45 protein-coding genes and 4 tRNA genes are annotated in these 52,312 nt (G+C 52.6%); 34 read left to right on the top strand and 15 right to left on the bottom strand.

Translation table 11 applies throughout. From position 1 onward, the window contains the following. The 8 genes from JK223_RS14525 to nagB form a co-directional block, all read right to left on the bottom strand. Positions 1-271, bottom strand: a 271-nt coding sequence (locus tag JK223_RS14525) for a helix-turn-helix domain-containing protein (RefSeq protein WP_212714877.1), incomplete at its 3' end; no start/stop codon positions are given. Between the two features lie 92 nt (positions 272-363). Next, a tRNA-Gln gene (locus JK223_RS14520) sits at positions 364-438 on the bottom strand. A gap of 7 nt (positions 439-445) precedes the next feature. Then, positions 446-522 (bottom strand) — tRNA-Met (locus JK223_RS14515). A gap of 331 nt (positions 523-853) precedes the next feature. After that, entirely contained in the window at positions 854-2,518 is a 1,665-nt protein-coding gene (asnB, locus tag JK223_RS14510) for an asparagine synthase B (protein ID WP_212714876.1), read from the bottom strand. A 353-nt stretch (positions 2,519-2,871) separates the two neighbouring features. Then, complete coding sequence (locus JK223_RS14505; protein WP_212714875.1) at positions 2,872-3,624, bottom strand: HAD-IIA family hydrolase; 753 nt, start codon at positions 3,622-3,624, stop codon at positions 2,872-2,874. Positions 3,625-3,658: 34 nt separating this feature from the next. Further along, a complete protein-coding gene (locus tag JK223_RS14500; RefSeq protein WP_212714874.1) occupies positions 3,659-4,879 on the bottom strand; it encodes an ROK family protein in 1,221 nt (406 codons plus the stop codon). 7 nt (positions 4,880-4,886) lie between these two features. Continuing rightward, positions 4,887-6,035 carry an N-acetylglucosamine-6-phosphate deacetylase gene (gene nagA, locus JK223_RS14495; RefSeq protein ID WP_212714873.1) on the bottom strand — a complete coding sequence of 383 codons (1,149 nt, stop codon included), beginning with the start codon at positions 6,033-6,035 and terminating at the stop codon, positions 4,887-4,889. 58 nt (positions 6,036-6,093) lie between these two features. Further along, positions 6,094-6,894, bottom strand: coding sequence for a glucosamine-6-phosphate deaminase (gene nagB / locus JK223_RS14490; protein WP_212714872.1), 801 nt, complete (start codon positions 6,892-6,894; stop codon positions 6,094-6,096). Between the two features lie 335 nt (positions 6,895-7,229). On the opposite strand from nagB, the gene nagE reads away from it, so the two are divergent. The 4 genes from nagE to JK223_RS14470 all read left to right on the top strand — a co-directional run bounded on the left by nagE (position 7,230) and on the right by JK223_RS14470 (position 15,704). After that, the gene (gene nagE, locus JK223_RS14485; RefSeq protein WP_212714880.1) at positions 7,230-9,266 is read left to right on the top strand and encodes an N-acetylglucosamine-specific PTS transporter subunit IIBC; all 2,037 of its coding nucleotides are present in this window, start codon (positions 7,230-7,232) and stop codon (positions 9,264-9,266) included. A gap of 151 nt (positions 9,267-9,417) precedes the next feature. Then, entirely contained in the window at positions 9,418-11,085 is a 1,668-nt protein-coding gene (gene glnS / locus JK223_RS14480; protein WP_212714871.1) for a glutamine--tRNA ligase, read from the top strand. A gap of 319 nt (positions 11,086-11,404) precedes the next feature. Next, positions 11,405-12,799, top strand: coding sequence for an OprD family outer membrane porin (locus tag JK223_RS14475; RefSeq protein WP_212714870.1), 1,395 nt, complete (start codon positions 11,405-11,407; stop codon positions 12,797-12,799). 247 nt (positions 12,800-13,046) lie between these two features. After that, positions 13,047-15,704 (top strand): family 20 glycosylhydrolase, encoded by a 2,658-nt coding sequence (locus JK223_RS14470; RefSeq protein ID WP_212714869.1) that lies wholly within the window; start codon positions 13,047-13,049, stop codon positions 15,702-15,704. A 46-nt stretch (positions 15,705-15,750) separates the two neighbouring features. Here the strand turns inward: JK223_RS14470 and JK223_RS14465 are convergent, their stop codons facing one another. The 6 genes from JK223_RS14465 to ybfF form a co-directional block, all read right to left on the bottom strand. Further along, positions 15,751-16,242: a SemiSWEET family sugar transporter gene (locus tag JK223_RS14465; protein WP_212714868.1), complete on the bottom strand. Its 492-nt coding sequence runs from the start codon at positions 16,240-16,242 to the stop codon at positions 15,751-15,753. Then, on the bottom strand, positions 16,239-17,645 hold the full coding sequence (gene dalD, locus JK223_RS14460) for a D-arabinitol 4-dehydrogenase (protein ID WP_249213636.1): 1,407 nt from the start codon (positions 17,643-17,645) through the stop codon (positions 16,239-16,241). Before dalD ends, JK223_RS14465 begins: the two co-directional genes overlap by 4 nt. Before the next feature lie 298 nt (positions 17,646-17,943). Continuing rightward, positions 17,944-18,390 carry a ferric iron uptake transcriptional regulator gene (gene fur, locus JK223_RS14455; protein WP_025902138.1) on the bottom strand — a complete coding sequence of 149 codons (447 nt, stop codon included), beginning with the start codon at positions 18,388-18,390 and terminating at the stop codon, positions 17,944-17,946. A 338-nt stretch (positions 18,391-18,728) separates the two neighbouring features. Then, the gene (gene fldA, locus JK223_RS14450; RefSeq protein WP_212714866.1) at positions 18,729-19,259 is read right to left on the bottom strand and encodes a flavodoxin FldA; all 531 of its coding nucleotides are present in this window, start codon (positions 19,257-19,259) and stop codon (positions 18,729-18,731) included. Positions 19,260-19,391: 132 nt separating this feature from the next. Further along, a complete protein-coding gene (gene ybfE, locus JK223_RS14445) occupies positions 19,392-19,667 on the bottom strand; it encodes a LexA regulated protein (protein WP_212714865.1) in 276 nt (91 codons plus the stop codon). Positions 19,668-19,827: 160 nt separating this feature from the next. Continuing rightward, on the bottom strand, positions 19,828-20,595 hold the full coding sequence (ybfF, locus tag JK223_RS14440) for an esterase (RefSeq protein WP_212714864.1): 768 nt from the start codon (positions 20,593-20,595) through the stop codon (positions 19,828-19,830). A gap of 238 nt (positions 20,596-20,833) precedes the next feature. Here ybfF and seqA point away from each other — a divergent pair, with 238 nt between their 5' ends. The 9 genes from seqA to aroE all read left to right on the top strand — a co-directional run bounded on the left by seqA (position 20,834) and on the right by aroE (position 30,140). After that, positions 20,834-21,379, top strand: coding sequence for a replication initiation negative regulator SeqA (gene seqA, locus JK223_RS14435; protein ID WP_212714863.1), 546 nt, complete (start codon positions 20,834-20,836; stop codon positions 21,377-21,379). 29 nt (positions 21,380-21,408) lie between these two features. Further along, on the top strand, positions 21,409-23,049 hold the full coding sequence (gene pgm, locus JK223_RS14430; RefSeq protein ID WP_212714862.1) for a phosphoglucomutase (alpha-D-glucose-1,6-bisphosphate-dependent): 1,641 nt from the start codon (positions 21,409-21,411) through the stop codon (positions 23,047-23,049). Between the two features lie 145 nt (positions 23,050-23,194). Further along, entirely contained in the window at positions 23,195-23,998 is an 804-nt protein-coding gene (locus JK223_RS14425) for a DUF1722 domain-containing protein (RefSeq protein ID WP_212714861.1), read from the top strand. After that, entirely contained in the window at positions 23,995-25,437 is a 1,443-nt protein-coding gene (gene phrB / locus JK223_RS14420) for a deoxyribodipyrimidine photo-lyase (RefSeq protein WP_212714860.1), read from the top strand. Before JK223_RS14425 ends, phrB begins: the two co-directional genes overlap by 4 nt. 8 nt (positions 25,438-25,445) lie before the next feature. Further along, positions 25,446-26,189, top strand: a complete 744-nt coding sequence (locus JK223_RS14415) for a type 2 GTP cyclohydrolase I (RefSeq protein WP_212714859.1) — start codon at positions 25,446-25,448, stop codon at positions 26,187-26,189. Between the two features lie 625 nt (positions 26,190-26,814). Then, the gene (gene pxpB / locus JK223_RS14410) at positions 26,815-27,471 is read left to right on the top strand and encodes a 5-oxoprolinase subunit PxpB (RefSeq protein ID WP_212714858.1); all 657 of its coding nucleotides are present in this window, start codon (positions 26,815-26,817) and stop codon (positions 27,469-27,471) included. Continuing rightward, entirely contained in the window at positions 27,465-28,394 is a 930-nt protein-coding gene (gene pxpC, locus JK223_RS14405) for a 5-oxoprolinase subunit PxpC (RefSeq protein ID WP_212714857.1), read from the top strand. The genes pxpB and pxpC overlap by 7 nt, the downstream gene beginning before the upstream one ends. Further along, complete coding sequence (gene pxpA / locus JK223_RS14400) at positions 28,391-29,128, top strand: 5-oxoprolinase subunit PxpA (RefSeq protein ID WP_212714856.1); 738 nt, start codon at positions 28,391-28,393, stop codon at positions 29,126-29,128. The genes pxpC and pxpA overlap by 4 nt, the downstream gene beginning before the upstream one ends. A 157-nt stretch (positions 29,129-29,285) precedes the next feature. Then, positions 29,286-30,140 carry a shikimate dehydrogenase gene (gene aroE / locus JK223_RS14395; protein WP_212714855.1) on the top strand — a complete coding sequence of 285 codons (855 nt, stop codon included), beginning with the start codon at positions 29,286-29,288 and terminating at the stop codon, positions 30,138-30,140. Positions 30,141-30,387: 247 nt separating this feature from the next. On the opposite strand, the gene JK223_RS14390 is transcribed toward aroE, so the two are convergent. Beyond that, positions 30,388-31,671, bottom strand: a complete 1,284-nt coding sequence (locus tag JK223_RS14390) for a citrate synthase (RefSeq protein ID WP_212714854.1) — start codon at positions 31,669-31,671, stop codon at positions 30,388-30,390. Between the two features lie 584 nt (positions 31,672-32,255). Here JK223_RS14390 and sdhC point away from each other — a divergent pair. From sdhC to JK223_RS14285, 21 genes are all read left to right on the top strand, one after another. Then, positions 32,256-32,648: a succinate dehydrogenase cytochrome b556 subunit gene (gene sdhC / locus JK223_RS14385; protein WP_212714879.1), complete on the top strand. Its 393-nt coding sequence runs from the start codon at positions 32,256-32,258 to the stop codon at positions 32,646-32,648. Further along, complete coding sequence (sdhD, locus tag JK223_RS14380) at positions 32,642-32,989, top strand: succinate dehydrogenase membrane anchor subunit (RefSeq protein WP_212714853.1); 348 nt, start codon at positions 32,642-32,644, stop codon at positions 32,987-32,989. The genes sdhC and sdhD overlap by 7 nt, the downstream gene beginning before the upstream one ends. Next, positions 32,990-34,756, top strand: a complete 1,767-nt coding sequence (sdhA, locus tag JK223_RS14375; RefSeq protein WP_212714852.1) for a succinate dehydrogenase flavoprotein subunit — start codon at positions 32,990-32,992, stop codon at positions 34,754-34,756. It abuts the gene before it with no gap. 17 nt (positions 34,757-34,773) lie between these two features. Next, positions 34,774-35,487, top strand: coding sequence for a succinate dehydrogenase iron-sulfur subunit (locus JK223_RS14370; protein WP_212714851.1), 714 nt, complete (start codon positions 34,774-34,776; stop codon positions 35,485-35,487). Between the two features lie 387 nt (positions 35,488-35,874). Continuing rightward, positions 35,875-38,682, top strand: a complete 2,808-nt coding sequence (gene sucA, locus JK223_RS14365) for a 2-oxoglutarate dehydrogenase E1 component (protein ID WP_212714850.1) — start codon at positions 35,875-35,877, stop codon at positions 38,680-38,682. A 15-nt stretch (positions 38,683-38,697) separates the two neighbouring features. Next, positions 38,698-39,912 (top strand): 2-oxoglutarate dehydrogenase complex dihydrolipoyllysine-residue succinyltransferase, encoded by a 1,215-nt coding sequence (odhB, locus tag JK223_RS14360; RefSeq protein ID WP_212714849.1) that lies wholly within the window; start codon positions 38,698-38,700, stop codon positions 39,910-39,912. A 67-nt stretch (positions 39,913-39,979) separates the two neighbouring features. Beyond that, a complete protein-coding gene (gene sucC / locus JK223_RS14355; RefSeq protein WP_212714848.1) occupies positions 39,980-41,146 on the top strand; it encodes an ADP-forming succinate--CoA ligase subunit beta in 1,167 nt (388 codons plus the stop codon). Then, positions 41,146-42,021 (top strand): succinate--CoA ligase subunit alpha, encoded by an 876-nt coding sequence (gene sucD / locus JK223_RS14350; protein ID WP_212714847.1) that lies wholly within the window; start codon positions 41,146-41,148, stop codon positions 42,019-42,021. The genes sucC and sucD overlap by 1 nt, the downstream gene beginning before the upstream one ends. A gap of 693 nt (positions 42,022-42,714) precedes the next feature. Then, on the top strand, positions 42,715-44,283 hold the full coding sequence (gene cydA, locus JK223_RS14345) for a cytochrome ubiquinol oxidase subunit I (RefSeq protein WP_212714846.1): 1,569 nt from the start codon (positions 42,715-42,717) through the stop codon (positions 44,281-44,283). Positions 44,284-44,297: 14 nt separating this feature from the next. Further along, the gene (gene cydB, locus JK223_RS14340) at positions 44,298-45,437 is read left to right on the top strand and encodes a cytochrome d ubiquinol oxidase subunit II (RefSeq protein ID WP_212714845.1); all 1,140 of its coding nucleotides are present in this window, start codon (positions 44,298-44,300) and stop codon (positions 45,435-45,437) included. 15 nt (positions 45,438-45,452) lie between these two features. After that, positions 45,453-45,563: a cytochrome bd-I oxidase subunit CydX gene (gene cydX, locus JK223_RS14335; protein WP_212714844.1), complete on the top strand. Its 111-nt coding sequence runs from the start codon at positions 45,453-45,455 to the stop codon at positions 45,561-45,563. Further along, complete coding sequence (gene ybgE / locus JK223_RS14330) at positions 45,563-45,865, top strand: cyd operon protein YbgE (protein ID WP_212714843.1); 303 nt, start codon at positions 45,563-45,565, stop codon at positions 45,863-45,865. Before cydX ends, ybgE begins: the two co-directional genes overlap by 1 nt. Before the next feature lie 266 nt (positions 45,866-46,131). Beyond that, a complete protein-coding gene (gene ybgC / locus JK223_RS14325; protein WP_212714842.1) occupies positions 46,132-46,551 on the top strand; it encodes a tol-pal system-associated acyl-CoA thioesterase in 420 nt (139 codons plus the stop codon). Next, complete coding sequence (gene tolQ, locus JK223_RS14320; RefSeq protein WP_212714841.1) at positions 46,548-47,234, top strand: Tol-Pal system protein TolQ; 687 nt, start codon at positions 46,548-46,550, stop codon at positions 47,232-47,234. Before ybgC ends, tolQ begins: the two co-directional genes overlap by 4 nt. A 14-nt stretch (positions 47,235-47,248) precedes the next feature. After that, entirely contained in the window at positions 47,249-47,677 is a 429-nt protein-coding gene (gene tolR, locus JK223_RS14315; RefSeq protein ID WP_212714840.1) for a colicin uptake protein TolR, read from the top strand. A gap of 26 nt (positions 47,678-47,703) precedes the next feature. Beyond that, a complete protein-coding gene (tolA, locus tag JK223_RS14310) occupies positions 47,704-49,164 on the top strand; it encodes a cell envelope integrity protein TolA (RefSeq protein ID WP_212714839.1) in 1,461 nt (486 codons plus the stop codon). Positions 49,165-49,280: 116 nt separating this feature from the next. After that, complete coding sequence (gene tolB / locus JK223_RS14305; RefSeq protein WP_212714878.1) at positions 49,281-50,576, top strand: Tol-Pal system beta propeller repeat protein TolB; 1,296 nt, start codon at positions 49,281-49,283, stop codon at positions 50,574-50,576. A gap of 43 nt (positions 50,577-50,619) precedes the next feature. Then, positions 50,620-51,138 (top strand): peptidoglycan-associated lipoprotein Pal, encoded by a 519-nt coding sequence (gene pal, locus JK223_RS14300; RefSeq protein WP_212714838.1) that lies wholly within the window; start codon positions 50,620-50,622, stop codon positions 51,136-51,138. 9 nt (positions 51,139-51,147) lie between these two features. After that, positions 51,148-51,942, top strand: coding sequence for a cell division protein CpoB (cpoB, locus tag JK223_RS14295; RefSeq protein ID WP_212714837.1), 795 nt, complete (start codon positions 51,148-51,150; stop codon positions 51,940-51,942). Between the two features lie 163 nt (positions 51,943-52,105). Next, positions 52,106-52,181: transfer RNA gene (locus JK223_RS14290), tRNA-Lys, on the top strand. 56 nt (positions 52,182-52,237) lie between these two features. Further along, positions 52,238-52,310 (top strand) — tRNA-Lys (locus tag JK223_RS14285). Positions 52,311-52,312: the final 2 nt, after the last annotated feature.

The following is a 52,312-nucleotide window of genomic DNA, read 5'->3' as shown; positions in this document are numbered from 1 at the left end:
GTTCTTCAAGTTCCCTGATTCTTTGCTCGGGTGTAAGCGGGATAGTTGTCTGAGCCATAGGCAGTTTCCTCTTCACCTGGTCAGGAAGTCCGGGTCTCCAGTCAAGCAGGCCATATTTGCGCAGCCAGACAAGTACGGTGGAGCGCCCCTGAATGCCATATCGCTGCTGGGCCTGTTTATAGGTCATCTCGCCTTTTTCGACCTGCTCAACGACGGCTATTTTAAAGGATAGAGGATAATCGCGTTGGGTGCGTTTGAACTCAGTCATCATCACGTTCTCCGGATTTAAGTCTGGAACGTGTCAACACTATTCAGGACGGGTCACAGAAAAGAAAAAAGCCCACCGAAGTGAGCTTTCAAAATTGGCTGGGGTGCAGGGATTCGAACCCCGGAATGCTGGTATCAGAAACCAGTGCCTTACCGCTTGGCGACACCCCAATTTGTTTGGTGGCTACGACGGGATTCGAACCTGTGACCCCATCATTATGAGTGATGTGCTCTAACCAACTGAGCTACGTAGCCATGTTTTTTTCGCGTGACCTTCAACGGCGTTGCGGGGCGCATTATGCGGAGTTGGCCCCTGATCGTCAACAAATTTTTTGACGTTTTTTGCCGTAAAAGGGCCGTTTGTCTGGTGAATAACCATTATGGTTAATAGTTGTTCGTTTTGTGGTGCCGCTTTATGCAATCAGGGCCGGCGGCACAGCAGTACGGGCCGGAACGTCACCATGATTCAATATGTTGCAGCCAGTCAACGGAGAGCGTGCAGCACTGAACAGTGCAAAAAAACACATGCACGAATAAAAAAAAGACCGTTTATTAACGGTCTTTTTTCAGGGGGACGAGGACTAACTTAATAGGCAGACTGATGGACGCCTACGGCACGGCCTGACGGGTCATCCATACTTTTGAAAGCTTCATCCCATTCAATGGCTTTTGCTGAAGAACAGGCAACAGACGGGCCACCGGGAACGCATTCGGCAGCGGTCGGTACCGGGAACAACTCTTCAAAGATCTCACGGTACAGATACGCTTCTTTCGAGGTCGGCGTATTGTGCGGGAAACGGAAGTGCGCCATTTCCAGTTGCTGATCGGTGACCTGAGCCGCCGCCACTTCTTTCAGACTATCGATCCAGCTGTAACCGACGCCGTCAGAGAACTGTTCTTTCTGACGCCATGCAACGCTGTGAGGCAGGTAAGAGGAGAAACATTCACGCAGGATGTGTTTTTCCATTTTACCGTTGCTGCCACACATTTTATCTTCCGGGTTGATACGCATCGCTACATCCAGGAACTTTTTGTCCAGGAAGGGTACGCGTGCTTCCACACCCCAGGCTGACATGGCTTTGTTGGCCCTTGCGCAGTCATACATATGCAGTGCGGCGAGCTTACGCACGTTTTCTTCATGGAATTCTTTCGCGTTTGGCGCTTTATGGAAATACAGGTATCCGCCAAAGACTTCGTCAGCGCCTTCGCCTGACAGCACCATTTTAATGCCCATCGCTTTAATTTTACGGGACATCAGATACATCGGGGTCGAGGCACGGATAGTGGTGACATCATAGGTTTCGATGTGATAAATCACATCGCGGATAGCATCCAGACCTTCCTGAACCGTAAAGTTAATTTCGTGGTGCACGGTGCCGAGCGCGTCAGCCACTTCTTTTGCGGCTTTCAGGTCCGGCGCACCTTTCAGGCCGACCGCAAAGGAGTGCAGCTGTGGCCACCAGGCATCACTTTTATCTTTATCTTCAATCCGTTTCGCGGCAAAACGTTTAGTGATTGCCGAGATAATGGAGGAATCCAGACCGCCGGAGAGCAGAACCCCGTAAGGGACATCTGACATCAGGTGGCTTTTCACGGACTCTTCCAGCGCATCTTTCAGGGCTGTGGCGTCGGTGACGTTAGCGGCAACATTGTCATATTCCATCCAGTCGCGCTGGTAATACTGACGGATTTCACCGTCGAGGCTGGACATATAGCTGCCCGGCGGGAATTCGCTGATGGTACGGCAGACCGGCACCAGTGCTTTCATCTCTGAGGCGGCAAACAGGTTACCGTGTTCGTCATAACCGATATATAAAGGAATAATCCCGATATGGTCACGGCCAATCAGCCAGCTGTTCTTCTCTTTATCGTAGAGAATAAAAGCAAACATCCCCTGCAGGTCATCCAGGAAATCCACGCCTTTTTCCTGATAAAGCGCAAGGATCACTTCACAGTCAGAACCGGTCTGGAACGCGTAACGATCGCTTAATTCTTCGCGCAGTTGCTGGTGGTTATAGATTTCACCGTTGACCGCCAGTACGTGAGTTTTGTCGGCATTGTACAGCGGCTGTGCTCCGTTATTGACGTCGACAATTGATAAGCGTTCGTGTGCCAGGATCGCATGATCGTCGGCGTAAACTCCGGACCAGTCCGGACCACGGTGACGCATCAGACGGGATAATTCCAGCGCTTTCTTACGCAATTCAACGGGATCTGTTTTCAGATCCAGAACACCAAAAATCGAACACATAATCTACTCCTAAGTCCATATACGGTAATGTTATTGACACAAACTTATTATCTGAGTGCAGCCTGTTCCGGCGCGATGTATAAGAAAATGCGCTATTTCACATCCTGTTGGCAAGTCATTTAGTACCTGAAGGGGAAATAGTTGATCCTGAGGCTCAGATATTAAATATCATCTAAAAAAACAGGCATTATTTTAGATGATATCCAATGAATTTGCATTTCCGGTTATTTTTAAGACATTCCGGCAGACGGTAAAAGGCGGGCTGAAATCATCAGATCACCGCAGCAGCAAGGGGCAGGGTGAGTCACCTCTGCCCGTCACTGCCGGGCGGAAACATCAGAAAAAGATCGGAGTCAGAAGAGATCGATATCGGCGACAGACGGATAAATCCAGTCAGGCCGGAAAGGCATTACATCGACATCATCGGCACTGGAAACGCCGGAGAGTACCAGGATGGTTTTCAGCCCGGCCTGGAAGCCTGCCAGGATATCGGTGCGCAGGTTATCACCGATGATGACCGTTTCCTCGGAATGGGCATGCATCTTATTCAGCGCCGCCCGCATAATGTAAGGGCTTGGCTTGCCGACCACAAACGGGCGCCGGGAGGTGATCTTCTCAATGCCGGCACACAAAGCCCCGCAGGCCGGGACATAGCCACGGGCGTGAGAGTCCGGGTTGGTCGCGATAAAACGGGCCCCGTTAGCCACAAAGAATGCCGCTTTATGCATCATCTCCCAGTTGAACGAGCGGGTCTCCCCGACGATAACAAAGTCAGGATTAATATCGGTAATGGTGAAACCGGCTTTATAAAGTTCATGGATCAGCGCACCTTCGCCAATCACATAGGCTTTCTTGCCTTCCTGCCGGCGCAGGAAATCGGCTGTTGCCATGGCGGAGGTATAAAAGACCGAATCCGGCAGGGTAATGCCAGCGGACGAAAAGCGGTTGGCCAGGTCCTGCTCTGTCTGGGACGGATAGTTGGTCAGGACCACCAGCGGTACGTCTTTTTCCAGCAGGCCATGTAAAAACTCTTTGGCACCTTTGACAGGGGTATTATCGTGCATCAATACCCCATCAATATCGCAGATTACATTTTTAAGGGTCATCAGGTCAGTCCGGGTCAATGAAAATAAAATCGGGTCACTCGCCCAGCAGGTGCTGAAGTAAAAGGCCGTTCAGCATTGCGCGTTTAGCCAGCGCAAAAGCACCGATGGCGGAACGATTGTCCAGTTGTGATCGTACAACAGGTAAATTACGGCGAAAATCATTTAATACCTGCGTATCGATACAGCGCTGGATGACCGGAAACAGGATGTTTTCTGCTGCGGTTATTTCACCGGCCAGCACTATTTTTTGCGGATTAAATAAGTTGATCATCATCGCCAGCGCTTTACCCAGATGGTAGCCGACGTCTTTTATCAGATGCTGTGCCAGCAGGTCGCTCTGGTTCGCGGCAGTACAGATCTCCGTTATCGTGCACGTACTGGCGGTTAATTCACTCTGATAGCCTTGTGCCAGTAACGATTTTGCCCGCTGAATGATAGCGGTGTTGGACGCTATCGTTTCCAGGCAACCGAAATTACCGCAATAACAGCGGTCCCCTAATGGATCCACCTGTACGTGGCCGATTTCACCTACGTTACCGTTACTGCCAAGGAAGATACTGCCATTGACGATGATCCCGGCCCCGGTGCCGCGATGAATACGCACCAGAACAGAGTCCGCACAGTCGCGGCTTGCACCAAAATAGTGCTCAGCCAGGGCCAGGCTGCGGATATCATGGCCGACAAAACAGGCGGTATTAAAACGCGCCTTCAGGTTTCTGACCAGCGGCCAGGCGGTATCACCGAGGTGTGGCATAAAACGGACGATACCCTGCACCGGATCCACCAGCCCGGGTAAAATGACAGAGATGGCAATCAGTTCCTGTAAAACCGGCGCACATTCGGCAATAAAGGTCTCTGTCACAGCAAACAGGGCCTGTTCCAGCGCCGGAACGCTGTCATCGGGGATGGGGTAATGTTTTTCGGTCAGCAGGGTCCCGCCCAGGTCGAACAATGCCAGCGTGGTATCTTTGCGCCCAAGACGGATAGCGATGGTATGGAAACCGTGATTCTCGGTCACGATCGAGATGGCGCGGCGTCCGCCGGTGGAAGCCTGTTGTTCAACTTCTTTGATCAGGCCGCGCTCAATCAGTTGCCGGGTGATTTTAGTGACACTGGCAGGCGCAAGCTGACTGATTTCCGCAATCTGTATGCGGGAAATGGGTCCCTCCTGATCGATCAGGCGGTAAACCGCCGCGCTGTTTAACTGTTTTACCAGATCAATATTGCCAATTTGCGTCTGTCTGCCCGTGCCCATTTAATGCTTACCCGCTGAAAACCTCGTTACCATTAACGTAAGTTTTTAATATGTTAAAGTCACGCGTGAAAACCGTCAGATTAGCGACTTTACCTCGCTGCAGTGATCCCAGTTGCTTTTCGACGCCTATCGCTCTGGCGGGATAGAGTGTTGCCATACGCAGGGTTTCCTCCAGTGAAATCCCGAGGTGCTCAACACTGTTGCGCACAGCTTCGATCATGGTCAGTGATGACCCACTCAGGGTGCCGTTTTCATCCACACATAAGCCGTCACGATAGTATATTGTTTTACCGGCAAAAATGAACTGTTCGATCTCTGCCCCCGCCGGTGCGGTGGCATCCGTCACCAGAATCAGTTTTTCGCCTTTTATTTTTTTCGCATTACGGATATTGGCATAATGCACATGCAGGCCATCGGCTATCACCCCGCACCAGATTTCCGGTGAGTCGAAAATTGCCCCGATAAGCCCGGGGCCGCGGCCGGAAAACGCCGGCATGGCATTATAGAGATGGGTTGCACTGCTGATGCCCGCGTTGAAACCGGCCATCGCCTCGTCATAGGTGGCATCCGAATGGCCGGCAGAGACGACAATCCCGGCCTCACATAATGCCTGAATATCTTCGGCACTGACTTTTTCCGGGGCCAGGGTCACCTGTGAGATAACGTCGGCATTATCACAGATAAACTTCAGCAATGAGGCTGAACAGGGGCGAACCAGCGCGGCGTCATGGGTGCCTTTCTTCACCGGATTGAGCCAGGGGCCTTCAATATGCAGCCCCAGGGCCTGATGCTGATGGTGTGACAGCCACTCTCTCAGGGTGTCGACGGCTTTGAATATCATCTCATCGCTGCTGGTGATAAGCGTCGGTAAAAAACTGGTACACCCGGATTTTTCATTTGCCCGTTGCATCGTTTCCAGTGTGCTGAGGCTCAGGGCCGACAGCTGATCATTGAACTGCACTCCCCCGCAACCATTCAGTTGCAAATCGATAAAGCCGGCTGAAATATTCGCGCCCGCCACATCGGTTTGCGGGATATGATCGGGCAGGGCATCAGCCGGGCAGATCTGTTCAATCCGTCCGTTGCTCACCACCAGGGCATGGTTGTCCAGTACCTGAAATCCGGTATAAATCCGGCCGTTCACTAATGCATACATTCAAGGGTCTCCCGGGATAACGCCACCGCTTCCGGCGCTACCTGTGTTACAAATCAGGTTAAATATTATGAATATTTTCGGCTTCCATTTCACGGAAGTAATTCAGTGTCTTCACTTTCAGTTCCTGCGTGGACGGAGCATCGCATACGATGATGGCTCTTTCATGTAACTGCAGGCAACTGATGGTCCAGAGATGATTAACATTCCCCTCTACGGCGGCCTGCAGTGCTAAGGCTTTCACCTGGCCGGTGACCAGAATCATGATCTCTTCCGCATCCAGTAATGTGCCGACGCCTACCGTCAGGGCATATTTAGGGACCTGGCTGACATCATTATTAAAAAAGCGGGAATTCGCCATCCGGGTTTCCAAGGTCAGCGTCTTGATACGGGTCCGTGACGCCAGAGAGGAGGCGGGTTCGTTAAACGCAATATGCCCGTCATTACCGACCCCGCCCATAAAGAGATGTATTTTTCCGTACTGACGGATTTTTTCTTCATAACGGCGGCATTCTGCCTCAATATCGGGGGCATTACCGTCCAGTAAATGGATGTTTTCCGCCGGGATATCGATATGGTCGAAGAAGTTACGGTGCATAAAGCTATGATAACTTTCCGGATGTTGCCTGGCTAATCCGACATATTCGTCCATATTAAAGGTGACCACATGCTTAAAACTGACCTCCCCGCGCTGGTGCATTTCAATCAATGCCTTGTACGTTTGTAAGGGGGTGCCTCCGGTGGGTAACCCCAGTACAAACGGGCGATCTGCGTCCGGCTGAAAGTCATTAATTCTTTGGGTAATATAACGTGCTGCCCAGAGTGCGACTCCGGCAGACGTGTCCAGCGGGATAAGTCTCATGCATGGCCTCAATGAAGTGAGTGAAATCAGTTAACAATACGAGGGTGCCGGTTAAGAGATGACAAACATCTGACACAATAGCACCGGGTCGCTCTGGCTGTAACGATAATTCGGATAATAAAATAAGTCACGTCAGGCTGCCAGTGGCACGGCGATTGCAAAGTAATTTATGTTGACTTGTATCATGCTTTGCCAGGAATTAATTTGCGAAGCGAATTAAAATCTTCATACACTCAGTTGCAGGTCCCGGAGCGAATGTTTTTCTGCCTGTTCAGGCGGTGCGCTCTGCAGGCATACGACATAAACAGCCGGTTTATTAGGGGGAAGTAGTGAATATATTAAGTTATATGCAACGGGTGGGACGGGCACTGATGGTGCCGGTCGCGACACTCCCGGCGGCCGCCATCCTGATGGGGGTGGGTTACTGGCTGGATCCTGAAGCCTGGGGTGCCGGAAATGCCCTGGCGGCGTTACTGATAAAATCCGGTTCGGCGATCATCGACAATATGTCGGTATTGTTCGCGATCGGGGTCGCCTACGGTATGTCGAAAGACAAAGACGGGGCCGCCGCATTAACCGGTTTTGTCGGTTTCCTGGTGGTAACGACCCTGTGTTCACCGGCGGCCGTGGCGCTGATTCAGAAAATCCCGGTCGCCAGTGTTCCCGCGGCCTTCGGCAAGATCAACAACCAGTTCGTCGGTATTCTGGTCGGTGTGCTTTCCGCCGAAGTGTATAACCGCTTCAGCCATGTGGAACTCCCGAAGGCCCTTTCTTTCTTTAGTGGCCGACGACTGGTGCCGATCCTCGTCTCTTTTCTGATGATTCTGGTCGCTTTTATACTGATGTATGTCTGGCCGGTGATCTTTGGCGGCCTGGTCTCCTTTGGCGAACATATACAGAAAATGGGCGCGGTGGGGGCGGGGATTTATGCCTTCTTTAACCGCCTGTTGATCCCGGTCGGTCTGCATCATGCCCTGAATTCGGTATTCTGGTTTGATGTTGCCGGTATCAACGATATCCCTAACTTCCTCGGCGGCGCTCAGTCTATCGCCGATGGTACCGGCATTGTCGGCATCACCGGTCGTTACCAGGCCGGGTTCTTCCCGGTCATGATGTTTGGTCTGCCGGGAGCCGCACTGGCAATATGGCGTTGCGCCCGGCCGGAAAACCGCGCCAAAGTCGGCGGCATTATGCTGGCAGCAGCCTTTGCGGCGTTCTTTACCGGGATCACGGAGCCGCTGGAATTCTCCTTTATGTTCGTGGCGCCGGTCTTATTTGTTATTCATGCGGTATTAACCGGCCTCTCTGTGTTTATCGCGGCGCATATGCACTGGATAGCCGGGTTTGGTTTCAGTGCCGGGCTGGTTGACCTGGTGTTATCGACCCGTAACCCGCTGGCCACTCACTGGTATATGCTGATCCCGCAGGGGCTGGTGTTCTTTGTTATTTACTATCTGGTCTTCCGGTTCACTATTCTGAAGTTTGACCTGAAAACGCCCGGCCGGGAACTGGCCGTCAGCGGTGATGAGTCCGACGGCTATGATGAGGATGTTAATCTCTCTGCCGGCGATGAGTCAGAAACGCAGACCCTGGCCCGTCGCTATATCGGTGCGGCCGGCGGCTCAGAGAACCTGACCAACATTGATGCCTGTATTACCCGCCTGCGCCTTGGGGTCGGGGATGCCGGTAAAGTGAATGATCAACTGGCAAAACAACTCGGTGCGGCAGGGGTCATCCGTCTGAATAAGCAGAGCATTCAGATAGTGGTCGGTACCCGTGCGGAAAGCATCGCCAGTGCGATGAAAACCGTGCTGGCGAAAGGGCCGGTACCGGCGGCTGCGACGCCCGGCCGTCCCGTTAAGGTGGCCGGACCGGAAATGGCGGTACGCAATACGGACAAACCCGCCGCCTCTGTGGTAGCGAGACTGGTCGCTCCGGTCAGCGGTGAAGTGATTGCGCTCGACGCGGTGCCGGATGAGGCATTTGCCTCCGGAACGGTCGGGGAGGGCGTGGCGATTCATCCTACCGGCGACACGGTCGTGGCCCCGCTGGCCGGTACCCTGGTGAAAATTTTTGCAACCCGTCATGCTTTCTGCCTCGAATCTGCCGAAGGCGCGGAAATCATCGTCCATATGGGGCTGGATACGGTGTCGTTGCAGGGCGAAGGATTTACCGCGTTGGTCAATGAGGGCGATGTGGTCACTGCCGGTCAGCCGGTATTGAAGATGGATATTGAATATCTGCGACAGCATGCCCGTTCGATGATAAGCCCGGTGGTGGTCAGTAATAGTGAGGATTACCAGGGCCTGAACCTCCTGGCGACAGGTCAGGTGGTGGCGGGTGAAACACCGCTGTATGAAATAAAAGGGTAATCCCGTTCCCGGAGACCGAAGGCAGGAAGTGATTCCTGCCTTTTTTTGTTGTTGTTTATCAACAAACGGTTGTTTCCCGACGCTGCTTTGTGGATCATATCCGGTAACTTAACGGGTGACCTGCCCTGATATACGTACTGAGGATATTGAGATGAGTGAGGCAGAAGCCCGCCCAACTAACTTTATTCGTCAGATTATTGACGAAGACCTGGCGAGCGGTAAGCACAACACTGTGCATACGCGTTTTCCACCTGAGCCGAACGGCTACCTGCATATTGGCCATGCGAAATCTATCTGCCTGAATTTCGGCATCGCGCAGGATTATCAGGGAAAGTGCAATTTACGTTTTGATGATACTAACCCGGTCAAAGAAGATGTTGAATTTGTCGAGTCAATCAAACGTGATGTGCAATGGCTGGGATACCAGTGGGATGACCAGATCCATTATTCGTCAGATTATTTTGAAAAACTGTATCAGTATGCCGTTGAACTGATTCAGAAGGGACTGGCTTACGTTGATGAGCTGACCCCGGAACAAATCCGTGAATATCGGGGGTCGCTGACTTCTGCGGGTAAAAACAGCCCATACCGTGACCGCAGCCCGGAAGAAAACCTGGCGCTGTTCCGGAAAATGCGTGACGGCGGATTTGCCGAAGGCACCGCCTGCCTGCGTGCGAAAATCGATATGGCGTCCAGCTTTATGGTAATGCGTGACCCGGTACTGTATCGGATCAAATTTGCCGAACACCATCAGACCGGTAATCAGTGGTGCATCTACCCGATGTACGACTTTACTCACTGCATTTCCGATGCGCTGGAAGGGATTACGCATTCACTCTGTACACTGGAATTCCAGGACAACCGTCGTTTGTACGACTGGGTGCTGGATAATATTTCCATTGAGGTCCACCCGCGTCAGTACGAGTTCTCGCGTCTGAATCTGGAATACGCGGTGATGTCCAAGCGTAAACTGACACAGCTGGTGGCAGAAAATATCGTCGAAAGCTGGGATGACCCGCGTATGCTGACCGTGTCAGGTCTGCGTCGTCGGGGTTACACGGCCGCGTCTGTTCGTGAGTTCTGCCGTCGTATCGGGGTAACCAAACAGGACAATATCGTGGAGATGGCCTCACTGGAATCCTGTATTCGTGATGACCTGAACGAAAATGCGCCGCGTGCCATGGCGGTGCTGGATCCGGTCCGCGTAGTGATTGAGAACCTGCCGGAAGGTCACAGTGAAGTCATTACCATGCCGAATCATCCTAACCGTCCGGAAATGGGCACCCGTGAGGTGACTTTCAGCCGTGAAGTGTGGATCGATCGTGCTGACTTCCGCGAAGAAGCGAATAAACACTACAAACGTCTGGTGACCGGTAAGGAAGTACGTCTGCGTAATGCGTATGTGATTAAAGCCGAACGCGCAGAGAAAGACGAAGACGGTAACATCACCACTATCTATTGTCAGTGTGATACAGACACGCTGAGCAAAGACCCTGCCGATGGCCGTAAAGTAAAAGGTGTTATCCATTGGGTCTCTGTCAGTGCCGGTTTACCGGCGGAATTCCGTCTGTACGATCGTCTGTTCAGCGTGCCTAACCCGGGGGCCGAAGAGGATTTTCTGTCGACAATCAACCCGGACTCACTGAATATCCGTCACGGTTACGTGGAACAGAGCCTGCAAAATGCAGAGGCCTCTTTCCCGTATCAGTTTGAACGTGAAGGTTACTTCTGTGCCGACAGCGTTTATTCCGGTCCGGAGAAGCTGGTTTTCAACCGCACCGTCGGGCTGCGGGATACCTGGGAAAAAGCCGGGGTCTGAGTCGCCATCACGCAGGAAAACGCCACCCCGGTGGCGTTTTTTTTTTTATCTGAAAATAAGGCCGAATCCTCCGGCATCCCGCTTTGGCATTATCTGCCGGTCCTGCCGTTTATCGCCACTCCTTCCCTGAATTTCTTTTTGTGAAGCTAATCATAGAACACTGATCTGCTTTTAAAAATTGTTGATAATTTTCGTCGCGAAAAATACTCTGCATTGACGCCGAAGCAATAATGATCAGCAGACGCTGAGATTATTGCTGCTGTTCCGCAGACGCATCAGATAATACAACGGACGTGATTATCAGGAAGAAACCCCTCCTATGGATAAAGGATATCCGGGTGACAGGGCGCGCAGGTTATGTATTTTGCTGTCCTGCAGTTTTATTTCACTCTCTCCGGAAAGTTATGCCGGAGGTTTTTTTGAAGACAGCGCGCTGACCGGTGATATTTATTACTGGCAACGGGAAAGGGACCGTAAAGCACCGGGGCAAGGTCAATATCAGACTAACCTTTCGCACGGTACCTGGAACGGGCAGCTCGATTTTTCTTCCGGCACGGTGGCCGGGATTTTCAGCGCAGATATCGCGGCATTCACGGCCATAGAAATGCTGGAATCCTCCGCCAGCGCACATCCCAATGAAATTGCTTTTTCCTCCTCTGACCGGGCGTATTCTGAAGCATGGGCAGGGGATAAAAGCGGTATCAGCCTGTATAAGGCTTTCGCCACCCTGCAATATCGTCCGTTTACGCTGCATGCAGGCTACCTTCAGCCGCAAGGACAAAGCTTACTGGCCCCTCACTGGAGCCTGCTGCCTGGTACTTACCGGGGGGCAGAGGTCCTGTTTTCTCCGCAGAATACCGGGGCAGGGAATCTGAAATTATCCTACATGTGGACGGACCGTTATAAGGCGCCCTGGCATCTGAAAATGGATCGTTTTTACAAAAATGACAGGAATAGCCGTATTGCTTATCTGCACTCTCTGGGAGCAGAGTATGATTTCAGCAATGGCCTGGTCGTTGAAAGCGCGATGGGACAGGCAAAAGATTATCTTAATCAGTACATGGCTAAAACCCGTTATACGGTCGATCTGGCGGGGTCACCACTGACAGCTTCCTACCAGTTTTACGGGGCAAAACATCAGCATTCGCAGGATGCCGCTAACCCGTTGTATCAGGGAATGGCCTGGTTGCAGGCGATCACCCTGGCGTATCGCTGCGGGCCGGTTAGCTGGCGGGTTGAAGCGACACAGGTTAGTGCAGCGGGACGGCAGGGTTATTTCTTACAGCGAATGACACCCACTTATGCGTCATCGAATGGCCGGCTGGATATCTGGTGGGATAACCGTTCTGATTTTAATGCTCACGGTGAGAAAGCGGTGTTCATTAGCGGAATGTATGATTTAGCGCACCTTAAGTTACCCGACCTGACTGTCGGTGCCTCTTTCGTCTATGGCTGGGATGCCAGACCTTCTTCGGTCAATGACTCGCCTGACCACTGGTATCGTGCCGGCAATCGCCTGCGGGAATCGGCGTGGAGTCTTGAAGGAATGTATACCGTGCAGGAAGGACGGGCAAAAGGCACGTTCTTTAAATTACATTTTACCCGTTATCACAATCATTCCGATATTCCCACCGGGGCCGGAGGCTACGGAAATATATTCCAGGATGAAAAAGACATTAAATTTCTGATGGGTGTGCCTTTTACACTGAAATAGTGAAGGGGTGAGAATGTACCGGCTCAGGAGGGCATCTGTTTTCTATCATTATGAGAGTAAAGGGATTTATTTCAACGGCTGAGGCAGGCAGTTTTCAGTCAGTGCAGACGACACTCTGCCGGAGAATAGCGAGCCTTTTCCGGCCGTAAGCCCGCGGGCGGAGTGGCAACAAGAGAACACAAGCCTTCACCGGGACTTTCACGCGACTCTCCCGGTGTTATCAGTTAACGATTAAGGATAATCAGTGATGTTAACCCGTAAATGTGTTTTATCCGCAGTGATCGCCACGATATTCATGTCAGCCTCTGCCCTGGCGGATCAGCAGGTGATTGATCAACTAAGTCACCTGGGCGTCAGGGTGGCGGTGAAAGATAATCTTGCCGCGCAGCACGGGGTCAATTGTGCGGCATTGGGCGCGGACTGGGGAGCCTGCTACCAGGCCACAATAACTCTCACCAATCCCGGCGCGGCTCTGCAAAGCCATGACTGGGCTATCTGGTTTTCAGGGATCCGTCAGGTACTCGCGACAGGTAATGACCAGTTTAAAATTACCCATATTGTCGGCGATTTACATAAAATTGAGCCGACAGCCGCGTTCCGGGGATTCCCGTCCGGAGGATCGGTCGTCTTACCGGTGGTGAATGAATACTGGCAGCTTTCCCTTACGGATGTGTTACCCCGCTGGTATGTCACCTCTTCACAGGGGACGCCCAAAGTGATTACGGCAACGGTGACCGAAAAGCTGTCAGATATCACCACATTGCCCGCCACACAATGGAAGCGGACCCCGGATGACGCCAATATTCTGATGACCGCAGAAAACCGCTATATGAAAAACCAGGCAACATCGCCGGTATCGGCGGCAGAGTTACGCGGCCGGATCCTTCCGTCACCGCGTCGCGTGGATATCACCGCAGACAATGTCAGCCTGAAGCAGGGGATAGCCGCGGACTTGCGGGTTTTACCGGCGGACAGTGCCCGCGTGATCACCGAAGAGTTTCGTGCGGCCGGTCTCCGCACCGGTGGCAGATTCCCGGTGAACACTGCGATTGATCCGGCGGGGTTCACCGATGAGGGCGTTAAGGAAGGTGCCTATCGGTTACGGATCAGTCAGGAGCGCGCCGTCATTACCGGCTATGATAGCCGCGGTGTTTTTAACGGCTTACAGTCGCTGATGCAACTGATACCGCCAATGGGAGAACCGGTGATCCCTGTCATGAGCCTCAGCGATGCGCCACGGTTTGCTTACCGCGCTGTTTTTATCGATGTCGCCAGGAATTTTCATTCAAAGGCGGCCATCCTGCGTACCCTGCAGCAGATGTCGCGGTATAAACTGAATATCCTGCATTTACACTTATCCGATGATGAAGGCTGGCGGATTGAGATCCCGGGACTGCCTGAACTGACGTCTGTCGGGGCAAAACGCTGTCATGATTTGTCTGAAACACGCTGTCTGTTACCGCAACTGGGATCCGGCCCTGATACTTCGACAACCGGCAGCGGTTACTTCAGTCGTCAGGACTACATTGAGATCCTCCGCTATGCCAGGGCACGGCAGATCACGGTGATCCCTGAAATCGATATGCCGGCCCATGCCCGCGCGGCTGTCATCGCCATGGAAGCACGGTATAAAAATCTGATGGCCGCGGGCAAAGTGCGCGAGGCAAACCAGTATCGTTTACAGGAAGATGGTGATGACTCCAGGGTGACCACCGTACAGTTTTATGATCGTACCAGCTTTATCAATCCCTGCCTGCCCTCCGCGCAACGCTTCGTCCGAAAAATCATGAATGAACTTATCGCAATGCACCGGGAAGCGGGGCAGCCGCTGGAAACCTGGCATTTTGGCGGGGATGAAGCAAAAAACATCTATTCGGGCCCGGGGTATACCGATAAAAATCATCCGCAACCCGGCAAAGGCCAGCGTGATTTGAGCCTGCAGGATAAGCCGTGGGCGAAATCTGCCAGTTGCCGTCAGCGGATCCAACAGGGAGAGGCCGGTGACTTTACGCAGCTGCCCGGCTGGTTTGCATTACAGGTCAGTCAGTGGGCGAAATCGGCAGGGCTTAAAAACATGCAGGCCTGGCAGGACGGACTGAAAGCGATTCCTTCAGCAGGTCAATTTGCGACAGAGACCGTAGCCCTGAACTTCTGGGATACGCTGTATTGGGGCGGGGTCAACTCTGCCAGTGAATGGGCAGAGAAGGGGTACCGGATCATTATTTCTTCCCCGGATTATCTCTATCTTGATATGCCTTATGAGGTTGATCCGCAGGAGCCCGGTTATTACTGGGCGACCCGGTTTACTGATGAGCAGAAAATTTTCACATTCTCACCGGACAATCTGGCCATGAATGCAGAAACCTCCACCGACCGTGACGGTAAAGCCTTTTCTGCCACAGGTCAGGGCAGCTGGCCGGGGGCAGCGGGGATGTCGGCCCAGTTATGGAGCGAAATCGTCAGAACCGACGAGCAAATGGAATACCGGTTATATCCAAGACTGCTGGCCGTGGCAGAAAGGGCCTGGCATCAGGCGGACTGGGAATTGCCCGGTCAGCAGGGGCAGGCCTTCGAAAAAGGAAAAACCCGGCAGGTGAATCAGCAACAACTGCAGGCGGACTGGAACCGCTTCGCGACACTTCTGGGACGGTCGGTATTGCCGGGGCTGGATACCGCCGGTATCCGCTACCGGATCCCGGTGGCCGGAGCGCGTATCCGCAACGGCGTTCTGGAGGCAAACACCTCTCTGCCTGGCATCAGAATTGAATACTCTGTCGATGAGGGGCAGCACTGGAGAAATTATCAGCCACAACAACCTCCGGCAGTCGCCGGGAAAGTGCTGGTCAGGACCCGCAGTCCGGACGGGCGCCGTAGCGGAAGAGTGGTCAGCCTTCAGGCTGGCTGATGACCGCCACCCCCGCATTGCTGCGAAAGTGGCGACGGTTTGCGGATTATTTTTTCAGTTTACTGAGAGGGCTCAGCGATGCCGGCTCCCGGAGAGAAACAGGATCCTGTTCCGGCAGCGCGGCTTCCCCCGGGGTATAAGGCCGCAGCCTGCGGATCCGCGGACGAAGGATCACACCCGGCATGGCGCGTAACTTACGGCGTAACTGATTTTTAGCCGGACGTTCGTGATAGAGCTTAAGAACAATGACCGAGAAGGCCAGTAATGCGGTTAAACCGTTGGCTGTCATTACCGGCACATCACCGACGCGGAACCCGTACCAGGTCCAGCAGGATACGCCGAAAAACAGTGCAGACCACATACCCAGCGACAGGGCTTTGGTATCCCGGTTACGGATAATATGCAGTACCTGCAGAAAAAACGAACCGGTCGTCACCCAGGCCGCGACGGTACCCAGGGCCACGGGCCAGGGGGAGAGAAAATAGGTCGCAAGCAACGCCAGCATGGCGGTAACCACAACGATATAGACACTTTTCATTGCTTGTCGTCCCCCATTATCGTCAACTGTTGCTGCATATCGTCAATCGTTCGGGTCAGATCCGCGATGAATTGTGGCTCTCCGGCCAGAGACCCTAATAACTTTTGCTGACCGGCGAAGGCGGCCACCGGATCATCGCTGGCAAAAACTGCCCGGAAATCGACGCTGTCATTCGCCCGATCCTGATACTCAAAGGGCAGGGTATTGTTTGCATATTTCTGCATAAACAGGAAACAGAGCGCCACCAGGCGAAGCGTTGCCTGCGGCGTCTGCTGTTGCTGATAGCGTGCTTTCAGGGTCGGAACAATAAATTCATGCAATTTGGCAATGCTGTCGGAGGAAACCCGCTGGCAGGTGTCACGTACCCGTTCGTTACCAAAACGCTGCAGCACCGTCTGACAGTAGCGGTTTAAATCGATCGGTGAGTCACCCAGGGCCGGAATCACGTCCTGGCTGACATACTCAGTGATCCACTGACGGACTTCAGGTAACAGGCTCTGGTCAATATATTCCTTACCGAGTAACCCTCCTGCCCAGGCGATACCGCTATGGCTGGCATTAAGAACGCGGATTTTAGCTTCTTCATAAGGGATGACATCGTCCACGAACTCCACGCCTGCCTTCTCCAGCGCCGGACGACCGGCAATAAAATCATCGCGCATGACCCATTGTGTGAATGACTCACAACTGACCGGCGCATTATCATCCTTGATCCCCTGCGCCCGCAGGCGCTGCAGCAGACCGTCATCTGACGCGGGAGTAATACGGTCAACCATTCCGTCCGGCGTACTGATGTTCTTTTCCAGCCATTCAGCTAATGCGCCATCTTCACGGGCGGCAACAAATTCTGTTAAACCGCGACGGAAACTTTCACCGTTACTGCGAAGGTTATCGCAACTCAGCAGCGTGACCGGACCTGCATTATTTTCCCGCCGTGCAGACAGGATCTTATAGAGAGCACCATACAGGGTAACCGTGTCTGCGGTACCGGCAAGATCACTTTGTATAGGTGCTGCATTCAGATCCAGATGGCCGTCGTCTGTCAGGAAATAACCGCCTTCGGTCACGGTAAAAGAGATGATTCTGGTGTCAGGGCGGGAACCTTCGCTGACTAATGCCTGTAATTGCGGGTCCCAGAGGATGACGTTGTTAATAACTGAGAGAGTTTTGTAGGCGATATTGCCTTCAGGAGAAATAACTTCGAGAGTGTAACGTCCTTGCTGCTGTTCGAGATGTTTCAGTGTCTGCTGTGTGCTGCTGTTACGAATATTGGCCAGAGAAACAGACCAGAGGGTATCCCCGCTTTCATGTAACTCATTCAGATACCAGCACTGATGAGCCCGATGAAAAGCACCTGCACCAAGATGCAGCCAGACCGATTGTTCAGTTCTTTTTGTAGTCAAATGCATTCCTTAATCTGTAACAGATAGTCATGATGTTACTGGTAACCTTACCATGAAAATCCGGCAGATTAAAATTGCCACAGAGGAAAGCAGGGGAGAAAGGGCAGGGACGGGGCTGAAAAACCGGTACAGAGACCTTTAAAATCAAAGGGTTTTAGTCATAAGAAAGCGCTATGGTTCATCGGGGTAATAAAAAACCGCGACAGGGTCACGGTTTTGAGAAGACGATCGGTCTGTCACCGACAGAAGACATTGACCGCTGAGAGGCGGCCTGGTACGAAACAAATAAGAAGAACGCTTATTTATCGTTATGTAACGTGTCGTCTTCGCGGCAATCGCCGGTGGTGCAATGACCATACAGGTAAAGACTGTGGTTGGTCAGCTTAATGCCAAATCGTTTGGCAATTTCACGCTGACGCTGTTCAATTGACTCATCGCTGAACTCAATAACCTTGCCACAATCCAGGCAAATCAGATGGTCATGGTGCTGCTGTTGGGTCAATTCAAAGACTGACTTACCGCCTTCGAAGTTATGACGCGTGACGATACCCGCATCATCAAACTGGTTCAGTACGCGATACACCGTCGCCAGACCAATTTCTTCGCCCATATCGATCAGGCGTTTGTACAAATCTTCCGCACTGACATGATGGCATTCAGGTTCCTGAAGAACTTCCAGAATTTTCAGTCTCGGAAGCGTGACCTTCAGACCAGCCTTTTTCAGTGCGGAGTTATTGTCAGTCATGCAGTTGTTGTCCTGTTACTTTTGAAAATGACTTTGGCAAAGCGCCATGAAGTTCGGTAATGACCTTATTTTTTTAGGTCCATTATAGAACCGAAGTATCGAAATTGAAACAACAGGTCCGGGCCGGTTTTCCCTGAGGAAAAATCGCGGATCACCGCAAAATGCAGGCCTGCCAGGGATAGTGACAATCTGATACAAAAAAGATATTCCCGGAAATCGCACCCACGTAAAAACTGATGCACAGATGCCGGGAAAAATAGCTCAGAGCCCGCCGGTCATTTTAGCCGGCTCTGCAGATGCTGAAGTGAACACTATCACAACTGATACAAAAAACCCTACTAAGCGTTGAGGATTTCTTTCAGCTGCAGTTCATCGGAAATCTGGACGACCCACTGGCTGACACGTTCGTTGGTCAGTTCTGGCTGGCGGTCTTCATCAATGGCCAGGCCCAGGAAGTGTTTATCATCGGCCAGTCCTTTAGAGGCTTCAAAATGGTAGCCTTCTGTCGGCCAGTGCCCGACGATGACCGCACCTTTGGGTTCGATGATGTCGCGCAGTGTCCCTAATGCATCACAGAAGTATTCCGCATAGTCTTCCTGGTCGCCGCAGCCGAACAGTGCCACCAGTTTGCCGTTAAAATCAATTTCTTCCAGCGTCGGGAAGAAATCATCCCAGTCACACTGTGCTTCACCGTAATACCAGGTCGGGATCCCCAGCAACAGAATATCGAAAGCGTCCAAATCTTCTTTGGTACTTTTAGCGATGTCGTGCACTTCAGCAACGTCTTTACCCAATTGTTTCTGGATCATTTTTGCGATGTTTTCAGTGTTGCCGGTATCGCTGCCAAAAAAGATGCCTACGATTGCCATGTGGGGTTAACCTCTTGAATCTTCGAATCAGATGAATGTAATTTCAGTACAGATGCGCGAATAATAGCAGACCTGAGATATGTGCGGTACTTGTAAACGAGTCAGATTTATCCCTGAGTGCGCAACACAGACTCAATTCTGTTTCAGTTGCGCCAGGATGATTTGTTCGATGAGTTCGCTGCGGCTCAACTGCTGTTCTGCCGCCAGTGAATTCAGGGCATCGACCACTTCACTGTTCATTTTAAGCTCTACCCGCTGTAATCCGCGCACTCTGTCCCGTTTTAGCTGGTTGCGTTTATTTATACGTAACTGTTCGTCACGGGAAAGCAGACTGGTTTTGGGGCGACCGGGTCTGCGTTCATTCGCGAATAAATCGAGCGTAGTACGATCCGTATTTTCTTTTGCCATGATTTTTGAAACTGAACACCTGCGATGTATCAGATACACGCAGCATAGTGATGAATGAATACGGTTATCATGTTAAAAGCACACGATAAAATTTTAGCGCGCAATCATACTCCAGTGAGATGACAGACGCCAATGTTAAAACGCGCCCGGTCAGCGGATTTCAGGCTACGGGCAGAAAACGTTGCACCGCGCTTATCACCGCATCGGGTTTTTCTGCATGGACCCAGTGACCGGCCCCGGCAATTATATGGGCTTTCGCCGCAGGAAATTGCGCCAGAAGGGGCTCGCGATAGTGATTATCCAGATACGGGGATAAGGCGCCCCGGATAAACAGGGCAGGGCCAGGCCAGGCAGGACATGCTTCCCAGCCGGAGATGGTCGTATAATTATCCCACAGGGCCGGCACATTGAATAACCACTCCCCCTGGCGGAATGACTTCAGCAGGAAATTAACGACCATCTCCTCCTGCAGAAGCGGGCGCATCAGTTGCGCCGCAGCTTCCCGTTGGCGGATGCCTGCGTCGCTGACGGCCTGAAGTGCGGCAAAAATGGCATCATGCCGGTGGGTCTGATAATTGACGGGCGCGATATCAATAATGACCAGACGGTTGATCCGCTCCGGTGCCAGCGCTGTCATCGCCATCGCTATTTTGCCACCCATCGAATGACCTATCACATCCACCTTATCCAGCTGGTGGCTATCCAGCGTCTGCAACATATCCTGTGCCATCGCCGCGTAGTCCATCCCGGCGGCCCGCGGAGAACGGCCATGGTTACGAACGTCCACCTGTAAGACACTGCGGTGCGGATGCAGGTGACGGGCCAGCACGCCCAGGTTATCCATACTGCCAAAAAGGCCGTGGATCAGCAGAACCGGGGATGATTCTTCATCAATTTGTGCAGATTGCAGACGACTGTTTAAAATCATGGCAAAGTTCTTACGGTTGCAACCCTGGCTTAGGGTATCATTGGTGACTATTCAGGAAATCCGGCAGGGGATTCTAAGGCATATTCTGACTTTTACCTGAACGGTAATTCAGTTCTACCTGCTTGTCTCTGTTTAATTTTATAATCAACTGGTAATTTACCGGGGCAGAATATCAGATTATTTCCGGTATACTGCCATTATTCGGAATTTTACATTAGCCATAACAGTACGGAAAAAGATGAAAACGATTGAAGTAGACGATGAGCTTTATCGCTATATTGCCAGCCATACACGTCATATCGGCGAAAGTGCCTCCGATATTTTGCGCAGAATGCTTAAGGTTTCTGAGCAGGCAATCACTGATACCCCCGATGAGAAGGCTGACAGTAAGGAAACTTCGCTACTGGCCAGTGCGCGTGTTGAATCGCGTCCGCAGGATCGTGTTCGTACCGTGCGTGAGTTGTTATTGTCCGATGAATACGCGGAACAAAAGCGCGCTGTTAACCGCTTTATGATGGTGCTGTCGACCCTGTATCGTCTGGACCCTCAGGAATTCCGTCAGGCAACCACGACGATGCAGGGACGTACACGCGTCTACTTCGCGGGTGATGAGCAGACGCTGTTACAGAGCGGTACGCATACTAAACCAAAACATATTCCGGGAACACCTTACTGGGTGATCACCAATACCAATACCGGCCGCAAATGCAGCATGATCGAACACATTATGCAGTCGATGAAGTTTCCTCAGGAACTTGCTGACAAAGTTTGCGGGACTATTTAATCCGAACTTAGCGTTAGGGAGAAACGGCAATGGCCAGTCACCCACGGGCAGGACAACCTGCTCAACAGAGCGATCTTATTAATGTCGCGCAACTGACATCACAGTATTATGTGTTGAAACCGGATCTGTCTGACAATGATCATGCGGTGAAATTCGGGACCTCCGGTCACCGTGGCAGTTCCGCGCGTCAGAGTTTCAATGAGACGCACATTCTGGCGATTGCCCAGGCAATTGCAGAAGAACGCAGCAAAAACGGGATTACCGGGCCTTGCTATGTGGGTAAAGATACCCATGCGTTATCTGAACCGGCGATGATCTCCGTGCTGGAAGTTCTGGTCGCCAACGGGGTGGAAGTGATTGTCCAGCAGGACAATGGTTATACGCCGACTCCGGCCATTTCTAACGCTATCCTGCAGCATAATCAACATAGCTCAGTGCTGGCCGATGGTATTGTGATCACGCCATCACACAACCCGCCGGAAGACGGAGGGATTAAATATAATCCACCGAATGGCGGACCGGCCGATACCAATGTCACGAAAGTCGTCGAAGCCCGGGCGAATCAGTTAATCCGGGACGCTTTAAAAGACGTCAAACGTATGACCCTGGCGGAAGCTAAGGCCAGCGGACGTATCCGTGAAGAAGATTTGATCCAGCCCTACGTCGAAGGACTGGCCGGGGTTATCGATTTTGACGCCATTAAAAAAGCGAACCTCACGCTGGGTGTGGACCCACTCGGTGGCTCCGGTATTGCCTACTGGCAGCGTATCGCGGAACATTATCAGCTGAATATTACGCTGGTAAATGACGCCATCGATCAGACCTTCCGCTTTATGCATCTGGATAAAGACGGTGTGGTTCGTATGGATTGTTCGTCTGAATGTGCAATGGCGGGACTGCTGGCGCTGCGCGACAAGTTTGACCTGGCGTTTGCCAATGATCCGGATTATGACCGTCACGGTATTGTCACACCGTCCGGGCTGATGAATCCAAACCATTATCTGGCGGTAGCGATCAATTATCTGTTCCGCCATCGTCCGCAGTGGTCCGCCGACGTGGCCGTCGGTAAGACACTGGTCTCCAGTGCGATGATCGACCGGGTGGTACAGGATATTGGTCGTCAGCTGATAGAGGTTCCGGTCGGCTTTAAATGGTTTGTTGATGGCCTGTTTGAGGGCAGTCTGGGATTTGGCGGCGAAGAGAGTGCCGGTGCCTCTTTCCTGCGCTTCGACGGTACGCCGTGGTCAACGGATAAAGACGGGATCATCATGTGCCTGCTGGCAGCGGAAATCACAGCGGTTACCGGACTGAATCCACAACAGCACTATGATGCCCTGGCGGATAAATTCGGTTCTCCGAGTTATAACCGTATTCAGGCCCCGGCCACCACGGCTCAGAAAGCGGTATTGTCGAAATTATCACCGGAAATGGTGAGTGCGGATATTCTGGCCGGTGACCCAATCACCGCCCGCCTGACCGAAGCTCCGGGGAATGGCGCGGCGATCGGTGGCCTGAAAGTCATGACCAAAAACGGCTGGTTTGCCGCGCGTCCTTCCGGCACCGAAGATGCTTACAAGATTTATTGTGAGAGCTTCCTGGGAGCAGAACACCGTGAGCAAATCGAAAAAGAAGCCGTCGATATCGTCAGTGAAGTCCTGAAGAACGCCTGATGGCGGTCCGACGATAAGATGAACAAAGCGCCCGTTGGGCGCTTTTTTTTGGGGAAAAAACCGGGAAAAGCGATAGCGGGAGATCTTTTCTGTTATTGGCGTTATACTCCAAACCTGTACAACTTTAAAAGTGAGGTACAGGTTTATGACCTATTCTCCGCTCATCGGAGTTCTGACCGCGCAGTCCCGGGACAGTGCCATGACACGCCTGGCGGCTGGTTTACCTTCCGGGTTCCGGCTGAAGCACATCACAGTACAGGATTTTACGTCACTGGTGAACCGCGAACATGCACAGCATCCGCCACTGACCAGCCGACAGAAATTAACGCTCTGGCCCGTCAACGGGATTATTGTGTCTCAGCAGGTGAGCCGGACTGAGTATGAAAGCTTGTCCGGGCCGGCGCCTTCTCTGCCGTTGACAGATGAAACGGCTATCGCTCGTCCGGAACAGCGACAGCAGTTTCTGGAGTCAGTGGCAGTGCGTGCGGAATTTGATGCCCTGTGTGACGGAGAACTGACCGCAAACCGTCTGATGCAGTTTCATACCTGCTATAAGTATCAGTTACTGGCGCATTCCCAGCCGCTGTATCGTCAGTCAGGGCCGCTGGTTGCCGGCATGTCTGACTGGCCATCGCTGGAAGCCTTTGCGCTGGCGTATCGCAGTAAGCTGATGGAAATTCTCAGCTGTCCTGCGACGCGTGAAAATCATACCAATGTACTGATGCATATTCAGGGATACTTCCGGCCGCATCTCAGCGGGCAGCAGAGACAAACTCTGGCGGCGCTCATCGATAATTACCGTCGCGGAGAATTGCCGCTGTCAGCGCCGGTGGCAGAACTGAAGCGCTACCTTTCTCTCTACCCACACAGCTGGTTGTCATCCCAGCGTTATCTTTTTCCCCGTCTGCCATCTGTCGCAGAAATCTCACTGCAAACGGAGGACCTGTGAAGACTCATCTCGTCTGGCTAAGAAATGACTTACGTCTGAATGATAATCCTGCACTCTATGCGGCCTGCCAGCAGGCGGATGCCCGGGTGATAGCCCTGTACATTGCCACTCCGGGGCAATGGCAGCAGCACGATGTGTCCGGCCGCCAGCTGTCGTTTATTCGTGACAGTCTGCAATGCCTGAGTGAAGACCTTACGGCGCTGGGGATCCCGCTGTTGTTTGCTGCCTGTGATGATTTTACGCAGAGCGTGGCAGAGTTATCCGCTGTCTGTCACCGGTATGAGGTTTCTCAGGTTTTTTATAACTACCAATATGAACTGAATGAACATCGCCGTGACCGGCGGGCAGAGGAGAAACTCGCGGAAGAGGATATCGTGATCCAGGGGTTTCATGACGGAACCCTGGTTCCTCCCGGCAGCGTACTGACCGGAAAAGGGACGATGTATAACGTCTATACACCCTTCAGCAAAGCTCTGGTTAAAATGCTCTCACGTGAACTTCCGGAGTGCTATCCCGCACCTGACAAGCGGGCACATCCGGCAGATATTCAGGCAGATGATATCCCGTCACTGAGTGAGCAGAGCCGCGACTATGACAGAGAAAGCTTCCCCCCCGGCCATCGGGAGGCCCTGCAGCGCCTGCGTAAGTTCAGTCAGCAAGGCGCTACAGAGTACCATCGTCTGAGAGACTTCCCGGAACATGCGGGAACCAGCGTGTTATCTCCGTATCTGGCCACCGGGCAGGTTTCGGCCCGGCAGTGCCTGTTACGTATCCTTCATGACCACCCCGAAGCCCTGTCCGGCGGGAATGCCTACAGCTGGCTGAATGAAATTTTCTGGCGCGAATTTTATCTGCATCTGCTGGTGGCCTACCCGGCATTGTGTCGTCATCAGCCCTTCACCGACTGGACGGCACATGTCCGCTGGCGGAAAGATGATAAACAATTACAGGCCTGGCAACAGGGTAAGACCGGGTTTCCGGTGGTAGATGCTGCCATGCGGCAGCTGAACGAAACCGGCTGGATGCATAACCGGCTACGGATGATTGTCGCCAGTTTCCTGGTGAAGGATCTGCTGATCGACTGGCGGGAAGGGGAACGGTATTTTATGTCGCAATTGCTGGATGGTTCGCTGGCCGCCAACAACGGCGGCTGGCAGTGGGCGGCCTCCACCGGCACCGATGCTGCACCGTACTTCCGCATATTTAACCCGCAGCTACAGGGGGAGCGCTTTGACCCTGCCGGTAATTTCATCCGGCGCTGGATCCCGGAGCTGTCCTCTGTCCCGGATAAGGCTATCCATGATCCGGTTAACTGGGCGAAAAAACAGGGTAAAACACTGGATTATCCGGCACAGATTGTTGATCATAAGCAGGCACGTCAGACGACTCTGCAGGCCTACGAGGCTGCCCGGAAGCACAATCCATCCCCCGGAAAATGAGAAACAGCATGAATAATACCCGGCTTGAGCAATTGATCCATCAGCAACTGAACAGCCACAGTTTCAGCGATTATGCACCCAACGGTCTGCAGGTTGAAGGCCGTCCGGAAGTGAATCGGGTGGTCACCGGAGTGACCGCCTGTCAGGCCTTACTGGATGAGGCGGTAAAATTACAGGCAGATGCCGTGATCGTGCATCATGGTTATTTCTGGAAAAATGAGTCACCGCTGGTGAAAGGGATGAAGCGTCAGCGCCTGCGCACCCTGTTACTGAATGATATCAATCTGTATGGCTGGCATCTTCCTCTGGATGCCCATCCTGAGTTGGGCAACAATGCCCAACTGGCGAAGCTGCTCGGTATTCAGCCGGAAGGTGAAATCGTTCCGCTGGTGCCTTATGGATCACTGACCACGCCGCTGAGCGGTGAGGCGCTGAAAGCACTGATTCAGGATAAGCTGGGTCGTGAACCTCTCTATAGCGGCGATAATGCCCCCGATACCATCACCCGTATCGCGTGGTGTACCGGCGGGGGGCAGGGCTTTATCGATGATGCGGCCGATTTTGGTGTTGATGCATTTATCACCGGTGAGGTGTCGGAGAAAACTATCCACGTTGCCCGTGAGCGTGGCCTTCATTTTTATGCGGCCGGTCATCATGCGACCGAGCGCGGAGGTATCCGCGCCCTGGGAGAATGGCTGAGCGCACAGCACGGTTTGCAGGTCACGTTTGTCGATATCGACAACCCGGCCTGAGTTTTCCTTTACGGGGCTGGCCGCACCGGAGATCACCGGGGTAGGGCCAGCCCCGGTTCATCCTGATTTCACCGGCAGTGATCATCCGCTTAGCGTTCGCTTACCGTTTACAGGACGGCTTTAACGGCTTATCTCCTGATCCTTATGTTTTTGCTTTCCCGGCCAGCCTGTTTACTCCCTATGGTCTGTGGTTTCCCCGGTGGGGACCCGGAGTGATCACTTTTTTCGCAGAGAGGGTGGACCTTTCCGGACTGCGTCTCTTATTTTCGCGTAATTTCTGCTGCCCGGCTGTAAAAACCAGCGATACTCTTCCTGCTCCCTGATACGGCCGTTTCCCTCAGGCCAGCCTGTTTATTCCTTATGGTCTGTGGTTTTCCCGGTGGGGGACCCGGAGTGCACCGCCTTTTCGATAGAGCCTTTTTATCGGCGACGTTCATCCCCTGTTCACTGAAGATATTACGTTTTCTCTCCCGGGGAGGGCTTCATCATTTAACCGTATGTCACTGAATTATTAAAAGTGTTGACACAAATCCCTCAGTTTCGGATAACGTTAGGACGGAATTACAGGTGTCTGCGGGCACGACAATGGCTTTAGTGGCCTGCGTTTTTAATGTGGAGGCAGGTGGTGCAGCAAATCAGATATTACATGCTGGGAGAACAGGCACTGGTTATGGAGTTATCTCCTCCGATCTCCCTTGAATCGCAGCAAAAAATTTGGGGAATGGCACGGCAACTGGAAAAGGAACAAGGGGTCCGGCAAGTCATTCCCGGCATGAATAATCTGACCGTTATTCTGCAGGCTATCCCGGCAGATAGCAGGGCCGCGCTGGCCGGACTTCGTGAGCAATGGGAAAACAGCTCTGCGGCTATCCCTGAGTCGCGGACCGTCACTATCCCGGTGATCTATGGAGGGGCCGCGGGGCCGGATCTGGCTGAGGTAGCCCGCCATTGCCAGCTCTCTCCCTCGCAGGTCATTGAAAGACACAGTGCTGCGCTCTATACCGTCTATTTTATCGGTTTCCAGCCCGGGTTCCCTTATCTGGGCGGGCTGGATGTCAGTCTTCACTGCCCGCGCCGGGCTGAACCCAGGGTCTCGGTACCCGCAGGGAGTGTCGGGATTGGCGGAAGCCAGACCGGCATTTATCCGCTACCGACACCGGGGGGCTGGCAGCTTATCGGACAGTCCACGTTATCTCTGTTTTCGGCGCAACGTACGCCTCCGGTTCTGCTGGCTCCCGGCGATACCGTACGCTTTGTGCCTCAAAAGGAGGGGCAATGTTAACTATTCTGCGGGCCGGTATGGCCACGTCGGTTCAGGATGCCGGACGCTTTCACTACAGCCAGTCCGGGGTCAGCCTGAGCGGAGCCCTGGATTTACCCGCCATGCAGACGGCGAATCTGCTGGCAGGTAACCCTGAGAATAGCGCTGTCCTTGAAATAACGTTCGGACAGGCTCAGTTCAGTTTTGGTCGTGACAGCTGGTTTGCTCTGACCGGTGCAGGCTGTGAGGCCGAACTCGAAGGTAAACCTGTCTGGACGGGGTGGCGTATTTTTGCCAGAGCCGGACAGGTGCTGACATTGCATCGGGCACTGCGCGGAGTACGAAGCTACCTGGCGATCAATGGCGGCTTTGATCTTCCGGAAGTGATGGGATCGGTCAGTACGGATCTGAAAGCCGGGTTCGGTGGCTGGCAGGGACGCTATCTGCGTGACGGGGATCAGTTACCGCTGAATCTGCCGACCCGGGAGTTTTCACACAGCGCCGGAGTCAGGCAGTTACTGTGGGGAAATCGCGTGCGGGTCATTCCGGGGCCTGAATACCATGAATTCAGCCGCGAATCCGGTCAGGCATTCTGGCGTACCGGCTGGACCTTATCTGCGCAGAGTAACCGGATGGGCTACCGCTTACAGGGCCGGCAACTCCACCGGCCGGGCGGCCGGGAATTATTATCCCATGCGGTGCTGCCGGGTACGATACAGGTCACCAATGGCGGGCAACCGGTGGTTCTGATGGCGGATGCCCAGACGACCGGGGGGTATCCCCGGATTGGGGTGGTGATTTCGGCGGATCTTTATCACCTGGCACAGATCCGTCCGGGGGAACCCATACATTTTGTTCACTGTACCCCTGAAGACGCAGGACTGGCCACACAACACCAGCAGCATGTGCTGGAAATGATGAAATGGGGACTCTCAGAGAGATGAAAATAGACTTAAATGCAGACCTGGGCGAAGGCTCAGCCAGCGATGACCAGTTGCTGCAACTGGTCAGCTCAGCCAATATCGCCTGCGGTTTTCATGCCGGTGATGCGTCCACCATGCTGCAATCTGTACGACTGGCAAAACGCTACGGGGTGCAGGTCGGCGCCCATCCTTCGTTTCCGGATCGTGAGAATTTTGGCCGGACAGCGATGACGTTACCGGCATCGGAGGTTTATGCGCAGCAGCTTTATCAGATCGGTGCGTTAAAAACCATTGCCGCCAGTGAAGGTATGGCGTTAGCCCATGTGAAACCCCACGGTATGCTGTATAACCAGGCGGCGGGTGACAGGCCACTGGCCGACGCGATCGCCCGGGCGGTCGCCGCGATTGATCCGGGTCTGATTCTGGTCGGGCTGGCCGGCAGCGAATTAATTGCCGCGGGGCGGCATTACGGTTTAGCAACGCGTGAGGAAGTGTTCGCGGACCGGGGATATACCGCGCAGGGCGAGCTGGTCCCTCGCGGAGCACCCGGTGCCTTACTGGCTGAGGCCAGTCAGGCCATCACACAGACTCTGCAGATGATACAACAGGGAGAGGTGACCGCGGTGAGTGGTGAGCGTGTTCATGTTACCGCGCAGACGGTCTGTCTGCATGGCGATGGTGAACATGCACTGTTGTTCGCCCGCGAGTTATGTGCCGCTTTTCAGCGGGAAAATATTACAATCACTGCACAATAGCCTGCCCGCCCGGAGGCCGCAAAGGCACATCAGGCTCTGTGCATCGCGGCCATCCCTGCAGGTAATATTATGATTCATATTAGTAATGGCAGTCACGTTGACAGTACTGCCATTCTGTTCGAGGCTTAAAGAAACATTCTGATAACAGGAGTTTCTGATGGCTGAACAAGAAAATTTTCTGAGTGACCTGACCGGTTCTTTCTCTTCACCTTGTGCCGAAAATCCCACCGTCGCAGTGATGGAAGCTGCCTACCAGCATCAGGGCATCCCGGCCCGCTATATCAATTGTGATGTCGGTAAAGCGCAGCTTGAACAGGCGGTGGCCGGAGCCAAAGCCATGGGCTGGCGGGGCTTTAACTGCTCCATTCCCAATAAGCAGGCCATTATTGAGTATATCGACGAACTGGGCACCTCAGCCAAAGTCATCGGTGCCGTTAACTGTGTCATTATCCGTGACGGTAAACTGACGGGAGAGAATACCGACGGCAAGGGATTTGTTGAGGCATTAAGTGAGCAGATTGACATCAAAGGTAAAACGCTGGCCTTGCTGGGGGCCGGAGGGGCAGCCCGCGCAATTGCTGTGGAATCGGCATTAGCCGGGGCAAAAGAAATCACTATTATTAACCGTGATAAGCAAAAAGGTCAGGAGCTGGTGGATCTGATCAACGATAATACTGAGGCTAAAGCGACTTTTACCCCCTGGACGCCAGGATTACGGATTGATCCGCTTCCGGATATCCTGGTGAATGCGACCTCGGTCGGACTGGATGATGCGAATGCCATTCCGGACATAGAGACGGAAAGTCTGGAAAGCTCGTTGTTTGTTGCTGATGTTATTCCGAATCCACCACAGACGGCGCTTTTACGAAAAGCTGCGGATAAAGGTTGCCGGACACTGAATGGATTAAACATGCTGGTGAATCAGGGCGCATTAAACCTCACCTACTGGTTCGATAAAGAGGCAGATAAAGAACCTATGCGTAAAGTTTTACAGAAACTCTTCACCGGCTAATCCGGCCGGAAGAGGGGAGAGCTGACCGGCTGGCTGGTTCCGGAGGCTCTTCCGGGGCTGGCCTGCAGGGCTGAGCACTGAGATCCGTGTTGTTCCCTGCATGGCTTCCTTTGTGACAGACCGCTGTTACTGTCGGGATTGTCGGGAGATTGGGTATCTGCCTGCCTCCGTCGGGCGTTATTAAGGACAGGAACTGTCTGGCCGGAAGGAAAAACACCTCCGTCCGGGAGGTGTTTTGCGGTCAGTACTATTCGGTGAGATTGGTATGGAACTCCCGTTCCGTATAACCGGTATATAACTGACGTGGACGTGCGATCTTCATTCCCTCTTCATGCATTTCGATCCAGTGTGCGATCCAGCCGACGGTACGGGCCATTGCAAAGATCACCGTAAACATAGACGTCGGGATCCCCATCGCTTTCAGGATCAAGCCGGAATAGAAATCAACATTAGGATAGAGTTTACGCTCGATAAAATACGGGTCATTCAGCGCAATGTGCTCCAGTTCCATGGCAACTTCCAGCAGGTTATCTTTCATATCCAGCTCTTTAAGCACGGCATGGCAGGTTTCGCGCATGACGGTGGCCCGTGGGTCATAGTTCTTATAGACGCGGTGACCGAAGCCCATCAGACGGAAAGAGTCATTTTTATCTTTCGCACGGCGAATAAACTCAGGGATATGCTCAACCGTCTCAATCTCTTCCAGCATACGTAACGTCGCTTCGTTGGCACCTCCGTGCGCAGGTCCCCAGAGAGAGGCAATCCCGGCGGCGATACAGGCAAACGGATTCGCGCCTGAAGAGCCTGCCGTCCTGACCGTCGACGTCGATGCATTCTGTTCATGGTCGGCGTGTAATATCAGGATACGATCCATCGCTTTCTCAAGCACCGGATTCACGACATATTCTTCACAGGGGGTGGCAAACATCATGTGTAAAAAATTGCCGGCGTATGACAGATCATTGCGCGGATAGACAAACGGCTGTCCGATGGAATATTTGTAACACATGGCAGCCACGGTCGGCATTTTAGACAGCAAACGGAAGGCGGCAATTTCCCGATGGCGTTCATTATTCACGTCCAGCGAGTCATGATAAAACGCGGCCAGTGCTCCGGTAACGCCACACATGACGGCCATCGGATGCGAATCACGGCGAAAACCATGGAATAACCGGGTGATCTGTTCATGGATCATCGTATGCCGGGTGACCGAGATGCGGAATTTTTCATACTCCTCGCGGGTCGGGGTCTCGCCGTATAACAAAATATAACAGACTTCCAGATAGTTCGAATGTGTTGCTAACTGTGAGATAGGGTAACCCCGATGCAACAGGATACCTTCCTCGCCGTCGATATAGGTTATCCTGGACTCACAGGATGCGGTGGAGGTATATCCCGGGTCGAAGGTATATAGCCCGCTGTTCCCTAATGCACGAACATCTATCACATGCTGACCTAGTGTGCCACGCAGGACATTGAGCTCTAATGGCTCGGCCCCATCCAGGGTAAGCGTCACTTTCTTGTCTGTCATCTCGGTCTCCTTTAGCGCCCGGCAGAGACTCTCCGGACGCCAAAATATGCGTAATACTGGCTTTACAAAATAAATACAAGTTACACGCTTTGTGAAGTTATTCCGGGTTAAATGCTTCCGTAATAGCAGGAAATATCTGGAGTTATTCGCCTCAGAATGACATAAAAAGTATCGTTATAGTCATCGTTTTAGCGTTTTTTCCTAAACAGTTATATAACTTACAGATAACTGAAAGTCTATCCCCGCCACTCAGGAGGTATCATACTCATTAATCAGCGCATGTTGTGACAAAAATGTTCTTTTTATGTAAAAACTGGTTCGGCTTAAGGAGAATCTGTCTGTAGCGTGATACTGATCACTGTTCCGGGCAAAGTTATCCAAACAATTTGTAGGGTAATTGTAATCAGATTGTGATAACCCTATACTTTGAAAAGGTCTTCGGAATCTCCTGTTATCGGGAGGCACCCAGCGTTTTTTCGCGTCATTTAACACTGGATGTTACTTGTACTGGTCTCGTAAAAGTCAGTCGTGATGCAGATTTTTACGTTTCCTGCAAGACCGGAGGAAGCTAAAATAATAAAGAGCTGTGTGGGCAAATCGTGAAAAAACAAAGACCTGTCAATCTGGATCTCTCGACGATCCGCTTTCCCGTGACTGCAATAGCATCCATTCTCCACCGTGTCTCCGGCGTGATCACTTTTGTTGCTGTGGGCATTCTGCTGTGGTTACTTGGACTTTCTCTCTCTTCCCCGGAAGGTTTTCAGCAAGCCTCCGCAATCCTGGGCAGTGTTATCGTCAGGTTTATCCTGTGGGCGATAATGACCGTCCTGGCTTACCACATCGTCGGTGGCCTTCGTCACTTACTGATGGACTTTGGCGTGCTGGATGAAACCCTGGAGGCCGGTAAACGGTCTGCACAAATCAGCTTCGTAATTACAGTGATTCTGGCGGTTCTGGCGGGGGTCTTAATATGGTAACCAGCGTATCTGCACTTGGCCGTAATGGTATTCATGACTGGCTACTGTTACGTGGCGCCGCGATTGTTATTGCACTGTACGTGCTGTTCATTCTCGGATTTTTCGTTTTTTCCGGCCCGCTGACCTTTGATGTCTGGCGTGGGTTTTTCGCTCTGACATTTACCCGTGTGTTCACCTTGCTGGCACTGTTGTCGATTCTTATTCATGGCTGGATCGGTATGTGGCAGGTCCTGACCGATTATGTGAAAAACATTGCGTTACGGCTGGTGCTTCAGGGCGTGATAGTGCTGGCGCTACTGACGTATGCAATTTATGGAACGATTATTGTGTGGGGTGTGTAAATGAGCTTGCCGGTCAGAGAGTTTGATGCAGTCGTTATCGGTGCAGGCGGCGCAGGAATGCGTGCCGCGCTACAGATTTCTCAGTCAGGGCAGAGCTGTGCCCTGTTATCAAAAGTCTTTCCTACCCGTTCCCATACCGTGTCTGCACAGGGCGGTATCACCGTTGCGCTGGGCAATACCCACGAAGACAACTGGGAATGGCATATGTATGACACCGTGAAGGGTTCTGATTATATCGGTGATCAGGATGCTATCGAATATATGTGCAAAACCGGCCCGGAAGCCATTCTGGAGCTGGAGCATATGGGACTGCCTTTTTCACGTCTCGATGATGGCCGGGTGTATCAGCGGCCGTTTGGCGGACAGTCTAAAAACTTCGGGGGTGAGCAGGCCGCGCGTACAGCGGCGGCGGCTGACCGTACCGGACATGCGTTATTACATACGCTTTATCAGCAAAACCTGAAGAACCATACCACCATCTTCTCTGAATGGTATGCCCTGGATCTGGTGAAAAATGCGCAGGGGGCCATTGTGGGTTGTACGGCCTTATGTATCGAAACCGGCGAAGTGGTCTATTTCAAAGCGAAGGCAACCATTCTGGCAACCGGCGGTGCCGGACGTATCTATCAGTCCACGACGAATGCCCATATTAACACCGGTGACGGTGTCGGGATGGCATTACGGGCCGGGGTTCCGGTTCAGGATATGGAGATGTGGCAGTTCCATCCGACAGGGATTGCCGGAGCCGGCGTGCTGGTCACCGAAGGGTGCCGGGGTGAGGGCGGGTATCTGCTGAATAAGCATGGTGAGCGTTTTATGGAGCGCTACGCCCCGAATGCCAAAGATCTGGCCGGACGGGATGTGGTCGCCCGCTCAATGATGATCGAAATTCGCGAGGGACGAGGTTGTGATGGCCCATGGGGACCTCACCTGAAGCTGAAACTGGACCACCTGGGGAAAGAGGTGCTGGAATCACGGCTACCGGGGATCCTTGAGTTGTCTCGGACATTTGCCCATGCCGACCCTGTGAAGGAACCGATTCCGGTGATCCCGACCTGCCATTATATGATGGGAGGCATCCCGACCCGTGTGACCGGTCAGGCGCTGACCATTGATGCAGACGGTAATGATAAAGTGATCCCCGGGTTGTTTGCGGTCGGGGAAATCGCCTGCGTTTCGGTTCATGGGGCTAACCGTCTGGGCGGAAACTCGTTGCTGGACCTGGTGGTGTTCGGACGCGCCGCCGGTCTTCACTTGTCAGAATCGATTGCCGAACAGGGCCCGCTGACAGAGGCGACAGACGAGGAAATCACTGCGGCACTGGCCCGCTATCAGCGCTGGGATAACAACACCACCGGTGAAGATCCTGCCCAAATCCGTAAAGCCTTACAGCAATGCATGCAGCACAATTTCTCGGTGTTCCGCGAAGGCGAAGCGATGGCTAAAGGGCTTGAAGAATTAAAAGCTATCCGCGAACGGCTGAAATCCGCCCGTCTCGATGATCGTTCACCGGATTTTAATACCCAGCGGGTAGAGTGTCTGGAACTGGATAACCTGATGGAAACCGCCTACGCCACGGCCATGGCTGCGAACTATCGCACCGAAAGCCGCGGAGCGCACAGCCGTTTTGACTTCCCGGAGCGCGATGACGAGAACTGGCTTTGCCACAGCCTCTATTTACCGGATAACGAAAGCATGACGCGGCGTACAGTGAATATGCAACCTAAGTTACGTGCGGCGTTTCCGCCAAAAGTACGTACCTATTAACCGGCGGAGAGAGACAAATGAAACTTGAGTTTTCTGTTTACCGGTACAACCCGGAAGTCGATGATGCTCCACGGATGCAGGACTACACTCTGGAGGCGGAAGAAGGGCGGGATATGATGCTGCTGGATGCGTTGATCCTGCTGAAAGAGCAGGACCCGACCCTGGTCTTTCGTCGCTCCTGCCGTGAGGGGGTCTGTGGCTCAGACGGCCTGAATATGAACGGTAAAAACGGTCTGGCCTGTATTACCCCGGTGTCGGCACTCCGGGGTAAGGGGAAAATTGTGGTCCGCCCTTTACCGGGGCTGCCGGTGATCCGTGACCTGGTGGTCGATATGGGGCAGTTTTATGCTCAATATGAAAAAATTAAACCTTATCTGCAGAGCAATGACAACAATCCGCCCGCCCGCGAAAACCTGCAATCTCCGGAAGAACGGGCACATCTGGACGGGCTGTATGAATGTATTTTATGTGCCTGTTGTTCGACGTCGTGTCCGTCTTTCTGGTGGAATCCGGACAAGTTTATCGGTCCGGCCGGTTTGCTGGCAGCGTATCGTTTCCTGATCGACAGCCGGGATACCGAAACCGATGCCCGGCTGGACAATCTGGATGATGCTTTCAGCGTCTTCCGCTGCCACAGCATCATGAACTGTGTCAGCGTCTGTCCGAAAGGGTTGAACCCGACTAAAGCCATTGGTCATATTAAGTCGATGTTATTGCAACGCAACGCCTGATCCCTTGTACCGGGGGATACCTTCCCCGGCAGGGAGTCACACGGGTAAGCGGGGATCTGTCATCACCTGGACGGTTTTCCCTTACCGGGATATCTCTGACCTGTCATGAAAATGACATTTGCGGGCTTACTTTGCCGGTAAGCCCCCCTTTCAGGTGAGAGAATCTTGCATGCTGTACCGTGTTTAATGATATAAAACAAGGTGATGATTGCGGGCATGACACGGGGTCAATGTCTGAACAGGCCGGGCCGTAGGGAATGTCACTGCATCAACAGAAGATAGGGAAATCTGAGGGAATGGCATTCATTGACCTATGCACTGTCCCGGAATATCCGTGTAAACGGCAACAATAACAACCAAAAGCATGAAAATGCTTAAGGGATCACCATGCAGAACAACGCAATGAAGCCCTGGCTGGACTCCTCCTGGCTGGCAGGAGCTAACCAGTCTTACATAGAACAATTGTATGAGGACTTCCTCATCGATCCTGCCTCCGTCGAGCCGGTCTGGCGGGAAATGTTCGAACAATTCCCGGCAAATGATCTCCGTCAGGAGCAGTTCCATTCCACGACCCGTGAATATTTTCGTCGCCTGGCAAAAGATTCGACCCGCTATACGTCATCGGTCACTGACCCGGCCGTGAATTCCCGTCAGGTCAAAGTACTGCAACTGATTAATGCCTTCCGCTTTCGTGGTCATCAGCAGGCCAGACTCGACCCTCTGGGGCTCTGGAAACAGGAGCCGGTACCGGATCTTGATCCTGCCTTTCATGATCTGACGGCCGATGATTTTCAGGAAAGTTTTAATGTCGGCTCTTTTGCCATCGGCAAAGAGACCATGAAACTGGCCGACCTGTATGAAGCACTGAAGCAAACGTATTGCGGTTCGATCGGTGCGGAATATATGCACATCAACAACACCGAAGAAAAACGCTGGATCCAGCAGCGACTGGAATCGGTGGTCGGGCGTGCCAGTTTCTCCGTTCAGGAAAAGAAAGAATTCCTTAAAGAACTGACGGCGGCTGAAGGGATCGAGAAATATCTGGGGGCCAAATTCCCTGGTGCTAAGCGCTTTTCTCTGGAAGGCGGGGATGCACTGATCCCGATGCTGCGCGAGATTATCCGTCACTCCGGAAAAAACGGTACCCGTGAAGTCGTACTGGGTATGGCCCACCGCGGACGGCTTAATGTTCTGATTAATGTGCTGGGTAAGAAAACCCAGGACCTGTTCGATGAGTTTGCCGGTAAGCACAAAGAATCACTGGGGACCGGGGATGTAAAATATCACATGGGCTTTTCCTCGGATGTGGAAACCGCGGGCGGTCTGGTGCATCTGGCCCTGGCGTTTAACCCGTCTCACCTGGAAATTGTCAGCCCGGTGGTCATGGGGTCGGTCAGAGCAAGGCTGGACAGGCTGAATGAACGTTCTCACGATCAGGTGTTACCGGTCACCATTCATGGTGATGCGGCGATCACCGGCCAGGGGGTCGTCCAGGAAACCCTGAATATGTCCCAGGCCAGGGGCTATGAAGTAGGGGGGACCGTCCGGATTGTTATCAATAACCAGGTCGGTTTCACCACCTCGAATCCGCTGGATGCCCGTTCAACACCCTACTGTACCGACATCGGCAAAATGGTGCTGGCCCCGATCTTCCATGTGAATGCCGACGATCCTGAAGCCGTTGCTTTTGTGACCCGGCTGGCCCTGGATTACCGGAATACTTTCAAACGTGATGTATTTATCGATCTGGTCTGTTATCGCCGTCATGGCCACAATGAAGCCGATGAGCCAAGTGCGACTCAGCCGGTGATGTATAAACAGATCAAAAAACACCCGACCCCGCGTAAAATCTATGCCGATCGCCTGCAGGAAGAAGAGGTGATCAGCAGTGCGGATGCCACCGAGATGGTCAATCTGTACCGGGATGCGCTGGATGCCGGGGAATGTGTGGTCGACGAATGGCGGCCAATGTCCCTTAACTCCTATACCTGGTCACCGTACCTGAATCATGAGTGGGACGAGAGCTATCCGGCACAGGTCGGGATGAAACGTCTGCAGGAGCTGGCGCGGCGTATCAGTCAGGTCCCTGAGGGGATCGAGGCGCAATCGCGGGTACAAAAAATTTACCGTGACCGCCAGGAAATGGCCGAAGGCAGTAAATTATTCGACTGGGGCGGCGCGGAAAATCTGGCGTACGCGACGCTGGTGGATGAAGGCGTGCCTATCCGTCTTTCCGGGGAAGATACCGGGCGAGGGACCTTTTTCCACCGTCATGCAGTGATCCATAATCAGACCAACGGTTCAACCTACACTCCGTTACAGCATATCCATAACGGACAGGGAGAGTTCAGGGTCTGGGACTCTGTACTGTCAGAAGAAGCGGTACTGGCCTTTGAATACGGTTATGCCACTGCCGAACCCAGGACACTGACCATCTGGGAAGCTCAGTTCGGTGATTTCGCGAACGGCGCTCAGGTCGTGATTGACCAGTTCATCAGTTCCGGTGAACAGAAATGGGGCCGTATGTGTGGCCTGGTCATGTTATTACCGCATGGCTATGAAGGTCAGGGACCGGAGCACTCCTCTGCCCGTCTGGAACGTTATCTGCAGCTTTGCGCAGAACAGAATATGCAGGTGTGTGTTCCTTCCACCCCGGCCCAGGTCTATCACATGCTTCGCCGTCAGGCTCTGCGGGGGATGCGCCGGCCACTGATTGTTATGTCACCGAAGTCACTGTTACGTCACCCGCTGGCGGTTTCTACCCTTGATGAACTGGCATCCGGTCAGTTTATGCCAGCGATAGGCGAAATCGATCCGTTGCCGGCAGAGACTATCCGCCGCGTGGTGATGTGTTCCGGTAAAGTGTATTACGATCTGCTGGAACAGCGCCGTAAAAATGGTCAGCAGGATGTGGCTATCCTCCGGATCGAGCAGCTCTATCCGTTCCCGCACCAGGTGGTTCAGGAACTCCTGCAGCCGTATTCACATGTCACTGATTTTGTCTGGTGTCAGGAAGAACCACTGAATCAGGGGGCCTGGTATTCCAGTCAGCATAATTTCCGTGAAGTTGTACCGCAGGGATCGTCACTGCACTACGCCGGCAGACCGGCATCCGCCTCACCGGCTGTGGGGTACATGTCGGTTCACCAGCAGCAGCAGCAGCAGCTGGTAAATGATGCGCTGAACGTTGATTGATTATAAGGAAAGAAAATGAGTAGCTTAGATATTCTCGTTCCCGATTTGCCTGAATCTGTTGCCGATGCCACCGTGGCGACCTGGCACAAGAAACCCGGTGACAGTGTCCTGCGTGATGAGGTGCTGGTTGAGATTGAAACCGACAAAGTCATCCTTGAAGTGCCTGCAGTTGCCGATGGTGTGCTGGACGCGGTACTGGAAGATGAAGGTGCGACCGTCATTTCCCGACAGTTGCTGGGGCGCCTGAAAGAGAGCGATAGCAGCGGCAAAGCATCGGATATTAAAACAGAGGCGAAAGAGTCAACGCCGGCACAACGTCAGAATGCGTCGCTGGAAGAAGAGTCCAATGATGCGCTGAGCCCGGCTATCCGTCGGTTGATCGCTGAACATTCGCTGGATCCGGCGAAAATCACTGGCAGTGGAGTCGGGGGGCGTCTGACCCGGGAAGACGTCGAAAAACATCTGGCGGCACAACCGAAAGCCGCCGCGTCTCCGGCTGCGGAGTCAGCCGCGGCACCGGCCATAAGCAACCGCAGTGAAAAACGTGTACCGATGACGCGTTTACGTAAGCGTGTGGCTGAACGTCTGCTGGAAGCTAAAAACAGCACCGCCATGCTGACGACATTTAATGAAGTCAACATGAAGCCGATCATGGATCTCCGGAAGCAATATGGCGAAGCGTTTGAGAAGCGCCATGGCGTTCGCCTCGGGTTTATGTCTTTCTACCTGAAAGCCGTTGTGGAAGCGCTAAAACGTTACCCTGAAGTGAATGCCTCTATTGATGGTGATGATGTGGTTTACCACAATTACTTCGATATCAGCATTGCGGTCTCAACACCTCGCGGACTGGTGACACCGGTCCTGAAAGACGTTGACGCCCTGAGCATGGCAGACATTGAGAAGAAAATTAAAGAGCTGGCCGTGAAGGGACGTGATGGCAAGCTGACCGTTGAGGAACTGACCGGCGGGAACTTTACTATCACTAACGGCGGCGTGTTCGGTTCGCTGATGTCGACACCGATCATTAACCCGCCGCAGAGCGCTATTCTCGGTATGCATGCGATTAAAGATCGTCCGATGGCGGTCGGGGGTCAGGTCGTGATCCTGCCAATGATGTATCTGGCGCTTTCCTATGATCACCGTTTAATCGATGGCCGTGAATCCGTCGGATATCTGGTGGCTATCAAAGAGATGCTTGAAGATCCGGCCCGTTTATTACTGGATGTCTGATTTTTCACCAGGCGTACGCAGGTACGCCTGACTTTTATTCTTTTCTGAACTGAATGGATAGCACATCATGAATCTACATGAATATCAGGCTAAACAACTGTTTGCCCGGTACGGCCTGCCTGCACCTGTCGGTTATGCCTGTACCACCCCGCGTGAAGCTGAAGAAGCGGCGTCGAAGATCGGTGCAGGTCCCTGGGTCGTGAAATGCCAGGTCCATGCCGGTGGCCGCGGTAAAGCGGGTGGCGTCAAGGTGGTGAAGAGTAAAGAAGAGATCCGTGCCTTTGCAGAGAACTGGTTAGGTAAGTCGCTGGTGACGTATCAGACCGATGAAAACGGTCAGCCGGTTAATCAGATTCTGGTTGAAGCCGCCACAGATATTGCTAACGAGCTCTACCTGGGGGCCGTGGTCGATCGCAGCAGTCGCCGCGTCGTATTTATGGCATCCACCGAAGGTGGCGTGGAAATCGAAAAAGTGGCGGAAGAAAGCCCGCACCTGATTCACAAAATGGCGCTCGATCCGCTGACCGGGCCACAGCCGTATCAGGGGCGTGAACTGGCCTTTAAGCTCGGACTGAAAGGAAAACAGGTCAGTCAGTTTGCCAAAATTTTTATGGGGCTGGCCACGCTGTTCCTGGAACGCGACCTGGCGTTAGTCGAAATTAACCCGCTGGTAATTACCACGACCGATGACCTGATTTGTCTGGATGGCAAACTGAGCATCGACAGTAATGCGCTGTTCCGCCAACCTGAATTACGCGAGATGCATGACCCAAGTCAGGAAGATGCCAGAGAAGCCCGTGCTGCGCAGTGGGAACTCAATTATGTTGCACTGGACGGTAACATTGGCTGTATGGTCAATGGCGCAGGCCTGGCGATGGGGACCATGGATATCGTTAAACATCATGGTGGCCAGCCGGCGAACTTCCTGGATGTTGGCGGCGGTGCGACCAAAGAGCGTGTGACCGAAGCGTTTAAAATCATTCTCTCTGACGATGCCGTAAAAGCGGTGTTTGTGAATATTTTCGGGGGCATTGTCCGTTGCGACCTGATTGCTGACGGTATTATCGGCGCAGTGGCTGAAGTGGGTGTCAATGTGCCGGTGGTGGTGCGTCTGGAAGGTAATAACGCAGAATCTGGCGCCAAAAAACTGGCTGAGAGTGGTTTGAATATTATCGCAGCAACCAGTCTGACTGACGCGGCACAACGCGTGGTTGCAGCGGCGGAGGGCAAATAATGTCAATTCTGATCGATAAAAATACCAAAGTCATCTGCCAGGGGTTCACCGGCGGGCAGGGCACCTTCCATTCTGAACAGGCCATCGATTACGGAACACAAATGGTCGGCGGCGTGACGCCGGGCAAGGGCGGGACAACGCACCTCGGGTTGCCGGTTTTTAATACTGTGCGTGAAGCTGTAGAGCAAACCGGTGCCACCGCGTCGGTAATTTATGTGCCGGCGCCGTTCTGTAAAGACAGTATCCTTGAGGCCATTGAGGCCGGTATCAAACTGATTATCACCATTACGGAAGGGATCCCGACGCTGGATATGCTGACCGTGAAGGTGAAACTGGATGAAGCCGGTGTCCGGATGATCGGGCCTAACTGCCCGGGCGTCATCACCCCCGGGGAATGTAAAATCGGGATTATGCCGGGCCACATTCATAAGCCAGGTCGTGTCGGCATCGTTTCCCGTTCCGGCACCCTGACCTATGAGGCCGTAAAACAGACCACCGATATCGGTTATGGTCAGTCCACCTGCGTCGGTATCGGGGGCGACCCGATCCCGGGGTCCAGCTTTATTGATATTCTGGGCCTGTTTGAAAAAGACCCGCAGACCGAAGCGATTGTGATGATTGGTGAAATAGGTGGCAGTGCCGAGGAAGAGGCCGCGGCTTATATCAAAGATCATGTCACCAAACCGGTCGTCAGTTATATTGCCGGGGTCACTGCGCCGAAAGGAAAACGGATGGGGCATGCGGGTGCCATTATCGCCGGCGGTAAAGGCACTGCGGATGAAAAATTTGCGGCGCTGGAAGCGGCGGGGGTCAGGACAGTGCACAGTCTGGCCGATATTGGTGATGCCGTGAAATCTGTTTTACCTGCACGATAATAAGGTGCGTATTCCATCTTCCAGCCACCGGTCAGCCGGTGGTTTTTTTTAGGGGAATTAACTCAGTCGTATGCAGTCAGTCGCTTAGCTAATCTGAAATATAAGCATGCTATTGTTTATTATTTATATACGTGCTGTAAATTTTTTGTTTTCTGATCCCCCGGGGCAGACTACACTTACGACAGAACGATAAATATGACTTATTCGTTTCCGGCCATGGCCGACGCGCCAGGCCCCATGTCTGCAATAACGGTCTGTGGCACCCCGGCGACCGGAACAGTCAGATAATCCCTGCCTTGCAGGTTTTTACATATCAAACATCTTCCCGGAAAATAACGACTCAGATCAATAAATGATGACTTATATCTATTTTATCCGCTGGATATAGTTAAGCGTTTAAGATTAAATTGCTCTGTGTCAATTTGGGGTTTTTCTTATTTTTTCTCTTTTTAACCGGAAGTTGAGAATCATCATTTGTTCACAATTCATTAACCATAATGAGATGTGAATAAATGGTTAAAGTCTGAGTTTTATCGGGGAATAGCAAAATACTATTCTGATTAGCGGATCAACTTTTTGCTAAAAGAAAGAAAATATAATTCACCGTGACAATTAACGACTTAGTCACTGAAGTCCTGAAATGATAACCGGACCTGTGAAGAGAGTTTTTTATTATAAGAGCAAGGAGTCAGGATGTTTGATATCGTCGAACTGTCTCGTCTACAGTTTGCCTTGACTGCAATGTACCACTTTCTGTTTGTGCCACTGACGCTCGGTATGGCGTTTTTGCTGGCCGTGATGGAAACGGTTTATGTATTGTCAGGTAAACAAATTTATAAAGATATGACCAAATTCTGGGGAAAACTCTTCGGAATTAACTTTGCCCTCGGTGTGGCCACCGGCCTGACGATGGAGTTCCAGTTCGGGACTAACTGGTCATACTATTCCCACTATGTCGGAGACATTTTCGGGGCTCCGCTGGCTATCGAAGGACTGATGGCATTCTTCCTGGAATCTACCTTTGTCGGTTTATTCTTCTTTGGCTGGGATCGTCTGGGAAAAGTTCAGCACCTGTCGGTGACCTGGCTGGTCGCCCTGGGGTCAAATATGTCCGCCTTATGGATCCTGGTGGCCAATGGCTGGATGCAAAACCCTGTCGCGTCCGTCTTTAACTATGAAACCATGCGTATGGAGATGGTCAGCTTCTCTCAGCTGGTCCTGAATCCGGTGGCGCAGGTGAAATTTGTGCATACCGTGGCGGCAGGTTATACCACCGGGGCGATGTTTATTCTGGGGATCAGCGCGTTTTACATGCTTAAAGGGCGTGATATGGCTTTTGCCAAACGCTCTTTTACCATCGCCGCCAGTTTCGGGATGGCCGCGGTACTGTCCGTGATCCTTCTGGGTGATGAGTCAGGGTATGAGATCGGTGATGTACAGAAAACCAAACTGGCCGCCATCGAGGCAGAATGGGATACTCAGCCGGCTCCGGCCTCATTCACCCTGTTCGGCATCCCCGATCAGGACCAGGAAACCAACCATTATGCTATCCGCATCCCTTATCTGCTTGGATTAATCGCCACCCGCTCCACGGACACGCCGGTGATTGGTCTGAAAGATTTGCTGGCTCAGCACGAGATTCGTATTCGTAACGGGATGAAAGCCTATGCCTTACTGAATGAACTGCGTGACGGCAGTAAAGATCCTGCGGTTATCGCAGCCTTTGATAAGTCGAAGAAAGACCTCGGCTATGGCTTGCTGCTGAAACGCTATACACCTAACGTCACAGATGCAACAGAAGCCCAGATTGAAAAAGCCACCCGGGATTCTATCCCACGTGTTGCGCCACTGTATTTTGCTTTCCGCATCATGGTGCTGTGTGGTGTTCTGTTACTGGCGGTGATTGCGCTTTCCTTCTTCAGCGTGCTGCGTAACCGTGTCGGGAAAAGCCGCTGGCTGATGAAAGCCGCACTGTATGGCATCCCGCTGCCGTGGATTGCTGTGGAAGCCGGCTGGTTTGTGGCGGAATACGGGCGTCAGCCGTGGGCTATCGGTGAAGTGTTACCGACCGCTGTGGCTAACTCATCGCTGACGGCAGGTGACCTGCTGTTCTCAATGGGGCTGATTTGCGGTCTGTATACCTTGTTCCTGATTGCTGAAATGTATCTGATGTTTAAGTTTGCTCGCCTGGGGCCAAGCAGTCTGAAAACCGGTCGTTATCATCATGAACAACTGGCCGCACCGTCGCAGCTGACACATTAATTCAGGGGGCACATATGTTTGATTATGAAGTTCTGCGCTTTGTCTGGTGGCTGCTTATCGGTGTCTTACTGATAGGTTTTGCGGTCACCGACGGGTTTGATATGGGTGTCGGTATGCTGTGCCGTATTATCGGCCGCACGGATACCGAACGCCGCATTATGATAAACAGTATTGCGCCGCACTGGGACGGCAACCAGGTCTGGCTGATCACCGCGGGCGGGGCGCTGTTCGCTGCCTGGCCAACGGTCTATGCAGCCGCTTTCTCCGGTTTCTATATTGCTATGATTCTGGTGCTGGCCTCTCTGTACTTCCGTCCTATCGGCTTTGATTATCGCTCGAAACTGGGTGACAGTCGCTGGCGGGGAATGTGGGACTGGGGGATCTTTATCGGCAGCTTTGTCCCGCCATTAGTTATTGGTGTCGCTTTCGGTAATTTACTGCAGGGTGTGCCTTTCCATATGGATGAGTACCTTCGCCTGTTCTATACCGGTAACTTCTTTATGCTGCTGAATCCTTTTGCCTTACTGGCCGGGATTGTCAGCCTGACGATGATCCTTGCCCAGGGTGCCGCCTATTTACAGATGCGTACAACAGGTGAACTTCACCTGCGTACCCGCCGGGTGACGCAGATTGCGACACTGGTCATGATGGTCTGCTTTATCCTGGCCGGTATCTGGGTCGCCTACGGTATTGAAGGTTATGTACTGAAAAGCGTCATTGACCATCACGCAGCTTCTGACCCGATCGGTAAAGATGTTGTCCGTGAGACGGGTGTCTGGATGGTGAATTTCAGAGAGTCTCCGGTGTTATGGGTATTCCCTGTCCTGGGCGTTGTATTACCGTTACTGACCGTGCTGTTCTCAGGTAAGAACAAGGGTGCGCTGGCATTTATCAGCTCATCACTGACCATCGCTTGCGTCATTATGACGGCCGGTATTGCGATGTTCCCGTTCATTATGCCTTCGGTGACCAACCCGGGCATGAGCCTGACGATGTGGGATGCCACCTCGAGCCTGCGTACGCTGACGACGATGACATTTGCCGCGATAATCTTCGTACCTATCATTCTGGCCTACACCGCCTGGTGCTATTACAAAATGTATGGTCGTATCACGAAAGAAGATATCGAACGTAACTCTCATTCATTATATTAATCAGGAAGGTCAATTATGTGGTATTTTGCCTGGATCCTCGGCACGCTTCTGGCCTGTTCTTTCGGTGTCATGGCTGCACTGGCCTTTGAGAATGCCAATAAAGATAACGAGAGTGATCCGTCCTGATGGCCGGTATTATTCACCGGATCTATCAGCTGACCGATATGGGCCCCTTGCGGGCCCTTTCGCTGATCCTCGCGTTGCTGGTGGCCGGATGTGTGATGTGGGACCCGACCCGTTTTTCTGTCGTTCCTCCTCCCTATATCCTGTGGTGGGGACTGGCGCTTATCTGGTCTGTCTGTACCGGCGTCATTCATGGGAGCGGTTTACGCCTGCAAAAAACCTGCTGGCAGGGAATTTTTAGCCCTCTGCTGGCGTGGCTTATTTTGTTCCCTGCGATTATCTGCTATTTTTGTGCGACTCGCTGAGTCAGCTGAAACAGTCATCTTAGGTCCGTCGACCCGGAACTCCCCTGAAAGTCTCCCTTTCAGGGGAGTTTTTTGTGGTCAGCCGGAATCCGGGCGGTCTGCTACGTATTCTGAGTGCGTTAAAAGGTAAAAAAAGTTAAGTGTTTGTCAGGTTGTACACTGAAACCGGTGCAGGTTGTGTCAGAAGGCATAATTATTTTCTCCGCTCAGTGTTGTCCCATTCCAAAGGCGATTTCTCTTGCGTATAGTAGGCTGGTTTAAAATTAATGCCGGGATGCAGAGTGAGTCACTTTCAGTTTCAATGGCCGGTCAGGGTCTACTACGAAGACACCGATGCCGGGGGCGTTGTTTATCACGCCAGCTATATTGCTTTCTATGAACGGGCACGTACCGAAGCATTGCGCCAGTGTGGTTTTACGCAGCAGACGCTGTTAGAACAGCAGGTGGCATTCGTGGTACGGCGTATGACGGTGGACTATATTGCTGCCGCAAAACTTGATGACTTGCTGCACGTTGAGAGCGAAGTCAGCGAGACAGGGCGGGTTACAATGACATTCCGTCAACGTATCGTGAATAGTGAAGGCAAAATTATTAACGAAGCTGAAGTGCTGATTGCCTGTATCAACATACATCGTATGAAGCCAATTGCGCTTCCTAAGTCTATTGTCGCGGAGTTCAAGCAGTGACTGACATGAACATCCTTGATTTGTTCCTGAAGGCGAGCCTTCTGGTCAAATTCATTATGTTGATTTTGATTGTGTTTTCTATCGCCTCCTGGGCCATCATTATTCAACGTACACGCATCCTGAATGCTGCCGGCCGTGAGGCCGAAGCCTTTGAAGATAAGTTCTGGTCTGGTGTGGATCTTTCACGTCTTTATCAGGAAAGTCAGGGGCGCCGCGATGAGCTTAGCGGCTCTGAGCAGATTTTTTATGCAGGCTTTAAAGAATTTGCCAGATTACACCGTGTGAATAACCATGCGCCAGAGGCTGTCGTGGAAGGTGCCAGCCGGGCCATGCGTATCTCGATGAACCGTGAACTGGAAAGTCTGGAAAACCATATTCCTTTCCTGGGAACCGTAGGCTCCATCAGTCCCTATATCGGTCTGTTTGGTACGGTCTGGGGAATTATGCATGCTTTTATCGCCCTGGGCGCCGTTAAGCAGGCAACACTTCAGATGGTTGCTCCCGGAATAGCAGAGGCATTGATTGCTACCGCTATCGGCCTGTTTGCGGCAATCCCGGCAGTGATGGCGTATAACCGTCTGAATCAGCGGGTGAATAAGCTGGAGCAGGGCTACGATAACTTTACCGAAGAGTTTACCGCTATCCTGCATCGCCAGGCATTCACCAGCGATAGTTCTAAGTAAGCAGAGGTTGACTCATGGCCAGAACGCGTGGTCGCGCTCGTCGCGAACTGAAGTCTGAGATAAACATTGTCCCGCTGCTGGATGTACTGTTGGTGCTGCTGCTGATTTTTATGGCCACGGCACCGATTATTACCCAGAGTGTCAATGTCGACCTGCCGGATGCAACAGATTCAAAAACAGTGTCAACGGATGATAATCCGCCGGTCATTGTTGAAGTCTCCGGCGTGGGGCAATACAGCATTGTTGAAGATCATCAGCGACTGGAGCAATTACCTCCGGAACAGATCATCAGTGAAGCACAACGTCGTCTTCAGGAGAATCCTAAGTCGGTGTTTTTAATCGGGGGAGCGAAAGACGTGCCTTATGATGAAATTATCAAAGCACTGAATTTACTCCATCAGGCGGGTGTTAAGTCAGTTGGCCTGATGACGCAGCCGATTTAAGTTTAATCCGTTTTTGGGAACCGAGAGTGTCGAAGGCAACCGAGCAAAACGATAAATTAAAGCGCGCGATTATCATTTCGGTGATTCTGCATATCATATTGATTGCAATACTGATTATAAGCTCGCTGAATGAAAATATCGAAACCAGTGGTGGCGGTGGCGGCAGCGATATCGATGCAGTCATGGTGGACCCGGGGGCGGTGGTTGAACAGTACAACCGCGAGAATGAGCAGCAGAGCGCCAGTCAGCCCTCACAACAGCAACAGCCAAATGCCACACCTTCACAGGACGACGCGAAGGAAGAACAGCAACAGGATGCTGATGCAGATGCGAAAGCCGAACAGGCGAAAGCTGTAGCTGCTGAGGCGCAAGCAAAAGCCGCGCAACAGGCAAAAGCAGCCGCAGAAGCCGCACAAGCGAAAGCCGAGGCTGCAGCACAAGCCCGGGCTGACCAGCAGGCGAAAGCTGCGGCCGCCGAAGCGAAGGCTCAGGCAGATCAGCAGGCGAAAGCTGCGGCCGCCGAAGCGAAGGCTCAGGCAGACCAGCAGGCGAAAGCCGCGGCCGCCGAAGCGAAGGCTCAGGCAGAGCAACAGGCGAAAGCCGCTGCCGCCGAAGCGAAAGCTCAGGCAGAGCAACAGGCGAAAGCCGCTGCTGCCGAAGCGAAGGCTCAGGCAGAGCAACAGGCGAAAGCGGCGGCTAAAGCCAAAGCTGAGCAACAGGCTAAAGCAGACGCTGCAGCCGCAGCTGCGAAAGCAAAAGCGGAACAGCAGGCGAAAGCTCAGGCGGCTGCCGAAGCTAAACAAAAGGCGGAGCAGCAAGCGAAAGCTCAGGCGGCTGCCGAAGCTAAAGAAAAGGCGGAACAGCAGGCGAAAGCTCAGGCGGCTGCCGAAGCTAAAGAAAAGGCGGAACAGCAGGCGAAAGCTCAGGCGGCTGCTGAAGCTAAAGAAAAAGCGGAACAGCAGGCGAAAGCCAAAGCAGCAGCGGAAGCCAAAGCCAAAGCAGCCGCGGAAGCTAAAGCCAAAGCGGCTGCGGAAGCTAAAGCCAAAGCCGCAGCAGATGCTAAAGCTGCCGCCAGAGCCAAAGCGGCTGCAGCAAAAAATTCCAGTGAAGTGGATGATTTACTGGGAGGTTTAGCGTCCGGTAAGAATGCACCTAAATCAGGCAAAAACGCAGGTGCGTCTGCCGCAGGGCAGGGTAACCAGCGTAAATCCGGCGCATCCGGAGCGGCTATCCAGAGCTATATCGGTCAGGTTCAGGGGGCTATCCAGAGTAAGTTTTACGACTCTGATAACTATGCCGGAAAAACCTGTGATGTGCACATTAAGCTGGCTCCTGACGGGTTATTGATCTCAGCAACGCCGGCGGGCGGAGATCCTGCACTGTGTCAGGCCGCGATTACCGCAGCAAGAATGGCGCATATTCCGAAACCGCCAAGTCAGGATGTTTGGCAGGCAGTGAAAGATGCGACACTGGAGTTTAAACCTTAACCGTGTCTCCGGCGTAAGTATCGTCTATGCTAGGTATAGCAGGCGGTACTTATGCCAGACAATTACCGGAATTTATACGAATTATCATGGGCGTGAGTTCAGATAAGGGAGAGAAGATGAAGCAGGCATTTCGTATAACGTTAGGTGTATTTTTACTATTATGGGCGGTGGTTTCGCAGGCCGAAGTCCGCATTGAAATCACCCAGGGGGTAAATACTGCACGTCCTATCGGTGTCGTGCCTTTCCAATGGACAGGCTCAGGCCCTGCGCCGGCAGATATTGGTGGTATTATTGCCGCAGATTTACGCAACAGTGGTAAATTTAACCCGTTGGATCGTTCACGTTTACCACAGCAGCCAACCACCGCTCAACAGGTTCAGCCTGCCGCGTGGTCTGCGTTAGGTATTGATGCTGTGGTTGTGGGGCAGATCCAGGCGAATGCCGATGGCAGCTATCAGATCTCTTATCAACTGGTCGATACCGCCGGTTCTCCGGGCACCGTCATGTCACAGAACAGTTATAAAGTGACTAAGCAGTGGTTACGCTATGCGGCGCACACAGCCAGCGATGAAGTGTTCCAGAAACTGACCGGCATTAAAGGGGCATTCCGCACACGCATCGCTTACGTGGTTGAGACCAACGGCGGACAGTTCCCGTATGAACTGCGCGTATCCGATTACGATGGTTACAACCAGTTTGTGGTCCATCGGTCACCGGAACCTCTGATGTCACCGGCCTGGTCTGCGGATGGTAATCAGCTGGCTTATGTGTCCTTTGAAACCGGACGTTCAGCACTGGTTGTACAGAACCTGTCGAACAGTTCTATCCGTACTATCGCTGATTTCCCGCGCCATAATGGGGCTCCGGCGTTTTCTCCGGACGGTAAAAAACTGGCATTTGCCTTGTCCAAGACCGGCAGTCTGAACCTGTATGTGATGGACCTGGCGTCCGGACAAATTCGTCAGCTGACCAATGCGCGCTATAACAGCACCGAACCGACCTGGTTCCCGGACAGTGAAACACTGGCCTATACGTCGGATCAGGCAGGACGTCCGCAAATTTATAAAATGAATATTAACGGTGGTACTCCGCAACGCATCACCTGGCAGGGTGGTCAGAACCAGGATGCGGATGTTTCATCGGATGGTAAATTTATGGTGATGGTCAGCACCGCAAGCGGTGCACAACATATCACTAAACAGGATCTGGAGACGGGAGCCGTTCAGCAATTAACGGACACGTATCTGGATGAGACGCCAAGTCTTGCACCTAACGGCACAATGGTTATCTATGGCTCGACTGAGGGCTATAACTCCGTATTGCAGTTGGTTTCAACTGACGGGCGTTTCAAAGCGCGTCTTCCGGCGACTGATGGACAGGTATCTTCGCCTGCCTGGTCTCCGTATATGTGATGCATGTGTAAATATGTATGGCAAACAATAATAGGGTGTTGAAATGCAACTGAATAAAATGCTGAAAGGCCTCATGCTGGCCCTGCCTGTACTGGCTGTTGCGGCTTGTAGCTCGCACAAAAATAACAATGACCAAAGTGGCTCAACTACCGGTGCTGATAGCGCTTACGGTAGCGGCCAGAACGGTGGCAATATGTCTTCTGATGAACAAGCGCGTATGCAAATGCAGCAGCTTCAGCAGAACAATATTGTCTACTTTGGCCTGGACAAATATGACATCCAGCCTGAGTATGCAGCAATGCTGGATCAGCACGCGAACTTCCTGCGTAGCAACCCGTCTTACAAAGTGACTATCGAAGGCTTTGCGGACGAACGTGGTACTCCGGAATACAACATCGCCCTGGGCGAACGTCGTGCTAACGCTGTTGAAATGTACCTGCAAGGCAAAGGCGTATCTGCTGACCAGATGTCTATCGTGTCTTACGGTAAAGAAAAACCTGCAGTACTGGGCCACGACGAAGCCGCATGGGCTAAAAACCGTCGCGCCGTACTGGTGTACTAAGAGAGTCATATGATTAGTAACTTCAGACGTCATGCACTGAGTCTGTCGTTACTGATTGGTGTAGCGGCCGTTCCGGCCGCTTTTGCACAGGCGTCAATCAGTAGCGTTGGCTCTGGCTCGGTAGAAGACCGGGTCACCACCCTCGAACGTATTTCCAATGCACAGTCACAACTTATGCAGCAGTTGCAGCAGCAGCTGAATGATACCCAAAGTGATATTGACTCTCTGCGTGGACAGATTCAGGAAAACAGTTATCAGCTCAACCAGGTGGTTGAACGGCAGAAACAGATCTATCAGCAGATAGATGCGCTGAGCAGCAACAACACCTCTCAGGCGACCCCCGCAAATACTGACAGTGCTGGCTCCACGGCGACGTCTGCACCCGCCAGTGCTCCGGCAGCGGCTGCCAGCCCGGCCGCACAGTCAGGAGATGAAAACTCCGACTACAATGCCGCCATTGACCTTATTCTGAAACAGAAGAAGTTTGATCAGGCAATCTCTGCATTGCAGACGTGGGTAAAAAAATATCCTGACTCAACTTACCAGCCGAATGCCAATTACTGGCTGGGGCAGTTGTATTACAACAAAGGTCAGCTGGACGATTCTGCGTACTATTTCGCGACCGTGGTTAAAAATTACCCTAAATCACCTAAAGCCCCGGAAGCCTTATTTAAGGTCGGTGTTGTGATGCAGGATAAAAAAGATACCGCGAAAGCGAAGGCTGTATTTGAACAGGTGACGAAACTTTACCCCGGCACAGTATCGGCCAGGGATGCAAAAAAACGACTGGCAGCCGTTCAGTAACTAGCGGATCCACCCGTAATCGTGCGATTTATGGGCGTAGCGGGTGAAAGCTAAGCAACCAGTCAGTTATTTTTCAAATAAGAGTTGCGCTACCCAGTTAAATCAGTAATATATGCCGCCGTTGCCGGGTGATAAGCGATATGCATTCGGTGGCGGTAAAAGAGGGTCGTTAGCTCAGTTGGTAGAGCAGTTGACTTTTAATCAATTGGTCGCAGGTTCGAATCCTGCACGACCCACCATCTTTCTGTTGTGAAGGGTGGGGGTGATAACCTCTTTTATTTGTTTTGTGGCTGACGGGTCGTTAGCTCAGTTGGTAGAGCAGTTGACTTTTAATCAATTGGTCGCAGGTTCGAATCCTGCACGACCCACC

Origin of the sequence: Tatumella sp. JGM118 (assembly GCF_018257515.1) — a bacterium.
Lineage (GTDB): Bacteria > Pseudomonadota > Gammaproteobacteria > Enterobacterales > Enterobacteriaceae > Tatumella > Tatumella terrea.
The sequence above is the reverse complement of the archived record's forward strand: the minus strand, read 5'-3'. Positions and strand labels throughout refer to the sequence as shown.

What these genes read in the sequence shown, in the direction of transcription:
- asnB (WP_212714876.1), bottom strand. Translation starts at nt 2,518, where the DNA reads ATGTGTTCGATTTTTGGTGTTCTGGATCTGAAAACAGATCCCGTTGAA.
- JK223_RS14505 (WP_212714875.1), bottom strand. Translation starts at nt 3,624, where the DNA reads ATGACCCTTAAAAATGTAATCTGCGATATTGATGGGGTATTGATGCAC.
- JK223_RS14500 (WP_212714874.1), bottom strand. Translation starts at nt 4,879, where the DNA reads ATGGGCACGGGCAGACAGACGCAAATTGGCAATATTGATCTGGTAAAA.
- nagA (WP_212714873.1), bottom strand. Translation starts at nt 6,035, where the DNA reads ATGTATGCATTAGTGAACGGCCGGATTTATACCGGATTTCAGGTACTG.
- nagB (WP_212714872.1), bottom strand. Translation starts at nt 6,894, where the DNA reads ATGAGACTTATCCCGCTGGACACGTCTGCCGGAGTCGCACTCTGGGCA.
- glnS (WP_212714871.1), top strand. Translation starts at nt 9,418, where the DNA reads ATGAGTGAGGCAGAAGCCCGCCCAACTAACTTTATTCGTCAGATTATT.
- JK223_RS14475 (WP_212714870.1), top strand. Translation starts at nt 11,405, where the DNA reads ATGGATAAAGGATATCCGGGTGACAGGGCGCGCAGGTTATGTATTTTG.
- JK223_RS14470 (WP_212714869.1), top strand. Translation starts at nt 13,047, where the DNA reads ATGTTAACCCGTAAATGTGTTTTATCCGCAGTGATCGCCACGATATTC.
- JK223_RS14465 (WP_212714868.1), bottom strand. Translation starts at nt 16,242, where the DNA reads ATGAAAAGTGTCTATATCGTTGTGGTTACCGCCATGCTGGCGTTGCTT.
- fur (WP_025902138.1), bottom strand. Translation starts at nt 18,390, where the DNA reads ATGACTGACAATAACTCCGCACTGAAAAAGGCTGGTCTGAAGGTCACG.
- fldA (WP_212714866.1), bottom strand. Translation starts at nt 19,259, where the DNA reads ATGGCAATCGTAGGCATCTTTTTTGGCAGCGATACCGGCAACACTGAA.
- ybfE (WP_212714865.1), bottom strand. Translation starts at nt 19,667, where the DNA reads ATGGCAAAAGAAAATACGGATCGTACTACGCTCGATTTATTCGCGAAT.
- ybfF (WP_212714864.1), bottom strand. Translation starts at nt 20,595, where the DNA reads ATGATTTTAAACAGTCGTCTGCAATCTGCACAAATTGATGAAGAATCA.
- seqA (WP_212714863.1), top strand. Translation starts at nt 20,834, where the DNA reads ATGAAAACGATTGAAGTAGACGATGAGCTTTATCGCTATATTGCCAGC.
- pgm (WP_212714862.1), top strand. Translation starts at nt 21,409, where the DNA reads ATGGCCAGTCACCCACGGGCAGGACAACCTGCTCAACAGAGCGATCTT.
- JK223_RS14425 (WP_212714861.1), top strand. Translation starts at nt 23,195, where the DNA reads ATGACCTATTCTCCGCTCATCGGAGTTCTGACCGCGCAGTCCCGGGAC.
- JK223_RS14415 (WP_212714859.1), top strand. Translation starts at nt 25,446, where the DNA reads ATGAATAATACCCGGCTTGAGCAATTGATCCATCAGCAACTGAACAGC.
- pxpC (WP_212714857.1), top strand. Translation starts at nt 27,465, where the DNA reads ATGTTAACTATTCTGCGGGCCGGTATGGCCACGTCGGTTCAGGATGCC.
- pxpA (WP_212714856.1), top strand. Translation starts at nt 28,391, where the DNA reads ATGAAAATAGACTTAAATGCAGACCTGGGCGAAGGCTCAGCCAGCGAT.
- aroE (WP_212714855.1), top strand. Translation starts at nt 29,286, where the DNA reads ATGGCTGAACAAGAAAATTTTCTGAGTGACCTGACCGGTTCTTTCTCT.
- JK223_RS14390 (WP_212714854.1), bottom strand. Translation starts at nt 31,671, where the DNA reads ATGACAGACAAGAAAGTGACGCTTACCCTGGATGGGGCCGAGCCATTA.
- sdhD (WP_212714853.1), top strand. Translation starts at nt 32,642, where the DNA reads ATGGTAACCAGCGTATCTGCACTTGGCCGTAATGGTATTCATGACTGG.
- sdhA (WP_212714852.1), top strand. Translation starts at nt 32,990, where the DNA reads ATGAGCTTGCCGGTCAGAGAGTTTGATGCAGTCGTTATCGGTGCAGGC.
- JK223_RS14370 (WP_212714851.1), top strand. Translation starts at nt 34,774, where the DNA reads ATGAAACTTGAGTTTTCTGTTTACCGGTACAACCCGGAAGTCGATGAT.
- sucA (WP_212714850.1), top strand. Translation starts at nt 35,875, where the DNA reads ATGCAGAACAACGCAATGAAGCCCTGGCTGGACTCCTCCTGGCTGGCA.
- odhB (WP_212714849.1), top strand. Translation starts at nt 38,698, where the DNA reads ATGAGTAGCTTAGATATTCTCGTTCCCGATTTGCCTGAATCTGTTGCC.
- sucC (WP_212714848.1), top strand. Translation starts at nt 39,980, where the DNA reads ATGAATCTACATGAATATCAGGCTAAACAACTGTTTGCCCGGTACGGC.
- sucD (WP_212714847.1), top strand. Translation starts at nt 41,146, where the DNA reads ATGTCAATTCTGATCGATAAAAATACCAAAGTCATCTGCCAGGGGTTC.
- cydA (WP_212714846.1), top strand. Translation starts at nt 42,715, where the DNA reads ATGTTTGATATCGTCGAACTGTCTCGTCTACAGTTTGCCTTGACTGCA.
- cydB (WP_212714845.1), top strand. Translation starts at nt 44,298, where the DNA reads ATGTTTGATTATGAAGTTCTGCGCTTTGTCTGGTGGCTGCTTATCGGT.
- cydX (WP_212714844.1), top strand. Translation starts at nt 45,453, where the DNA reads ATGTGGTATTTTGCCTGGATCCTCGGCACGCTTCTGGCCTGTTCTTTC.
- ybgE (WP_212714843.1), top strand. Translation starts at nt 45,563, where the DNA reads ATGGCCGGTATTATTCACCGGATCTATCAGCTGACCGATATGGGCCCC.
- ybgC (WP_212714842.1), top strand. Translation starts at nt 46,132, where the DNA reads ATGCCGGGATGCAGAGTGAGTCACTTTCAGTTTCAATGGCCGGTCAGG.
- tolR (WP_212714840.1), top strand. Translation starts at nt 47,249, where the DNA reads ATGGCCAGAACGCGTGGTCGCGCTCGTCGCGAACTGAAGTCTGAGATA.
- tolB (WP_212714878.1), top strand. Translation starts at nt 49,281, where the DNA reads ATGAAGCAGGCATTTCGTATAACGTTAGGTGTATTTTTACTATTATGG.
- pal (WP_212714838.1), top strand. Translation starts at nt 50,620, where the DNA reads ATGCAACTGAATAAAATGCTGAAAGGCCTCATGCTGGCCCTGCCTGTA.
- cpoB (WP_212714837.1), top strand. Translation starts at nt 51,148, where the DNA reads ATGATTAGTAACTTCAGACGTCATGCACTGAGTCTGTCGTTACTGATT.